The sequence below is a fragment of the Burkholderia sp. Leaf177 genome, from assembly GCF_001424345.1.
In the GTDB taxonomy this organism is placed as follows: domain Bacteria; phylum Pseudomonadota; class Gammaproteobacteria; order Burkholderiales; family Burkholderiaceae; genus Caballeronia.
In genome coordinates this window covers 55,456-112,308 of record NZ_LMPF01000005.1, presented here as the reverse complement: position 1 = coordinate 112,308, position 56,853 = coordinate 55,456, and the positions used below count along the sequence as shown (strand labels likewise).

Here is a 56,853-nt window from a genome sequence, read left to right as displayed (position 1 = left end):
GCGACGCATCACTTTTTCCGAAGGCGTCAGCGCTTCGATGTACGCCGGACGGCTAAAGATCCGCTCGGCGTATTTCATCAGCGGCGCGGCGTTCTTCGAGAGCTCAATGCCATAGTGATCCAGGCGCCACAAAAGCGGCGCGATGGCGACGTCGAGCATGGAAAACTCTTCGCCGAGCATGTACTTGTTCTTCAGGAAAATCGGCGCGAGTTGCGTCAGGCGATCACGGATGGCATTGCGCGCCTTCTCGTGATTCTTTTCCGCAGCCTTGCCCTTTTCGTTTTCGAGCGTGCCGACGTGCACGAACAACTCTTTCTCGAAATTCAACAGGAACAGACGGGCGCGCGCGCGCTGAACAGGATCGGCGGGCATCAATTGCGGATGCGGGAATCGCTCGTCGATGTATTCGTTGATGATGTTCGATTCGTACAGGATCAGGTCGCGCTCAACCAGAATTGGCACCTGGCCGTACGGGTTCATCACTGCGATGTCTTCGGGCTTGTTGAACAGGTCAACGTCGCGGATTTCGAAGTCCATGCCCTTTTCGAACAACACCAGCCGGCAGCGCTGGGAGAACGGGCAAGTAGTGCCGGAGTACAAAACCATCATGATTAAAAGTCCCTTCAGAAAACATAAGGGCCAGCGTGCGAAAAGCGCCTTCTGCGAGGCGCTTTATCGACGCTGACCCACACCGATCGCGGCGTGTTATTTAATCTGCTTCCAGTATGCCGCGTTGAGGCGCCACGCCAGAAAGCTCAAAATTCCCAAGAACATCAGGACCCAGACGCCCAGCTGTTTTCGCGTCTGCTGGGCCGGTTCCGCCATCCACGAAAGGTACGAAACCAGATCGGCCATAGCCGAATCATAATCTACTGGCGACATCGTCCCCGGAGTGACTTGGGTGTAACCCGCGAAATGTTTCACTTTTTCGCCAGTTTTTTCGTCGACTTCGGTGTCGAATTTAGCCGTCCGCGTGCCTTGCAACTCCCACAGCACATGCGGCATTGCGACGTTTTCATACACGCGATTGTTCCAGCCGGTCGGCCGGGTATCGTCGCGATAAAAGCTGCGCAAATACGTATAGATCCAGTCCTTGCCGCGCGCCCTCGCCTCCACCGACAAATCCGGCGGCGCCGAACCAAACCACGTTTTTGCGTCGTCCGGACGCATGGCGACAGTCATGGTGTTGCCAATCTTGTCCGTGGTGAAGAGCAAATTCGCCTGGATTTCCTTCGGATCGATGCCAATGTCAGTCAGCCGGTTGTAACGCATCAAATTCGCGCTGTGGCAGTTAAGACAGTAGTTTACAAACAATTTTGCGCCATGTTGAAGCGAAGCAAAATTTTCAGAACTGTCGGGCGCGGCATCGAGCGGCACGGTTTCTTCCGCGTGTGCCGGCGTCAGGCCGAATGCGGCCAGCGCTGCGGCGATCAGCGCGAGAGTGGAGAGCCATTTTTTCATTGTCGTGTCTCCAGGGTCAATGCGGCTTGAACCGTACGCGGTCGGGCGGCTGTTTGAAGCGGCCGCGCGTTGTCCAGAAAGGCATGCCGAGGAAAAAGCCGAAATAAATCAGCGCACAAATCTGCGCGATCAACGTTCCGGCGGGCGACGGCGGTTTCGTGCCGAGATAGCCGAGGACAAGGAACGCGAAAACGAAAACGCCGTAGAAGATCTTGTGGAAAAGCGGGCGGTATCGGATGGATTTGACCGGGCTCCGGTCAAGCCAAGGCAGGAAGAAGAGCGATACAACCGCCGTTCCCATCACCACCACGCCCCAGAACTTCGATTCGGTCAGCGCCATGAACACGATGACCAGCAGCGCCAGCACCGGCAAACCGAAGCGCCATTTGCCACGCCCCCGCAGCAACGCCAGCACGCCGAGCAACGCGATGATCACCATCAGCACGATCTTGAACGGGTCGGTGGTCGCACGCAGCATCGCGTAGAAAGCCGTGAAGTACCAGACCGGCGCGATTTCGTTCGGCGTTTGCAGCGCGTTCGCGGGCACGAAATTGTTGGCTTCAAGGAAGTAGCCGCCCATTTCCGGCGCGAAGAAAACGATCGCGGCGAAGATGAACAGGAACACGCAGACGCCCATGAAATCGTGGACCGAGTAATACGGATGGAACGGGATGCCGTCGAGCGGAATGCCCTTTTCGTCCTTCTTCGCCTTGATTTCGATGCCGTCCGGATTGTTCGATCCGACTTCATGCAGTGCGACCAGATGCGCAACTACGAGCCCGATCAGAACCAGCGGAATAGCGATCACGTGGAAGGCGAAGAAGCGGTTCAGCGTGACGTCGGACACAACATAATCGCCGCGAATCCAGAGCGACAAATCCGGCCCGATAAACGGAATCGCCGAGAACAGGTTCACGATCACCTGCGCGCCCCAGAACGACATTTGTCCCCACGGCAGCAAATAACCGAAGAAGGCTTCGGCCATCAAACACAGGAAAATCGCGCAGCCGAAGATCCAGACGAGTTCACGCGGCTTTCTGTAGGATCCGTACATCAACCCGCGGAACATGTGCAGATAGACGACGACAAAGAACATCGACGCGCCCGTGGAATGCATGTAGCGGATGAGCCAGCCCCACGGCACCTCGCGCATGATGTATTCGACCGATGCAAACGCCAGCGTCGCGTCGGGCTTGTAGTTCATCACGAGGAAAATGCCGGTGACGATCTGGATCACGAGCACGAGCAACGCAAGCGAGCCGAAGAAGTACCAGAAGTTGAAGTTTTTCGGCGCGTAGTACTCGGAAACGTGCGCCTTCCACGTCGATGTCAGCGGAAAACGCCTGTCGATCCAGCCCAGGAATCCGCTTGTCTCCACGTTTTTATCGGTCGTCGCCATTACGCTTCTCCCTTTTCGTCCTTGCCAATCACGAGTGACGTCGCCGATGTGAACATGTATGGCGGGATGTCGAGATTCTGCGGCGCTGGCTTGTTCTTGAAAACGCGGCCGGCCATGTCGTAGGTCGAACCGTGGCATGGGCAGAGAAAGCCGCCGGGCCAGTCATCGGGGAGATTGGGTTGCGCGCCTTCCTGAAAGCGCGGCGTGGGCGTGCAGCCGAGATGCGTGCAAACGGCGACGGCAACAAACAGATTCTTGTGTTCCGTGCGCGAGCGGAATTCGTTGTTGCAGTATTCCGGCAGCGGCATCGTGAATTCTTTCTTCGAATGCGGATCGGCGAGTTCGGGATCTGCTTTCTTCACGTCGGCGAGCATTTCTTCAGTGCGGTTCACGATCCACACCGGCTTGCCGCGCCAGGCGACGGTCATCATGTCGCCGGGCTTGAGACCAGATATATCTACTTCGACCGGCGCGCCTGCCGCCTTGGCTTTTTCCGACGGTGCAAACGAACCGACAAACGGTATGACCGTGGCAACGCCACCGAGTCCGCCTGCTACGGTTGTCGCAATCAGCCAGGTTCTGCGGCCGCCGTCGACGCGTTGATCTTCGTTGTCTCGCATCACACGCCCCACTTCTGAGTTGGATTTATACCGTCAGTCCGTTCTACCGACGCTAGTGTGCGCGAATGGAGTCGTCATTTACAAGAGTTGAATAGCAAAAAACGCTCGAAGTCCTTCATTCTTAAGGGTTTCCCCGCACTTTTCAGCTACTTCCAAATGAAGGGGTTATTTACGGAACATGATTAATTATTGCAGTGCAAGATAATCAAACGGGATTATCGATATCAATAAATACATGCTCGATATCGAAATGCTCGGCCACATGGGCGCCTAGCGCCTGAACGCCGTATCGTTCGGTCGCATGATGCCCCGCCGCAACGTAAGCCACGCCGCTTTCAGCCGCGATGTGCATGGTTTGCTCCGACACTTCGCCGCTGATGTAGACGTCGGCGCCGGCGGCGATGGCTTCATCGAAGAAACCTTGCGCGCCGCCCGTGCACCACGCCACGCGACGCAATTCCATATCCGGATTGCCGAAGACGAGCGGCTTGCGGCCCAGTTCGTTCTCGATCGTCGCGGTGAAATGCTCGAGCGACAACGACATGGGCAACGATGCAATCCAGCCGAGATCCTGATCGCCGAACCGGTTGTCCGCGATCAACCCAAGGCGCGCGCCGAGTTGCGCGTTGTTGCCGAACTCGGGGTGCGAGTCGAGCGGCAAGTGATACGCGAACAAATTGAGGTCGTTCGCGAGCAGCGTCTTCAGCCGCTGGAACTTGCGCCCCGTGACTTGCGGCGCCTCGTTCTTCCAGAAATATCCGTGATGCACGAGCACGGCGTCCGCGCCCCACTCGATCGCAGCTTCGAGGAACGCCAGCGATGCCGTCACGCCCGTCGCCAGTTTCCCGACGCGACGCGAGCCTTCAACCTGCAATCCGTTCGGGCAATAGTCCTTGAAGCGTCCTATTTCCAGCAGATTGTTCAGATACAATTCGAGTTCGATCCGATCCATGAATTCCTCTATTCCATCAAATGCTTAGACGCTTCTGGCTGTTTTTTGCCCAAGCGGTGACCGTGCTGTTGGCGCTGATGTTCATCGTCGCGACCTTGAAACCGCAGTGGCTTCAACGCCAGGGGACGTTCGGCAAGCAGCTCGCCGAACCGATCGTCGCGTTGCAGGAAGTGGCTCCCAGCATTGGTTCCCGGCCCACTCAGTCGTCGTACGCGGATGGCGCGCAGAAAGCCATGCCCGCCGTGGTCAACGTGTTTTCCAGCAAGGACGGCTCTCTGCCGCCCGACCCGCGCGCGAAAGATCCGCTGTTTCGCTATTTCTTCGGCGATAAAAACAAGCGCAAAGGCGACGAAACGCCTGCATCGAATCTCGGTTCAGGCGTGATCGTCAGCTCCGAAGGCTACATTCTAACGAACCAGCATGTCGTCGATGGGGCGGATCAAATTGAAGTTGCACTTGCCGATGGCAGGACGTCGTCGGCGAAGGTGATCGGTGTCGATCCTGAAACCGACCTCGCCGTGCTGAAGATCAACATGACGAACCTGCCGACCATCACGCTCGGCCGCATGGACCAGACGCGCGTGGGTGACGTGGTGCTGGCGATCGGCAATCCGTTCGGCGTCGGGCAGACGGTGACCATGGGAATTGTCAGCGCACTCGGGCGTAATCACCTTGGCATCAATACGTTCGAAAATTTCATCCAGACGGATGCTGCAATCAACCCGGGCAATTCGGGCGGTGCGCTCGTGGACGTGAACGGCAACTTGCTCGGCATCAATACGGCGATTTATTCGCGCAGCGGCGGGTCGCTTGGGATCGGCTTCGCGATTCCTGTATCGACGGCTCGTAGCGTGCTCGAAAGCATCATCACGACGGGGACCGTGACGCGCGGCTGGATTGGCGTGGAACCGCAGGACGTGACGCCGGAAATCGCGGAATCGTTCGGGCTCGATCAGAAATCCGGCGCGATCGTGGCGGGTGTTCTGCAAGGCGGTCCCGCCGATAAAGCCGGCATCAAGCCCGGCGATATCCTGATCAGCATCAATGACGACGCCATCACGGACACCACGCGCTTGCTGAACGTGGTCGCGCAGATCAAGCCGGGGACATCGGTAAAAGTTCACTTGATGCGGAAAAGCAAGGAGCTGGACTTGAACGTGACGATCGGCAAGCGGCCGATGCAGCCGAAGGCGCCACAATCCCCGGACGATGAGGGCGGCGACCAGGGTGGAGATCAGGGCGACGAATAGGGGTTTTATTTGGCGTTAGAAACCAAAAGGCCGTTCCGACTTTACGTTGGAACGGCCTTTTTGCTTTCAGGTCATGCCGGGGCTATTCAGCATCCCGTTTCGCGTCCTCGGTGGCTTCCGCTTCCTGTACCTTGATCTTGTCCTTCCCCACTATGATGCGCGCCGCGATGATCCCGACCTCGTAAAGAATGACCAGCGGCACGGCCAGAATCAGTTGTGAAAATACGTCCGGGGGCGTCACAACCGCTGAAATCACAAACGCGCCAACGATCACATAAGGCCGAATCTGCTTGAGCTTCGCGATCGTCACGAATCCCATGCGAGCCAGGATGACCACGATGATCGGCACCTCGAAGGTCACGCCGAACGCGAGGAACATGGTGAGCACGAAGCTCAGGTAATTATCGATATCCGTCGTCATTTCCGCGCCGAGCGGCGCGTTGTAATGCGCCATAACGCGGAAAATGGTCGGGAAAACGACGAAATACGCGAACGCCATGCCGCAGAGGAACAGGAAATAGCTGCTTCCGACCAGCGGCACGACCAGCTTCTTCTCGTGCTGATACAAGCCCGGCGCAATGAAAGCCCATATCTGGTACAGCACGATAGGCAATGCGATCACGAGCGCGACCATCATGGTCACTTTCATCGGCACGAAGAAGGAACCGGTGACGTCCGTGACGATCATCTTGCCGTCCTTCGGCAAGTTCTGCATGAGCGGCCGGGCGAGCAATCTGAAGATATCGGGCGCCCAATAAACCAGCCCGATAAACACGACGATGACTGAAGCGCCTGCGCGGATGATGCGGTCGCGCAGTTCGACGAGGTGCGAGATAAACGTCTCTTCGACGGGCTCTTCTTTAATCTGTTGCGGGTCGCTCACGCCGGCCCTCTGCTGGGATTCATCGATGGAAAGGAAGTTGGTGTTCGCGGATTGAAAACGGCGACACGATCAGAAAAACCGCGTCGGGCGGCGCAGCGTTTCCGGCGTATGCCGCGCCACACGCGCCGCGCCAGACTGAACGCGCGTCTTGCGCAACGACGTACGCTTATACCAGTTTGGAATGGCGCTCTGCTTGACGCGCCAATTCTTGCGCTTTCCGGACGACGTGCTGCCGCTGTCCGACGATGAACGCCACGTGTCGCCGGAAACATGCGTCAGATTCGGGTCGCCGCCGCTCGCGACGCTGTCCGACACCGACGTGCCCTGCTTCCAGGCATCGTTGAGTTCGTTTTCGTGCTGGCGCAGATTGTCGTGAATCGTGTTTTCCACGTTCGACGCCGCCGTTTCGAACTCCGTACGCATTTTCTTCAGCTCGTCGAGTTCCATCTCGCGCGAGACTTCGGCCTTGACGTCGTTGATGTAACGCTGCGCGCGCCCGAAAAGCGCGCCGGCCGTCCGCGCCACGCCGGGCAAACGCTCCGGCCCGAGTACTACCAGCGCGACGACGCCGATCAGCGCCATTTTGGTCAGACCAAGGTCGAGCATGGAATCGAAGATCCTGAGATTGACGAATGAATACGGCCGGCCCTGCGCTCTGAGCCGAACCGGGGCTTCTTACCGGTAATCGCTCGAACGCGTCTTGTCTTTCGCTTCCACGTCGACGGCGCCGTTGCGCGGCAGCTCGCGTTGCTCGGCCGGCGTTTCACCTTCCTTCATGCCTTCCTTGAATCCCTTCACCGCGCCGCCCAGGTCGCCGCCAATGTTACGCAGTTTTTTTGTACCGAAAACCAGCGCCACGATCAACAACACGATCAACCAATGCCAAATGCTCAACGAACCCATGACTGAAAACTCTCCTTGGCCTCGCCGGGATTGCTGCCCGCAGCGAAGAATGTGGACCTTGCGGCCCGAGTCGGAGCGCTGACGCTCCGCTGATTAAACCGACAGTTTGCGCGCGCAATATTGCGATGAAAAGACGCTTTCGATTTCATTACACGAAATCAGGCTTCAGCCCATCCGGCGCCAAGGCCGTTCGCCGGCCAAAATATGCGCATGAATGTGATAAACCTCTTGCCCGCCGCCCGGCCCAGTATTGATGACCGTACGAAATCCTGTGTCGCCGCCTGTGTATGAAACGCCTAGTTCCTTGGCCAGGCGCGCCGTCAGGCTCAGCATTCTACCAAGCAGTGGCGCATCGGCTTCGGTACAGCTCGACAGTGTCTCAATATGTTTACGCGGGATTACGAGCACATGGACGGGAGCAGCCGGATTAATATCGTGAAAAGCAACGAATTCATCGTCTTCATGGACTTTCTTGCTCGGAATTTCTCCAGCAGCGATCTTGCAGAAAATGCAGTTCTCTTGGCTCATGTGTATAGCGGGAGATCCCGGCTGTTGATGCGCGTTGGAGTTCTGGTTTAAACCCAGGCGCGTGGTTGCAACGGCTTGTTTTCGTACAAAAACAGCCAGCCTTTTATAACCCGATACAACGTCCAGATCCCGACCACGGCGAGAATCGGGAAACCAATCAGCACCCAGATCAGCGCAACGCCGATCAGGTGACCCAGCAGCGCCCACCAAAAAGTACGAATCTGCCACTCGAAGTGCGCTTCGTACGGCGTGCCGGCGACGTCGTCACGTTTCAGATAGTTGATGATGATCGCAATCAGCACGGTCAGCCCACCCGTCAGCCAATACGCCGCGTAGAGCGCGTAGAGCACGTGGGTCAACGTGCGCAGCCCGCGCAAACGCTCGGAATCCGGCGAGTTTTCGTAGACAGGCGGCGGATAAGGTTCGTACGGCTGATTCATTTCATCCTCCAGATGCCCGTCGATGCGAACCGGCAGCTTTTTTCAGCGGCCGTTTTCGTCCTGTTCGCGGTCGCGGGACTTGCGCAACGCTTTCTCTTCGATCCCCGACGTACCTTCGCGCCGTTCGAGTTCCGCGATGACTTCCGCTGGACCGAGATCGAAATGAGACAGCATCACGAGACAATGGAACCACAAGTCGGCCACTTCGCCGACAAGCGCCTTCGGTGCGCCGCCGTGTCGCGCGTCCTTGGCGGCCAGCACGACTTCGGTGGCTTCCTCGCCGATCTTCTTCAGAACGGCGTCGTCACCTTTATGAAAGAGTCGGGAAACGTAGGATTGTTCCGGATCGCCGCCCTTGCGGCTGTCGATAATCGCCGCGAGGCGCAGCAGCGTGTCTTGCGTGGAAGTCGTGGATTCGCTCATTACTTATAGATATGTTCGGGGTCCATCAAGACCGGTTCGACGGCAATCCAATCGCCCGTTTCCACCGATCCCTCGAATTTCTGGAAGAAGCACGAATGACGGCCGGTGTGGCATGCAATGCCCGACACCTGTTCGACCTTCAGCAACACGACGTCTTCGTCGCAATCGAGCCGGACTTCGTGAACGTGCTGGACGTGTCCCGACTCCTCGCCTTTGAACCACAGGCGTTTGCGCGAACGCGAGTAATACACGGCGCGTTTCAGTTCGATAGTCTTGGCCAACGCCTCGCGGTTCATCCACGCGAACATCAACACGTCGCCGGTGGCGGATTCCTGGGCGATCACCGGCACGAGACCGTTGTCGTCCCACTTGACCTTGTCCAGCCAGCCCGCTGCTTCAGTTTGTACAGTCACCGCTTAAATCCTCACCGATATACCCTGATCCGCCATGAAGCGTTTCGCTTCGCCGACCGTGTGTTCGCCATAGTGGAAAATGCTGGCTGCAAGTACCGCATCGGCGCGACCTTCGGTGATGCCGTCGGCGAGATGCGCGAGCGAACCCACGCCGCCGGAAGCAATCACGGGAATTGAAATGGCGTCCGATACCGCCCGCGTCAACGCGAGATCGAAGCCGCTCTTGGTTCCGTCGCGATCCATGCTGGTCAGCAGAATTTCACCGGCGCCGAGTTCGGCCATCTTGCGCGCCCATTCGATCACATCGAGCCCGGTGTTCTTGCGGCCGCCGTGCGTGAAAACTTCCCAGCGCGGGGCTTCGTCGGCGACGCTGACGCGCTTGGCGTCGATAGCCACCACGATGCACTGCGAGCCGTGTTTGTCCGACGCATCACGCACGAGTTGCGGATTCGATACCGCCGATGAATTCATGCTGATCTTGTCCGCGCCAGCGTTGAGCAGGCGCCGGACGTCTTCCACCGCGCGCACGCCGCCGCCGACGGTCAGTGGAATAAAAACCTGTGACGCCACTTTTTCGATGATCGGCAGGATCAGATCGCGCTGATCGGACGTTGCGGTGATGTCGAGAAAAGTAAGTTCGTCGGCGCCTTGATCGTCGTATCGACGGGCAATTTCCACGGGGTCCCCCGCGTCGCGCAATTCGAGGAAGTTGACGCCTTTGACCACGCGGCCAGCGGTGACGTCGAGACACGGGATGATGCGTTTAGCGAGAGCCATAGTCTTGCGAATGCCGTATTGCTGCGAGTGAATGCTGACGAAGGCGCGGCGGTTCACACTGGAAACCGCCATCGGAAAGATGCTGCTTCGGCGCAATTGCGCATTCAGCGCCTTCAAAGACGCAGGGCCTGAATAAAGCCCTGCGCTGTATCAGGCGTCGTCCGCTTCGCGCAGTTTGTCTGCACGCGCTTGCGCAGCGGCGAAATCCAGGTCGCCCGAATAAATCGCGCGCCCGCAGATCACGCCTTCAATGCCCTCGTCTTCAACTTCGCAGAGCGAGTCGATGTCGCCAATGTTCGACAAACCGCCGCTCGCGATCACCGGAATCTTGACGGCTTGCGCAAGACGCACGGTGGCTTCGATATTGATGCCCTGCAGCATTCCATCGCGGCCAATGTCCGTGTAGATGATCGACTCGCAGCCATAGTCCTCGAACTTGCGCCCGAGGTCGATGACTTCGTGGCCGGTCAGCTTGCTCCAGCCGTCCGTTGCAACTTTGCCGTCTTTCGCATCCAGTCCAACGATGATATGACCCGCAAACGCAGTGCATGCGTCTTGCAGAAAGCCCGGATTCTTGACCGCCGCCGTGCCGATGATCACGTACTCCAGGCCGTCGTCCAGATAGCGCTCGATGGTGTTCAGATCACGTATGCCGCCGCCGAGCTGCACAGGAATGTCGCTACCGACTTCCTTGATGATCGCCCGGATGGCGTCCTCGTTTTTTGGCTTGCCGGCAAATGCGCCGTTCAGGTCGACGAGATGCAGCCGCCGCGCGCCTCGCTCGAGCCAGAGCCGGGCCATTGCCGCCGGATCTTCGGAAAAAATGGTCGCCTGGTCCATATCGCCTTGTTTGAGGCGTACGCACTGACCGTCTTTAAGATCGATGGCCGGAATGAGCAACATAGAAATAGCGTTAAAGGAAAGGGTTGATCGAACGGTTGCGAAACTGGGCGCAGCGCCTCTTTTCGCCTACCGTCTCGCTAGTGTAGTACAAGTAATGCAAGCGTCACGGCTGCAAACGGCATAAGCCAAAACGTCAAATCTGACCAAGCCGGTGTCACGGATTCCAGTGGACGAAATTCCGGTACAGCCGCAAACCGGCGTCGGCGCTCTTCTCCGGATGGAACTGCGTGGCGAACAGATTTTCCCGGGCAATAGCCGACGTGAACGGCGCGCCGTACAGGGTTTCGCCGGATGTGTGCGCCGGATTGTCAGGCACACCGTAATAGCTGTGCACGAAATAGAAGAACGAATCGTCGGGCACACCTTCCCAGATCGGGTGGTTCTGAACCTGACGCACGCGGTTCCAGCCCATTTGCGGCACTTTGAAGCGTGAACCGTCGTCCTGCAACTGCCCTTCCAGATCAAAACGGACGACCTTGCCCGGCACCAGACCGAGGCCATTCGTGCCTTCGGCGCCGCCTTCCTCGCTCCAGTCGAACAGCATCTGCTCGCCGACGCACACGCCTAACATGGGCTTGTTGCGGGCAGCTTCCATGACGGCGTCCTGCAGGCCCGACGCGCTGAAATGCGCCATGCAGTCGCGCATTGCGCCTTGCCCCGGCAACACGATCCGATCCGCCGCGCGAATGGCCTCCGGCTGCTCGACGATCGCCACGTCCGCTTCCGGCGCGGCATGGCGCAGCGCCTGATAGACGGAACGCAGGTTGCCCATGCCGTAATCCACGATTGCTATCGAAGTTTTCATCGAAGTTATTAAAACAACGCTATTTCAGGGAGGGAATCAACGCCTTCAATCCATTGACGATAAATTCAACCGCCAGTGCCGACAACATCAGACCCATCAGCCGCGTACCAATGTTGATACCCGTTCGGCCAACCCAGGTTGCGATCGGTTCGGCGAGACTCATTGCGCCGTAGCACAGTAACGCCAGCACGCCGCCGATCATGACGAGACCAATGCGGTCGTACCAGTGCGCCACGCTTGCAGAATAGATGATTACCGTGCTGATGGAACCCGGCCCCGTCAGCAGCGGAATGGCAAGCGGCACGACCGCGATGCTGTTCTTGATCTCGGCTTCGTGCCGTTCTTCCGGCGTGGAGCGCGCGTTGCCGGTCTGCGCGTTCAACATGTTGATTGCCATCAACAACATGATGATGCCGCCGCCCACTTCGAGCGAACCGACGGAAATGCCGAAGAACGCAATGATTTGCTGACCGAGCAGCGCCGTCACCGCGATCACGCAGAAGACCGAAATGGACGCAATCCGGATCGTGCCCGCTTTTTCCGAGCGCGACATTTCGGTCGTCAGGCTCAGGAAAAACGGAATCGCGCCGACCGGATTGATCAGCGCGAGCAGCGATATAAACGATTTGAGTAGGTTCATCGGGGGCCGTCACGGCGTTGCATTGAAACAAGCCGCGGCGTTTTTCCGGCTTTAGAGGCTGCCCTTGGTCGATGGAATCTGCCCGGCCGCGCGTTCGTCCAGTTCCACGGCCATGCGCAGCGCGCGTCCGAACGCCTTGAACACCGTTTCCACCTGATGATGCGCATTGATGCCGCGCAAATTATCGATGTGGAGCGTCACGCCGGCGTGATTCACGAAGCCACGGAAAAATTCGATGGTGAGATCGACGTCGAACGTACCAATGCGCGCACGCGTGAACGGCACGTTGAATTCCAGGCCCGGCCGGCCCGAAAAGTCGATCACCACGCGCGACAACGCTTCGTCGAGCGGCACGTACGAATGGCCGTATCGACGGATGCCTTTGCGGTCGCCAATTGCTTTCGCCACCGCCTGGCCCAGCGTGATACCCGTGTCTTCGACCGTGTGATGGTCGTCGATATGAAGGTCGCCATGCGCTTCGACGTCGAGGTCGATCAAACCGTGACGCGCGATCTGGTCGAGCATGTGGTCGAGAAACGGCACGCCGGTCGCAAGTTTTTGCTTGCCGGTGCCATCCAGATCGAGCTTCACACGGATCTGCGTTTCGCTGGTGTTGCGAACGACTTCCGCAATGCGCATGGTATTTCCTTCGGGACTTTTAAGAGATTTCAGTGCAGCGCGAGCTTCAGAGCGGCGATCATCTGCGCATTTTCTTCTGCCGATCCAACCGTCAAACGCACGCAATTTGCCAATAACGGATGCATTTTACTCACGTTTTTGATCAAAACCCGCGATGTCAGCAGGGTTTCGAAGACGGCCGCGGCATCGGGAACACGAACCAGCAGGAAGTTGCCTGCGCTCGGATAAACGGTCGCGCCAGGAAGCGCCGCAACGGCTTCTTCCAGACGCGTGCGTTCAGCGCGAAGTTCGGCGGCCTGATCATCCAGCACATCGAGATGATCGAGCATGAAATCCGCCGCCGCCTGCGTCAGAACATTGATGTTGTACGGAGGCCGAACCTTGTCGAACTCGGTAATCCACGACGCCTTGCCGGACAGATAACCCAGGCGAATCCCCGCCAGCCCGAGCTTGGAAAACGTGCGCATGACGACCACGTTGTCGAACTCGGCGGCGCGCGGCAGCCAGCTTTGCTGCGCGAACGGCTGATAGGCTTCATCGATCACGACAAGGCTGTCCGATGACGCCGCAATGATGCGTTTAATATCCGCGTCGTTGTAAAGCGTGCCCGTGGGATTGTTCGGATACGCGAGATAAACCAGCGCCGGACGATGCATTTCGATGGCGGCAATGAGCGTGTCGGCATCGAGCGTGAAATCGTCGTTCAACGGCACGCCGACAAACTCGAGCCCCGCAAACTTCGCCGAAATTGCGTACATCACGAAACCCGGAACGGGCGCGATGACTTTTGCACCGGGTTTCGAACACGCGACCGACATCATGCTGATCAATTCGTCCGAGCCGTTGCCGAGCAAGACTTCGCACGCGGCGGGAACGCGCATCACGCGCTTGATCTTTTCGATCAACGCCGTCGGGCGCGGTTCGGGATAGCGGTTCAATGCGACATCGGCGAGACGTTCGCCGAGTTCGGACGCGAGCTTCGCCGGCAGCCGGTACGGATTTTCCATCGCGTCGAGCTTCACGAGGCCGGTGGAATTCGGCACGGGATAGCAGGTCATCGCGAGGACGTCGGGGCGGAGAATGTCTTGTGGTCGTGTCATGGTCTTCGAACTTCCGGGCGGCTTTTGAGCCGCCTCCTATATGTGCGGTGTTTTACTGCGTGGTGTTTTTCATGCGGTACTCGGCGCTGCGGGCATGCGCCTGCAAGCCCTCGCCATATGCCAGTTCCGCTGCAATTTCCCCGAGCGTCTGCGCGCCTTCCGCGCTGACTTCGATCACGCTCGAACGCTTGATGAAGTCGTACACGCCAAGCGGCGATGAAAACCGCGCCGTACGCGATGTCGGCAGAACGTGGTTCGGTCCCGCGCAATAATCGCCGAGGCTTTCGCTCGTATAACGGCCCAGGAAAATCGCGCCCGCATGACGAATCAGCGCGCCCCATTGATGTGGATCGAGCGCGGAAATTTCGAGGTGTTCCGGCGCGATGTCGTTGGCGATCGTGCACGCTTCGTTCATGTCGGCGACCTTGATCAGCGCGCCGCGGTCTTCCAGCGAGCGCTGGATCACGTCGCGACGGGGCAAGGTCGGCAGCAATTCGTTGATCGCGTCTTCCACGCGCTGAATGAACGCCGCGTCCGGGCACAGCAGAATGGATTGCGCGAGTTCGTCGTGTTCAGCTTGCGAGAAGAGATCCATTGCGACCCAGCGCGGGTCCGTGGTGCCGTCGCAGATGATCAGGATTTCCGACGGCCCCGCAATCATGTCGATGCCAACCGTGCCGAACACACGCCGTTTCGCCGATGCGACGTACGCGTTGCCGGGACCGCAGATTTTATCGACGGCGGGAATGGATTGCGTGCCGTACGCGAGCGCGCCAACCGCTTGCGCGCCGCCGATGGTGAACACGCGGTCAACACCGCCCAGCAACGCGGCCGCGAGCACGAGCGGATTTTTCACGCCGTCCGGCGTGGGCACGACCATCACGATTTCCTTCACGCCGGCAACGCGCGCGGGAATCGCGTTCATCAGGACCGACGACGGATACGCCGCCTTGCCGCCCGGCACGTAGATTCCGGCGCGATCCAGCGGCGTGACTTTCTGGCCGAGCATGGTGCCATCGGCTTCCGTGTATTGCCAGCTATGGCTGCCGCATTCAATTCGCTGCTTCTCGTGATAACCGCGCACGCGCGCCGCCGCCGCTTCCAGCGCAGCCCGGCGTTTCGGCTCCAATCCGTCGAGCGCCGCTTCGAGCTCGGACTGCGGCAATTCCAGCGATGCCACGCTCTCGGCCTTCAGCCGGTCGAACTTGTTCGTGTAGTCGAGGACGGCTTCGTCGCCGCACTTTTTGACGTCGGTGAGAATTTGCGCGACGGAGCGTTCAATGGCTTCGTCTTCGCTCGCTTCGAACGCGAGCACCGCGTGCAGCGCCGTGTGAAAACCGTTGGCGCTGGAATCGAGTTTGCGAATCTTGATAGACATGATGCGGGTATCCGTTTGTTTGCCCGGCTTCAGGCGCTCGCCGACGCGCGATCGAACGCATCGAGGTAAGGCTTCAATGCGGCGCGCTTCAACTTGAGCGCGGCCTGATTGACGACCAGACGCGACGATATTTCCATGATCTCTTCCACTTCGACCAGATCGTTCGCGCGCAGCGTATTGCCCGAACTGACCAGGTCGACGATGGCATCGGCGAGACCGACCAGCGGCGCGAGTTCCATGGAACCGTACAGCTTGATCAGATCGACGTGAACGCCTTTCGCCGCGAAATGCTCTCGTGCCACTTCAACATATTTTGTCGCGATGCGCAGCCGCGCGCCTTGCCGCACAGCCGTTTCGTAGTCGAAACCGTTCTTGACCGCGACCGACATCCGGCAGCGCGCAATGTTCAGGTCGACCGGCTGATACAGCCCGCCGCCACCGTGCTCGATCAGCACGTCCTTGCCCGCCACGCCGAAATCCGCCGCGCCGTATTCCACGTAAGTGGGGACATCGGTTGCACGCACGATGATCACGCGCAGATTCGGATTCGTGGTCGGCAAAATCAGTTTGCGCGACGTTTCCGGGTCTTCGGTCACTTCAACGCCGGCGGCTGCGAGCAGCGGCAACGTTTCTTCGAAAATCCGTCCCTTCGACAAAGCCAGCGTCAGCATCGCGCCCGGCGGCACCGAAGCAGAAGTTTGCAGTGAACTCATTGCTCGACCCCGCTGCCCTTGATGCGCCGCACATTCGCTCCGACCGCCGTCAGCTTGCTTTCCATGCGGTCGTAGCCGCGATCGAGATGATAAATCCGGTCGATGAGCGTCTCGCCTTCCGCGCACATTGCGGCAATGACAAGACTCGCCGATGCCCGCAAATCCGTTGCCATCACTTTCGCGCCCGACAATTTTTCGACGCCGGTAACGAGCGCCGTGTTTCCATCGACGGTGATGCTTGCGCCCAGACGATTCAGTTCCTGCACGTGCATGAAGCGATTTTCGAAGATGGTTTCGACCGCTTGCGACGTGCCCGTTGCCATGGTGTTGAGCGCCATGAATTGCGCCTGCATGTCGGTTGGAAACGCCGGATATTCCGACGTCCGGAAACTCACGGCATTCGGCCGTTTGTTCATGCGCACGCGAATCCAGTTCTCGCCTTCTTCCACCGATACACCCGCCTCGTGCAGCTTCTCGATCACCGCTTCGAGCAACGACGGATTCACGTTACGCAGCGTGACATCGCCACCGGTTGCCGCAACGGCGCACAGAAACGTGCCCGCTTCAATGCGGTCAGGCACGACTGAATGACGCGCGCCATGCAGCGTGTCCACGCCTTGAATGACGAGCCGGTCCGAGCCGATTCCATCGATCTTCGCGCCCATTGCAACGAGCAGATTCGCGAGGTCGCTGACTTCCGGCTCGCGCGCCGCGTTTTCGATAACCGTCTCGCCTTCCGCCAGGACCGCTGCCATCAGCAGGTTTTCCGTGCCGGTGACGGTGATCATGTCGGTGACAATGCGCGCGCCCTTCAAGCGCTTCGCCCGCGCCTCGATAAAACCATGCTCGATGGTGATCTCGGCGCCCATCGCCTGGAGACCCTTGATGTGCTGATCCACAGGACGCGCGCCGATTGCGCAGCCGCCCGGCAACGACACTTTCGCTTCGCCGAAACGCGCGACCAGAGGTCCGAGCACGAGAATGGACGCACGCATGGTCTTGACCATTTCGTACGGCGCGACGAGGTTGTCCAGCTTCGATGCATTGAGTTGCACGCGGCCATCCGCCGACTCGGAACGCACGCCCATCTGGTTGAGCAATTTGAGCATCGTGCGCACGTCTTGCAAGTTGGGCACGTTTTCCAGATGCACGTCGTCAGCGGTCAGCAAGCTGGCGCAGAGAATCGGCAGCGCCGCGTTCTTCGCACCCGATACGACGATTTCGCCCGAGAGCTTCGCGCCCCCGACAATCACGAGTTTGTCCATGCCTGGCGTTCCTTCTACTGAGCTTCCTGCAGCGGCGCCGTTATCGGCGTCGCAGTTGTCTTGTGTGAATCGCACTAAATTTCCAGCTAATCGGTTGACGGGTGATGCATTGAATACACAAGCGAAACGATGAAGTTCAAGCAGGTTTCCACTCGGCGGGCGTCAGCGTCTTCATGCTCAGCGCGTGGATTTCCGCGCGCATTCGGTCGCCGAGCGCGGCGTAAACGAGCTGATGACGCGCGATCGGCCGCTTGCCTTCGAACGCATCGCTCACGATGGTCGCAAAGAAATGCTGGCCGTCGCCTTCAACTTCAACGTGCTGGCAAGCCAGGCCGCCAGCGATGTATTCCTTCACTTGCTCGGGAGTCGGCAACATGGATGTCTCCTGAAATTTGAGCGAATCAGTTAGTGAGCTAGTGACGCAGCTTGTAGCCGCGTGCCAGCAAGCGCATGGCGATCACTGCCAGCACGATAAAAAAGCTGCCGACAATGCCAAGGCTCGCGAGCGGGCTGATGTCGGACATGCCGAAAAAGCCGTAGCGGAATCCATCGATCATGTAGAAAAACGGATTCAACCTCGAGACCTCCCGCCAGACTGGCGGCAACGTATGCGTGGAGTAGAACACGCCCGACAGAAACGTCAGCGGCATGATCAGGAAATTCTGGAACGCGGCGAGCTGGTCGAATTTGTCGGCCCAGACGCCGGCGATCAATCCGAGCGTTCCGAGAATCGCCGAGCCGAGAATCGCGAACGCGATGATGTAAAGCGGCGCGGCAAAGCTCATCGGAATGAACCATACGGTCACGACGAACACGCCCAAACCGACCGCCAATCCTCGCACGACCGACGCCAGCACATACGCAAAAAACATTTCCCAATGCGAGAGCGGCGTGAGCAGGACAAACACGAGATTGCCGGTGATCTTCGACTGGATCAGCGACGAAGAGCTGTTTGCAAACGCGTTCTGAAGCACGCTCATCATGACAAGGCCCGGCACGAGAAAACTCGTGTACGCCACGCCGGGATAAACCTCGACATGACTTGTCAGCGCGTGCCCGAAGATCATCAAATACAGCAAGGCCGTGATCACCGGCGCGAGCACCGTCTGAAACGCAACCTTGTAGAACCGCAGAATTTCCTTGTAGAACAAAGTGTGAAAGCCGTTCATGACAAGCCCTCGACCACTTCCGGCCCGTTCATCACCTGCACGAACACATCCTCCAGATCCGCCTTGCGGACATCGATTTCATCGAACGTGCAGCCAGCCGCGCGACATTTTGCGAGGATCGGCTCGACGTCGTCGTAGCTTGAAAGGCGCAGCAAATGATTCGTGCCGGACGCGGCGCGCGGATCGATTTCCAGCGAACGCAACTCGACGGGCAGCACGCCTTGCGAGAACCGCAGCGAAAGCTGCATGCCGGCAAAACGCTGCAACAGCGTGCTGGTCCGTTCGAGCGCAACCACTTCGCCGCGACGCAGCATTGCGAGCCGGTCGCACAGCGCTTCGGCCTCTTCAAGATAATGCGTGGTCAGCACGATGGTGTGACCTTCGCGGTTCAACCGCGAGATGAACTTCCAGAGCGTCTGGCGCAACTCGACGTCGACGCCCGCGGTCGGTTCATCGAGCACGATAACCGGCGGTTTGTGCACCAGCGCTTGCGCGACCAGCACGCGGCGTTTCATGCCGCCGGAAAGTGCGCGCGTGTTGACATCGGCTTTCTCAGTCAGATCGAGATTCGCCATGATTTCATCGATCCAGTCGTCGTTTTTTCGCAAGCCGAAATAGCCGGATTGAATGCGCAACGATTCCCGGACGGTGAAAAACGGATCGAAAACGAGTTCCTGCGGGACTACGCCGAGGGAACGGCGTGCATCGCGGAAATCCGTGACGACGTCGTGGCCGCGCACGGAGATCGTGCCGCTGTCGGCGCGCGCGAGGCCCGCAAGAATGCTGATCAGAGTGGTTTTTCCTGCGCCGTTCGGGCCGAGCAAACCGAAAAACTCGCCTTCTTCGACGACAAGATTCACGCCTTTGAGCGCTTGCAGCTCTTTGTAGCGCTTTTTGACGTTGCGGATTTCTATGGCTGACATTGACAGTGCGCGCGCGTGTTGGGGGCTGCGCCTTTAGGTGTGCGGATCGGAACGAGAACCAGCCTTCATTACGATGAAAGGCGGCATACGGGCCGAAAAAACGGTTGATTATAGGCTATCTGCGGCTGAAGGCTGCCGCAAGCGAGTCCGTGACAACCCTGTTTGGCGCGTCTCCAGTGTGCCGGAACGCGCCATTTGGTCAGTCAGACAGGGTCAATGTCGGAAGGTGAGAAGCGTATCGACGCCATAGGCTTGCGCGAGACTGGCAAGCCCGGAGGGGAGATTCACAACGGCGAGCGCCGCGCCGCGCGCGTTGGCGGCGCGCTGCCAGGCGATCAGGACGGCCAGCGCCGATGAATCGAATTGCTTGAGCGGCGCGCAATCAACTTCGGTCGCGCCCGCTGCAATCCGCGACAAACCCGCGTCGAGCGCGCTTCTGGCGCTATCGTGCGTGAGGGTCGCGGCGGTTTCGAAGCGACTCACGATGCCTTGCCGTTCGCGAGTTGCTGGTTGCGCTGAGTCAGGAACTGCAGCAGGCCGGACACGCCATGTTGCTGGATCTGCTCGTTGAACTGCTGCTGATACGCCTGAATCAGCCATGCGCCGAGCACATTGATGTCGTAGACCTTCCAGCCTTGCGGCGTCTTGTACAGACGGTAGTCGAGCTGGATCGGCGAGCCGTTGTTCAGCACGACCGAGCGCACGACGACGTCGGTATCGCTCGGATCAGCGCGGAACGGCTTGTATTGAACTTGCTGGTCACGAACCTGCGCCAGCGCGCCCGAATACGTGCGGATCAGCAGCATCTTGAATTGCTCGACGATCTGCTTTTGTTGCTCCGGCGTAGCCGTATTCCAGTTGCGGCCCATCACCAGACGCGTGGTGCGCGTGAAGTCGGTGTACGGCAGGATCTTCTCGTTCACCAGTTGCGTGATGCGCGTGATGTTGCCCGACTGGATCTGCTTGTCTGCCTTGATCTGATCGAGGACCTGCGTTGTCACCGTCTTAACCAGTCCGTCCGGTGTCGACATATCGTCGGCCTGGGCGAACGCACCCGTGCAAAAAGCCATCAACACGGCAAACAGGGGAAGCAAAAATAGTTTTTTCATTGAGGACTCTGCAAATAAAGTGGCCTGGGTTTGAGCGCGGCGTGCTCTACGAGTTCAGCACCGCGCCGTTACCAGCCGTCAAAACGCTTTCGATATATTACTGGCGCGCCGCATTTCGCGCTTTTTCCACGTTGGGCTCAACGCAGCCTGAACGACGGGAACGACGGAATCCGCGGCGGCACCATGCGATCAGCCGGAACACCGGTCGCGCCCGGCGCGCTTGCTGCCGAGCCAGAAGCCGCTTGTGGCGCCGAAGCCGATCCCGCCGGCGGCGATGCCAATACGCCCGAAGCAGCGTTCGCGCCTGCTGGAGCGTTCACATCGTCGTACTTGGGCAGCGATTCGTTGCCTGTATCGCCGTAATCCGGCGCGGCCGCGTTGTCCTCTTTGCCCAGCAGATACTGCCGGCGTTGCAGATACGCGTTCCGGACAAACGAATATTTGTCGAGCGCGGCGTCAGCCAGCACGTCGCTTGCGCCCAGCAAATTCGCACGCGTGTTCACCAGTTCGACGCCAAACAGCGTCGTACGGAACCAGGTCGGATCGACATAGCTCGTCACGTTGCCGAAATAATCGACCACCGTACCTGCTGTATCCCGCACCGTGCTCGGTCCCAACAGCGGCAGCACGACGTACGGACCCGACGGCACGCCGTAATGGCCAAGCGTCAAACCGAAGTCCTGCGTGTGCTTGGGCAACCCCGCGACGCTCGCCACGTCGAAGAGACCCGCCACGCCGAAGATCGAGTTCATCACCACGCGCATGATGTCCGACACGCCGTCGGCAATCTTCAACTGCACGAGATTGTTAGCGGCCGTGTAGATATCGCCGATATTGCCAAAGAAGTTCGTGACGCTATCGCGCACCGGCTGCGGCGTGATGAACACATAACCCTTCGCAATTGGCTTGAGCGCGACCTGGTCGATCTTGTCGTTGATCGTGAACATCGTCCGGTTGTAGCTTTCGAACGGATCGCCCTTCGTGGGCGTGGTCACAGTCGCGCACCCGGCAAGCACTGCCACCGCGAGCATCACGGCGGCGCTTTTTACGCGCATTGCCTGCATTTGTTTTTCTCCTTGTTGTCGCTGACCCGAGGGCTGGCCCGTCTCACCAAATATCCCAGCCTTCGGCTGCCTGAATTGTGCCGGATCAATATGTCCGGATCATTGACCTGCTGCGCTTGCGCCCATTGCGCTTGCCGCCCCCGGGAACGCCGGCGCGGCGGGTGCGCCGGCTGCCGGCGTACCGGCTCCAGGCGCCGCCGGCTTGGATGCACCCGAATCCGCCGCCTTGTTGTACAGGAACTGCCCGATGAGATTTTCCAGAACCACGGCCGATTGCGTCATCGAAATCGTGTCGCCGCTCTTGAGCATCTGGTCGTCGCCGCCCGGCTCAAGGCCAATGTACTGCTCGCCGAGCAAACCCGACGTCAGGATCTTCGCCGACGAATCCTTCGGAAACTGATATTGCTTGTCGATATCGATCGTGACTTGCGCCTGATACGTATTCTGGTCGAAGCCAATATTCGCAACACGGCCAACCGTCACGCCGGCGCTTTTCACCGGCGCACGCGGCTTTAATCCGCCGATGTTGTCGAACTTCAGCTTGACCGGATAGGTCGGCTGAAACGACATTGCGTTCATATTGCCGGCCTTGAGTGCAAGGAATAACAGCGCCACGAAACCCAGCACCACGAAGAGGCCGACCCAAAAGTCGAGAGCAGCAGTCTTTTTCATCGTCTTCCCAAAGAATCTTGTCGCAGTTTTTTGCGTGAAGGTCTGTGCCCTTCACAACGTCCGCAACCCGGTGACGGGTCGCAGGCCGAAACGTCAGTTGAACATCAGCGCGGTCAGCAAAAAGTCGAGCCCGAGCACGGCAAGCGATCCATACACCACTGTTTTTGTGGTCGCGCGCGATACGCCTTCCGGCGTGGGCTGGGCTTCGTAACCCTGGAACAGCGCGATAAACGTGACCGCGAAGCCGAACACAATGCTCTTGATCACGCCGTTGCCGACGTCGCTCCAGACATCCACGCCGCCTTGCATTTGCGACCAAAACGCGCCCGAATCCACGCCGATCATCAGCACGCCGACCACGTAGCCGCCGAAAATACCCACCGCGCTGAAAATGGCGGCCAGCACCGGCATGGCGATAATCCCCGCCCAGAAGCGCGGCGCCACGACCACCTTGAGTGGATCGACGGCCATCATTTCCATGGCGGTGAGTTGCTCGCCCGCCTTCATCAGGCCGATTTCGGCTGTCAGCGATGTACCCGCACGGCCCGCAAACAGCAAGGCGGTGACCACAGGTCCAAGTTCGCGGACCAGCGAAAGCGCGACTAGAAGGCCGAGCGCTTGCTCGGAGCCGTATCGGTTAAGAGTGAGATAGCCCTGCAAACCCAGCACGAAACCCACGAACAAACCCGACACGCCGATGATCAGCAGCGAATAGTTGCCGACGAAGTGAATCTGTTTCGTGACGAGGCGCGGGCGGCGCAGCAACGGAAAGAATTCGACGACGAGGCGCAGGAACATGCGCGTTGCATATCCGATCGTGCCGAAGCTGCCGAGCACCGAACGTCCGATGGCGCTGATCATGCCTTTGCTCCGATACCAAAGTCCGCCGCCAGCGGCGTCGTGCTTGGATAGTGAAATTTGAATGGACCGTCGGGCGCGCCGTCGATGAACTGACGCACCGACGGTTCCTGCGATGCCCGCAGTTCAGCCGGCGTGCCTTCGGCGAGAATCCCGCCGTTCGCGATGAAATACACGTAATCGGCGATAGCGAACGATTCCGGCACGTCGTGCGTGACGAGAATGGACGTGGCGCCGAGCGCGCTATTCAACGTGCGAATCAGGTTGGCCGTGATGCCAAGCGAAATGGGATCGAGACCGGCGAACGGCTCGTCATACATCATCAGTTCGGGATCGAGCGCGATGGCGCGGGCAAGTGCCACGCGCCGCGCCATGCCGCCCGATATTTCCGAAGGCGACAAATCCCGCGCGCCGCGAAGCCCGACTGCGTTGAGCTTCATGAGCACGAGGTCGCGCAAGAGTTCTTCGGGGAGATCGGTATGTTCCCGTAACGGGAACGCCACATTGTCGAAAACAGTCTGGTCGGTGAAAAGCGCGCCGAACTGGAACAGCATGCCCATCTTGCGGCGAAGTTCGTAGAGGCCGTCGCGTGTTTGCGCGCCGACGTCCTTGCCGCCGAAAAGCACTTGGCCTTTCTGCGCCTTCACAAGTCCGCCGATCAGCCGCAGGACGGTCGTCTTGCCACAGCCGGAGCCGCCCATGACGGCCACGACCTGGCCGCGCGTGAAGCGCATGTTCAGGTTCGACAGAATGAGCCGGTCGCCGTAGCCGAAATCGACGTCGCGAAGCTCTAGCAAAGTCTCGGGGGAAGCTGACACAGGGGCTGACAATCCTTTTACGCAAGAGGCCGAATTATAGGGCCTGTGCGCTCAGAGCGACGTGACGGTCCCTTTCGACTGATCAAAACATATGAAGTTTTTTCCGATTCGGCTGCATTATCGCGCGAATTCCTGTTGCAACGCAGAAATGGCGGACGCAAGCTCCGGCGCCTCTGTAATGGCGCGTACGACTGCTGCGCTTCCTACACCGGTCGACAAGACTTGCTGCAACACGGAACCATTCACGCCGCCAATTGCAACCAGCGGAACAAAACCGTCGAGCAAACGCACATAACGTGCCAGACGCGATAAACCCTGCGGCGCCGTTGGCATGACTTTGGTCGTGGTCGGAAAAACCGCGCCAAGCGCAAGATAGCTCGGTTTGAAATGCAGCGCCTTGAGCATTTCGTAGTAACCGTGCGTTGACAGCCCAAGTCGCAAACCTGCTTCGGCGATTGCATTCAGGTTGGCGGTATCGACGTCTTCCTGCCCGAGATGAACGCCGTAAGCGCCGGCATCGATAGCTGCCTGCCAGTGATCATTGATAAAAAGCTGCGCCTGATGTTTGACGCCCGCTGCAACCGAGCGCTCGATTTCCTGCCTCAGATCGCCTGAATCCGCGGACTTTCGGCGTAATTGCACCGTTTTTACGCCTTGATCCAAAACCTGTTCGACCCATTCGGCGCTTGGCAGTACGGCGTACAAACCCAGCCGGTCGGGACAATGCGCAAAGGGTTTCGACGGTGGCGCTGGCAGATTGGCGACCTTCGGGAAAGTATAAAAATCCACGGGCCATGCGTCGAGTTCATCCAGATTCGACGGACGCCACGCAAGCGCGAGGACAAGCGCATCGTGCGGCTCGAAACCGCAATCAAGGAACGCGGCCAGCGCCGCCAGCCAGTCATCCGACCAGTCGCCTTCGAGCGTGTATTCCACGCCATCGAGTTGCAACGTCGTGCGGCCTGCGCTGGCATCGAGCAATCCCACACCGTTCGGCTGCGGCTCTTTCAAACCGCCGCCCACGATCAAATCCCCGTTCAGCGGACGATCCGGCGCGCTCAAGCAAATCCTCCATTGCTTCGATGCCGCCGGCCACTCACCCAGGCGCCGACGAATTCGCTCCGCGGCTTCCAGCAGTTCGTCAGCGGGCGGCCAGAATATCTCCCTGTCCTGCGTCAGCAAGCTCATGCAGCACTCCCGTCTTGATGCCAGAACGGCATGCCGACAACCGGCGTGCTCGCCTGCGCGCTATCGCGCTCGGCCATTGGACCTGCCAGATAGGCCATCCGCCCCGCTTCGACGCCCAGCGCAAACGCGCGGGCCATCTGCGGCGGAAACGTGGCCTGCGAGACGGCCGTGTTCAGCAACACGCCGTCGAAACCCCATTCCATCACCTGACAAGCGTGCGACGGCACGCCAAGACCGGCATCGACGATAAGCGGCACGTCCGGCAGCCGTTCACGCAAAGTGCGCAAGCCGTACGGGTTCGTCACGCCCTTTCCCGTACCGATAGGCGCGCCCCACGGCATCAGCGCCTCGCAGCCGACATCGAGCAGACGCCGGCCGATCACGAGATCCTCCGTGCAATACGGCAGCACCTTGAAACCTTCGCGGATCAGGATTCCGGCCGCTTCCACGAGACCGATGGGATCGGGCTGCAAAGTGTAATCGTCGCCGATGAGTTCGAGCTTGAGCCACGGGGTATCGAAGAGTTCGCGCGCCATTCGCGCCGTGGTCAGCACTTCGTCCACGGTCTGGCAGCCCGCCGTGTTCGGCAGCAACGCGACGCCGTGGCGCTTCAGGACATCGAAAAAACCGGCTTCGCCCGTGTTCGACTGGCGCCGCAACGCGACGGTGACCATGCCGGGACGGGCGGCATCGATGGAATCCGACAGCGATTGCAACGACGGATAGCGCGACGTCCCCAGCAACACCCGGCTTGGGAACGACGTGCCGTAGAGCGTGAGGGTATCGGCAGTGGTGATCGTGGAGGTCATGATCGATCCTTTTGTAATTGCTCAGCCGCCGGCGACCGGCGAAACGATATCGAGCTTGTCGCCGGCGTAAAGCGCCTTCGATGCATGCTCGCCGCGCGCGACGAACTGGCCGTTCAGCGCCACGGCAAACGGCGGTTTGGCGCCGAAAGCCGCGAGCGCGTCGGTGACGGTGGCGGCATCGGGCACGGAAAACGGCTTTTGGTTGATGTGAATGTTCATGATGAATCTCAAAGCACGGGCGCGGCGTGTTCGCAGCGCGGCAAGGCGGACCAGCGGGCGTTCTGGCGCCAGTCATCGAAGGAATCCGGGTGCGTGATCGCGCCGCCGATCAGCGCTTCGGCGAGCGCGCGGGCGGTTTCCGCCACCTCGGGCGCGATCATGTAGCCGTGCCGGTACAAACCGTTTACGCGCAAGGTTCGTGCGCCGTCCCAGACAATCGCCGGCCGATGATCGGGCAAAGTGGGACGGCATTGCGAGTTCAGCTCGAGAATGCGCGCCTCGCCGAAACCCGGATGCACCGCAAACGCCGCGCTCAGCAACTCGAGCGCCGAGCGCACGGTCACGGGCGACATGTCTTCGCCTTCGACTTCGGTGGCACCGATCACGTACAGATCGTTTTCCTTCGGCGCGATATAAAGCGGATATCGCGGATGCAGCAAACGCACCGGCCGCGTCAGGCCGATACCCGGCGCATGCACGCGCGCCACTTCGCCTCGAATGCCGCGCAACGCCGGCCACGCCGGTTTGCCGCCGAGACCACGGCAATCTATAACGAAGCGCGCGTTGGGCATCGCATCAATCGTTGTGTTCCAGTGAAGATCGACGTTGCGTTCGGCGAGGCCTGCCGCGAGCGCCGTGAGGACTTGCCGGTTATCGAGCTGGCCTTCATTGGGCAACAGCCAGCCTTGCGGAAAACGCGTGCCGAGCGACGGTTCGGCCGCTGCGACCTGCGCGCCGGACAACTTGACGAAACCATCGTGGAACAGCGCTGGCGGCGCGTTTGCGCGCAAGCGCCGCTCGAACAACGGCGCCTCGGCGCGATCGCCTGCATGCCAGACGACTAGCGTGCCATTGCGCTGAAAGAACACGGGCAAGGGCAGATCGGCGAGCAGATGAGGCCATCGTTCGAGTGAAGCCGCGCCGAGTTCGGCGATCAGCAATTCGGCGCTGGCTGCTTCAGCGAGCGGCGCGAGCATCGCCGCGGCGACCCACGCGGCCGATTGGGTGCCGGCGGCATCGCCTCGTTCGTACAACGCCACGCGATGCTCCGCGCCCGCCAGCAGCCACGCGATCAGCCGCCCGCACAACCCGCCGCCCACGACAGCAAAGTCCGGCGGGCCAAGCACGAGCGGATTGGAACGCACAACGGTATTCACGGTGACGATGCCTCCTCAGCAGACGCATAAGAACGTACGGCGCCTGAGCGCAAAGGAAGCCGATGACGAGAGGAACGCCCGTTTCGAGCCCGATTGCACGCGCGGCGCACAAACATGTTCAGGGACGAAACCACGGCGAGAATGCAGCGCCGATGCGCACAGAATGCGGATCGCGGGCCTGCCAATACTGGAAGAAACTGGAAACCAATCGCGTTTCCGGAAACTTCCCTCGCCGGTATTACCCGGATCGGGTGCGAAGGGACTCTCTCAGCCTCGCCGCGCGGTTCTCCGTTCGTTCAAGCCGGGAGACGCGCGCCGAAGCACCCCTGTTTCGTCAACAATCATTAAAACATAAAAACGAAACGGGCCGCAAACAAGGAGGCTCATACGATGCCCGCTTAGGGAAAAGCCGGAGCGAGCACCATGTTCTCCCTTTGGATCGCGCCCGGCGCACTCTGGCACAATGCCGCGATCGCCGGTGCATCTCTTAAAAGCACGGATACATCGAGAATTAAGGAGCAGTTAAGGCGCGCCCGAAACAATAATCCGGCGCGCCGTCTTTAATGATCTCGTACGATCTCCGGCGACCGCCAAGTTACAAACCTGCCGCCGAGCCGGCACGTCTTCAGGAAGCTCATGACCATCACAACTCCCGGCAACACGGAACAAAACGCCGACAAAGTGTCGGCGTGGAGTCTGATCAAGCCTTATTGGGTATCGGAAGAACGCGGCGTTGCGTGGCTTTTGCTGATTGCGATCATCGCGATCAACATGACGGTCGTGTACATCAACGTCCGCCTGAACAAGTGGAACGCGGATTTTTATAACGCGCTGCAGACCAAGAACGTCCATGACTTTCCGCATCTGCTGATGATCTTCACCGGGCTGGCGTTCGCGTACATCCTGCTCGCGGTGTACGGCCGGTATTTGCGGCAGATGCTCGGCTTCCGATGGCGCCAGTGGCTTACGCATCGATACCTCGAACAATGGCTCGGCGACAAAGCCTTCTACCGCATAGAACGCGATCGTCTCGCCGATAACCCCGACCAGCGGATCAGCGACGACCTTCAGTCGTTTGCCACGACGACGCTGGCGTTATCGCTGGATCTGTTGTCCACGCTCGTCACGCTCGCCACCTTCATCACCATCTTGTGGTCGCTCGCCGGCGCGTTGAGTTTTTCTGTGATGGGCACGGCGATCACGATTCCCGGCTACATGGTCTGGGCCGCCGCCGGGTACGCGGTCGTCGGATCGCTGCTGATGCAGCGCTTCGGGCATCCGCTGGTATCGATCAATTACCAGGCGCAAAAAGTGGAAGCGAACTTCCGCTTCGGCCTGATCCGCATTCGCGAGAATGCCGAACAGATCGCGTTCTACGATGGCGTCGCGACCGAAACCACGACCGCCAAGGGCATCTTCCAGACGATCCGCCAGAACTACTGGCAGATCATGAAATACACCAAACGGCTGACCTTCGTGCTGGCGTTCTATAGCCAGGTCGCCAACATTTTTCCGATCATGGTCGCGGCGCCCCGCTACTTCGCCGGGTTCTATTCGCTCGGCGTGCTGATGCAGATCAGCTCGGCCTTCGGCACGGTAAGCGACTCGTTTTCATGGTTCATCAATAGTTATTCGACCTTGGTCGAATGGCGCGCGACCGTGAACCGGCTGCGCGAATTCAAGCGCGTGATGCGCTCGACGCACATCAAGGAAGCCATTTCGCCCGCGACCGCGCATGGCGGCATCAACCTGCATTACGCAAGCACGGACGCGCTGGTGACGAAAGGATTGAAGCTCGCGCTGCCCAATGGCAAACCGCTCGCGACCGTCGCCGATGTCACCGTGAAGCCCGGTTCGCGCTGGCTTGTGCAAGGGCCGTCGGGTTCGGGAAAGAGCACATTGATGCGCGCATTGGCAGGCTTGTGGCCATTTGGCGATGGCACGATCGACGCGCCCGTCGATGCAAAACTCATGTTCATTCCGCAGCAAAGCTACTTGCCCATCGGCGGGTTAAAGGCGGCTTTGAGTTATCCGTCCGAAGCCTCCGTTTTCTCCGATGAAGCCTGCCGCGAGGCGCTGCGCGTCTGCAATCTGAACACGTATGGCACGCGCCTGGAAGAGTCCGGTCACTGGGCGAAAATCATGTCGCCGGGTGAGCAACAACGTCTCGCCGCCGCGCGCGTGCTGCTGCACAAACCGGATTTCATCTTCCTCGATGAAGCCACCAGCGCCCTCGATGCCGAGAACGAAATGCTGATCTATACGGCCTTTATCGATGCATTGCCGAACGCCGCCATAGTCAGCGTGGCGCATCGCGAATCGGTCTCCGGGTTCCATGAAAACCGCATCGAGATCGAGCGCGCGGCAGTGGAAAGTCTGCCGGCGTAGCACTCCGGTTATCGCGTGTAGAAGAAGCGGGTTCATCGTGACCCGCTTTTTGCATTTTTGGACGCCGTAGAATGTTTCGCCGCCCATGAAGACGCGGGCATTGAACAGGAGACAGGATGCGAGCGTTCGAGTGGTTCACCGAGTTGACGACGCGCGAGCGCCGCACGCTTTACGCCGGCTTCGGCGGCTACGCAGTCGATGCCTTCGACTTCATGATCTACTCGTTCCTCATTCCCACGCTGATCGCCACGTGGGGCATGAGCAAAAGCGAAGCTGGGATGATCGCGACGAGTTCGCTGATTTCATCGGCAATTGGTGGCTGGCTTGCAGGCATTCTCTCCGATCGATACGGCCGCGTGCGCGTGTTGCAATGGACCATCGGCTGCTTTGCATTCTTCACGTTTCTTTCCGGCTTCACGCACTCGTTCGGACAGTTGCTCGTCACGCGCACGCTGCAAGGCGTGGGGTTTGGCGGCGAATGGTCCGTCGTGACCGTGATGATGGCCGAGACGATCCGCTCGCCGCAGCATCGGGCGAAAGCGGTTGGGACCGTGCAAAGCAGCTGGTCGTTCGGCTGGGGCGCGGCCGCGATTCTCTATTGGGCGTTTTTTGCGTTGCTGCCGGAAGATACCGCGTGGCGCGCGTGCTTCTGGATCGGCATTGTGCCGGCGCTGTGGATTCTCTATATCCGCCGCAATGTCAACGATCCCGAGATTTTCCTGGCGACACGCCGAGCGCGCGATGCCGGCACCGAAACAGCCACCTTCGCCGATATCTTCAAAGGCGCGCATCTCAAGACGACGATACTCGGCAGCGCGTTGTGCACCGGCATGCTCGGCGGTTATTACGCGATCACCACGTGGCTGCCGACGTATCTCAAGACCGAACGGCATCTGTCCGTATTCAACACGAGCGGTTATCTCGTTGTGTTGATCGTCGGCTCGTTTCTTGGGTATGTATTCGGCGCGATTCTTTGCGACAAGATTGGCCGGCGTGCGTCGTTCGTGTTGTTTGCAATCGGCTCGTTTCTGCTCGGCATGATCTACACGATGATCCCCATCACCGATCACGCCATGTTGTTGCTAGGCTTTCCGCTTGGCATTGTCGTGCAAGGGATTTTTGCGGGCGTGGGAGCGTATTTATCGGAGCTGTATCCCAATGCGATTCGCGGCTCGGGACAAGGATTTTGCTACAACCTCGGGCGCGGACTTGGATCGTTTTTTCCGATACTCGTCGGCGTGTTTTCGCAAAGCATGTCGCTCGTCAAAGCGATAGGCGTGGTTGCCGGAACCGGATATTTACTGGTGATCGTCGCTGCGTTGCTGTTGCCGGAGACGCGTGGGAAAGCGCTGGAATGAGGCCGTCGTTTGCGCAGCTTCGACGGCCTCGTTCAGCTTGCGGCTCAATCTACTTCAAAGATCTCGCGTCCGTTCAGCGCTTGCACCGGACGTTGATTGCCACGATAAAAATGTTGCATGGCATCGAGTTGCTGTTTCGTGATGCTGACCGGCTCCTTGAACTCGATCCATGTCACGCCTTCCGTGCACGGCGGTGTTGTGAGCGAACCGCTATAGGTGTAGTAGCCGGTTTTCTTCGGCAGCAAATCGAACGGGTTCAACGTTATGGCGGTCACTTTCATCTCCGCGCCTTTCTCGGCCGGAACGCGGTCGAGCATCGCCTGGATGACGGGGTTCGCGTGTTCCCCTAGCTTGAATTGCACAGCTAACACGAGGAGTTTGCCATCGGCCGTGCTGTGCACGAGATGCGCGTCCATCACGCTTTCCTTGCCCGCGAAACGCTCTTCGCCCGGCGAATGAAAGTGGAATTGCACGAGTTGATAGGCTTTGTCGCCGAGGGTGATGCTGTCGGTGCCGGGCGTTGCGTTGAACTGAACGGCGTGGCCGGTGTTGACGATATCGATGGGAAGCGGCGCGTAGTTGATCTTCAAGCGCGGCATGTCGGCGGGCGCTTTTTTCGCGCTTTCGATGTTGATCGGCGATTCGGTGCGGCCGCCTTCGCACGCGTGGAAGGCTTCGCTCAATGCGCCCCAGTGGGCCGGGCCGTGTTCGCCGGTGTAGGTCCAGCCGTGATTGGTTTCAGCCGCGGTTGCGGCGAGTGAAATGAAGGCCGTGATTAGGAAAGCGCCGCTGGACTTCCATTTGGTGTTGGTCATGCCGTGCCCCTGAAAAAGTGAGGGCATGAGCATGCACTTCTAGACGCGATGGGGATATCGGAGAAGTCGTAATAGTCGGCGATGGAAACGGAAACAGTGAGCGGCGATGTCAGATTCGAACGTCGCCAAACTTACGGATTGATCCGTGGTGGTGGTTGATTAGATCGAGCGCGCAACGCCTCGTACAACTGCCCGGGTCCTAGAAGGATCTCCATGAGGCCAGCGCGGACGCGTGCTGAACTGAGCGCTTGAGTGCTCATCGCCGTGTGTGCGTCGAAAGCGTCCATGATCGCGTTTTGCAAAGCTTCGGTGAGATCAGGCGAATTGCCGAACTGTTGCTTGGCGTTACTCTTCGCTTGCTGCACCAGCATATCGTTTTCCAAAAGCTTTCCTTTGATAACGCCATTGATATACATGAGCTGATCATCAACGGTAAGCTCGCCTTCAAATAAGCCATTCACCTTAGCGATGATTTCGTTCAACAAGGCCTGCTGTTTGTCCTGGACCGAGCCACTGCCAACGGCATCCATTGGAGGCAGTTTGCGCACATCGCCATGCGCGAGACTTAATGCCTGAAGCCCTCTGTTCTTCAAGGTGTGATGAGTTAGCACAATCTTCGATAAATCCACATCATCGCGTTCTCGTCCGAACTCAAGCAGCGGCAACAGACGTTTGAAGAACATGAAGCGCTTCTCGATATTTGTGTTGCCATAGTCAAATATCTGCGACAGAAAAGCGTATAGGCGGATAAAAGCGCCCATATCGTTTTTGAAGAGGATTAATGCGTCAAGTACATCTTTAGCGCTTCGCGTCAGCCTCTCTTCCCCTTGTGTTTCAGCATCGAGCTTGCGTTGCCACGCGGCTTTATATTTCTTGAGCAAACGATCGGCCACCGGCACGATAGCGCCGTTCAATTGCGCCTGCGTCCCTCTTGGGTCCAGTTCAACCTTTACTACCCGGTCAACTTCGAAGTCGTCGTAGTGACCGCTTGCATCGAGTTTGGCGCGGAGGTCGTACACCTGATTTGGATCAGTTGTCGCTTCAAGCTCGGCGGTATCGTAGTACGTCTTGAATGCTGCTAGAACATCATTGGCATCATTCACAAAGTCGAGAATATAGGTATCGGTCTTTCCAGGGTGCGCTCGATTCAGCCGCGATAATGTTTGCACCGCCTGCACGCCACCGAGCATCTTGTCGATATACATTCCACACAAAAGCGGCTGATCGAAGCCGGTCTGGAATTTGTTCGCAACCAGCAGCAAGTGATACCCGGGCTCGGCAAACGCATTCCGTATAACTTTTCCATTGAGTGCTAGATTCAACTCCGTGCTTGTTTCGCTGACGGGCGAAGGATAGCTTTCAGGATCATCAATTTCACCCGAGAACGCAACTAGAACACCAAGCGAATAATTCTGCCGCTCTATGTATTCTCGAATCGCTTTCTGCCAACGCACTGCCTCTTTGCGACTGCCGACAACAACCATTGCCTTGGCCAAGCCACCCAATAAAGGCTGCACATTCTCTCGATAGTGCTCGACAACCACCTGCACCTTCTGCGCGATGTTATACGGATGAAGGCGAACCCATTGCATGATCCCTTTCATTGCGGTGGTTCGTTCGACTTGCTGGTCGTCAAGCTCACGGCCGTTATGCGCAAGTTTGAATGCGAGTTTGTAAGTCGTGTAATTTCTGAGGACGTCGAGAATGAAACGCTCCTCGATTGCCTGACGCATGGAGTAGACATGGAAAGGAACAGGCAATCCGGCGGCGTTCGGCCGTCCGAAAAGTTCGAGCGTCTTCTGCTTCGGCGTCGCGGTGAAGGCCACGTACGTCAATCCCTTCACACGCGCACGGCCTTGCATCTGTGAGATCAGCAACGTATCAATGCCGATCTCTCCGCCGTCCTGAAGCTCATTCCATTCCTGCGCCGAGAGCAATTGCTTAAGCTTCGATGCCGCATCGCCGCTTTGCGAGCTATGCGCTTCATCGGCGATTACTGCAAAGCACTTGCCTTGCGTCGCGGCGAGTTCATGGACAGCTTTAAGCGCAAATGGAAATGTCTGGATCGTGCATACGATGATCTTCTTGCCGTCCTTTAACGCCTGACCTAACTGTGCGCTTTTGCTGCCATGCTCATTCGTGATTGTCGCCACAACGCCGGTGGTACGTTCGAAGTCAAAGATGGCTTCCTGAAGTTGCGCATCAAGAACGGTCCTATCTGAAACCACGAGCACGCTATCGAAGATTTTATTGTGGTTAGCATCGTGGAGGTCCGCAAGGAAATGCGCTGTCCATGCGATCGAATTGGTTTTTCCCGATCCGGCGGAATGCTGGATCAAGTACCGCTCGCCGGCACCTTTAGCGAGTACATCGGCGACTATCTTGCGCGTTGCGTCCAGCTGGTGATACCGCGGAAAGATAATGCTCTGGAGTTGTTTCTTATCGTCACGTTTGCCGATCAGGAAACGACCTAATATCTCCAACCAGCTATCGCGCGCCCAGACTTCCTCCCATAAATAAGACGCCGCATAACCATCCGGATTGGGTTCGTTCCCGGCCGCGCCTGCGTTGCCACGGTTAAAGGGCAGGAAAACAGTAGGCTTTCCCTCGAGCCGCGTGGTCATCATCACTTCACTTTGACTGACGGCAAAGTGGACGAGCGCGCCGCCAGGAAAACCCAGCAAGGGCTCCAAGACGCCGCCTTGGGGATGCGGGTCACGATCGTATCGATATTGATCGACCGCATCTTGAACGCTTTGCGTGAAGTCCGACTTGAGTTCAGCAGTTGCAACCGGAATACCATTCACAAAGAGGACAAGGTCGAGTTCTTCCCGGGAATTGTTCAAAGAATGGCGCACCTGGCGTACCACGCGCAAACGGTTCGCTTGATACTTTTCCAGATCTACAGGATTGATCGTAAGTGCCGGCTTGAATTGCACCATAGACAGTGGTTCTTTTAAGCCGAGCATTTCGACGCCTCGCCGGAGAACATCCAGCGTACCTCGTTCATTAAGACTTTTACGTACGCGCTCGGCGACACGCTCTTTTATGGCTGCGCCGTTCGTTGTCGTCAGGCGTTGCCATGTGTCTTGCTGCGTCTGTTCAATCCATGCGAGCAAGTCAGGCAGATATAGCGCATTGAATCGGTCGAAATGCGCCGCCGCGCTCTCAGAATAAAGCCAGCCGTTTTCGCCGAGATGTCGGCAGATTGCGTCTTCGAAATGATGCTCTTGATGCAGGTCGCTCATGCGTCTTCCGGCTGATGTTAATTTGCAATTGCTAGACGTTCAGGGTTGTCGCAGCGTGTGGCTCAGCTCTGCGCGTAGCTTCGTTCAATAAGGGCTTTCGCGCGCTCAAGATCCGCGAGTGACCGAAGGCTCACCTCGATATCGCCCGTACCCCAATGGCCGATCTCGCTGACGTCACGCGTGAACCCCTCTTCTAGCGTTATTGCTGCCGGGTCGAGTTTCAATGTGATCGAGATTCTCTGAGCAGCAACGATGACGCAAGCAAAGTTTTTTAGTCGACGAAACGCGGTGTAAAGCTTGAGGCGTCGTTCCTGAACGTCATCTCCGAGCGAAAGAAGATGCGTCGTTGTTTGCTGGTACAGCTCGGCTATTTCGGCCGTCGCGGTTTCGAGTTGCTCCGCGAGCGTCTTGTCTTTGCTCGGCGGTTTAGCTTTTGCTATTTCCGCCGACGACGAGTTATCAGTCGATCTCAGGGCCGTTGCGTCTGCGATAGCGACCGCATTCACCAATTCGAGTATCAAGAGGTCTTCACCGAACAGCTTGTATCGGATCAACTCGATGTTGCGAGGAATCTGCTGGACAGCGTGTCGATCGAAACGAGTGAAATCGGCGGCGATGCATAGAAGGCGCGTGCCAGTCCATTCGACGGTATCAGCCACTTCCTTGCCGAGCTTTTCCATCACGAGCCATCGGAACTCGGCTTGATGGTCAAGCAGCCAATCGAGATAGAAAAGCCCTTGGTTTATGACGTTATCGTTGCTATGACGTTTATATTCGATGATGACCGGGCAATTGTTTTCATCGAGTCCCAGGGAGTCGATGCGGCCCTTGTGTGTCTTGCCAGTGATGTATTCGTTGGCGAGGAAGCGGATGCCGAGGAAGGTCGGCATCTGGGCTTCTATTAAGCTTTGGAGGTGTCTTTCTAGAGTGGCTGGGCGGCTTTGTAGTTCGGTGGCGTCGCCGTGTGTGGAAAGGCGGAAGAGTTGGATATCGCTCATGCAATGGGGGCGGCGTTCATAGCAGGTGCCTCGTCATCGACGTAATCGCGAACGTCAATTTTGCCGGTGACTGCTGCCGAGATGAGAGCGGTTCGGCGTTCTTTTAGAAGATGGTTCGCCCGATTTTGGATCTTGATAAGCGCGTCGAGCGCCTTCGTAGTGTTGTCGAGAAATGCGGAGATCGCGGCCTGTTCATCTAAAGGTGGTATCGGTAAAGCCATACGCCCAAGGTCGGACGCGTTGATGGCGGGATAACTTACACCGGTAGATTTACTAATGATTTCATCAATGAATGCCGCACTTTGCATCGCATATTTTGCGAAGGCAGAGGAAAGATTCTGTTTGGGTCGAATGACGGCAAAGCCCGTCGATACAATCAAATTTGATGGTGGATTAACGATTGGGGCAATTGCCTTTAGATAGGTGCGCACGGTCGAAATTATGACGTCTCCGTGTCGCGCTATGCGACGGGCCCGTGACGGTGCCTCTGCGAAATTTAAAACTTCTGTCCCTTCAATCCCGCGGTTCAGGCTGACATTACCAATATCGACGTATGACAGCTCGAAATCAGGCTCTGTGTCCTCAGGCAAACTTTCATCGTTGATCGTAGCCACGGCCTTGATTGGATAAATGCACCAGTGCGACGGTATGCTACCGACGAAATCATGTTCGCTTAGCTTAGTTGAAACTTTATGGTCCAATCCGTGCGTCACCGCTTTCGAAATAGTCGCTTGGCGTTTTTCTGCAAGCAGCTTGAGCAGCTTCTCCTGCTGAGCAATCAACTCATCTATCTTGCCGGTTTCCCGGTTGAGGAAGAACGCGATGGCACGTTGCTCCGCAAGCGTCGGAAACGCGACAGCTACGTTGTCTAAGGCATACTGAGGTAGCCCGAATCTTGTCAATCCTCGTGCCGAAACTTCGAAATAAGACTTTAGGTAGTGACTGTCGAAAAGTCTCTTGATAAAAAGGCCATCTTGCTCCACGCCCGGGCGCACGACAGCTAAGTGGTAACCGCAAACAACTCCTGGTAGAGATTGAGGCACATACGCGGCGATTGCGATGTCGGCGGCAGTCTCCGAGTCCTTCGTAATCAACGTATCGCCTGCTTGCAGGGTCAGTCGTTCAATCTGCCCTGCGGTGGCGGTTGCTGGCATAAAATTCACGTTAGCCAAAATTTGTTCGCTGTAGTACACGTCGGTATAGTTGCATAAGCGAACTGCCACTTCGCCATCGCGCGATTTTTTATCGACGTTCGACGGCACCACTGTACATGCGTATTTCAGTCGCTTTAGTGCCCAATGTGCCGGAATATCACCTAGCCATTCAAAACCGCTGCTCACGTACTGCGAATAAGTTTGAAGACTCATTTCGCTAGTTCCCCAAGCAGCTTTATTATGTTCGCGGATACGCTCTTCAGATCTGCGTCAATCGCATGCAACCCTCGCAGCGGCTCAAACACATAAAAATGCTGGCTAAACGATATCTCATATCCCACTTTGCTCTTCTCTTCATCGATCCAAGCATCAGCCGCATGGGGCTTCACTTCCCGTTCGAAATACTCGCGAATGTCTTCGCCAAGCGGAACATTCTCGGTATCGCGCAACGCACTGTCTGCTTGTGGCTTACCCTTCTGCTTGCCCTTCGCACCTAGAACGATCTCCCCTTTCTCATCGCGTAACGGGCGTTCAACGGTAATGGTCGTATAGCCGAAGGCTTCGTTCTTGAACAGCCGTGACACGGGTGCCACCTTGACCTTTCCACCAGCAGGCGCCTTCGGCACCGCAGCCTTCCCGCTCACAATGCTCTGACCAACCTCTTTGCCATCAACGTCAAGTAGAGTAGCCAAGTCCGCATCCACGCAATGCCCGAACAGATTGGTCACTGTGTCGATGTGGTCGCTGCTCATCTCCTTACGCTTGCTGCCCAAACTCTTACGCATCTTTTGCCAAAAACTCGATGCATCTATGAGCTGTACGAAGCCCTTCCTATTCCAAGGTTTCTTATTCGATAAAACCCATATATAGGTCGCAATGCCGGTGTTGTAGAACATATCCACCGGCAGCCCAATTATCGCTTCGACAAGGTCGTTCTCCAGCACGTAACGCCGAATCTCGGACTCGCCTGATCCCGCGCCTCCGGTAAACAATGGCGATCCATTCAGCACAATGCCAAATCGACTGCCGCCGTCATGCGCTGCGCGCATCTTCGAAAGCAAGTGCATTAGGAAGAGCATCGAACCGTCGGACACGCGTGGCAAACCCGGACCAAAGCGGCCATCGAAACCTTGCTCTTCATGTTCTTTGCGTACAGACTTCTCGACTTTCTTCCATTCCACGCCGAACGGCGGATTCGAGAGCATGTAATCGAACTTGCGACTGCTATGGCCATCGTCGGAAAGCGTATTACCCGCGACGATGTTGCCGACGTCTTGCCCTTTGATCAGCATGTCGGCCTTACATACGGCATAGGATTCGTCGTTGAGCTCCTGCCCGAACATAGTCAGCCTCGCCGCCGGATTATGCTGAAGCAGATGCTCGGCTGCCATAGTCAACATACCGCCAGTGCCAGCCGTCGGATCGTAAATAGTCCGAACTACTGCATTTCCTGACCTCAGCACTTCATCGTCTTCAACGAACAGCAAGTTCACCATCAAGCGAATCACTTCACGCGGCGTAAAATGCTCCCCTGCCGTCTCATTCGATATCTCGGCGAACTTGCGGATCAACTCTTCAAAAGCCAATCCCATTTGATGGTTATCGACCGTATCCGGATGCAAGTCGAATCCTGCAAACTTTTCCGCGACGAGATAAAGCAGATTGGACTTAGCCAAACGCTCGATCACGGAATGGAAATCGAATCGCTCGAAAATATCGCGCGCGGCTGGCGAGAACGCCTGAACGTAGGCGTAGATGTTTTGCCGGATATTGTCCTGGTCACCAAGAAGCTTGGTCAGATCAAGCGGCGACGCGTTGTAGAAAGACTGTCCGGATTTTCGAATCAAAAACGGATCTGGATTGAGGCCTGCTTTGGTTTTCGCGTCAAACTCGGCAAGTACTTTTGCCTTGGTAGGCTCAAGCACACAGTCCAAACGACGCAAAACCGTAAAAGACAAGATCACACGGCCGTATTCAGATTGTCGATAGTCGCCGCGCAGCAAATCCGCGACCGACCAGATAAGAGATGAGATTGTCTGATGGTTCATCGACGGCAGGCTAGCGCCTGGCGTCAATCGGATAAATACGAAACGTCCTAGATGTATTTATTCACTACAATTTATGACATGGAATTCAGCTTTCAGGATAAAAATCCTGGGACAGAATCTCTTCGATCGACCATGCGCAGTCTTCCGGGAATACATCCAAGCCGGTTTCATCGACGGCTTTACTCACCCCGTCCGACCAACTTTCCGCGAGCCAGTCCGGGTCCGTGAGCGATCCGTTGAGGCTCGGCGTTTTCTTCAACCGCAAAGCAAGTGCCTTGCGTTGCTCCTTGATGGTTCGTTTCCAACTGCTGGTTCGATGGCCTGGCTGATATTCCCACTTGAGCAGATGAGCCAATAAAACAGCCATGCGACTGGCCAGCTCGCGCTGTTCGCTTTTGCCCACGTCCTCAATCTCCTCGGCGATATGCTCGATATCGATAGCCGATAGCTTCCCCGAGCGCAGCAACGCCGCCTGCTCTTGAGCCCAAGCCACCACATCTTGTTCGTAGGTCGTTCCCATGACAGATCCTCCCGCACCTGGATGAAGTTATTCTAGCGCGCCTTATCGACGGTAGTATTGCGAGATTAACTTCGGGAATATAAATAAAAAAACCGGGCTCACCCTCAAGCCCGGTTTCAACGAATCACGAACGAAAAACCTTATCGCGGCAACTCGCTAGACCCCATCAAAAACGCATCGACCGACCGTGCGCATTGGCGGCCTTCGCGAATCGCCCACACAACCAGCGACTGGCCTCGACGCATATCGCCTGCAGTGAAAACCTTCGGCACCGAAGTAAAGTAAGCCTTCTCGCCTTCAGTCAATGCCTTCACGTTGCCGCGCGCGTCTTTATCGACACCGAATGCTTCCAGAACCGGCGAAGTCGGCTGAGTAAAGCCCATTGCCAGCAGCACCAGATCGGCCTTCATTTCGAACTCCGATCCCGCCACTTCCTGCATCTTCCCGTCCTTCCATTCCACACGCACGGCGATCAGCTTTTCCACCTTGCCGTTCTTGCCTTCAAAGCGCTTCGTGGCAACGGACCAATCGCGCTCGCACCCTTCTTCATGCGACGACGACGTACGCAACTTGATCGGCCAGTAAGGCCAGACAAGCGGCTTGTTTTCGGTTTCGGGCGGCTGCGAAAGCAACTCGAACTGCGTGACGCTCTTCGCGCCATGCCGGTTCGATGTCCCCACGCAATCCGAACCCGTATCGCCACCGCCAATCACCACGACATGCTTGCCTTTGGCAATCAACTGGTCGACAACCGAATCGCCGGCGTTGACCTTGTTCTGCAGCGGCAGGAATTCCATCGCGTAATGGATGCCTTGCATCTCACGCCCAGGAACCGGCAAATCGCGCGGCGTTTCGGAACCGCCGGCAATCACGACGGCATCGAATTGTTCGCGCAGTTCATCAGGCGTGATGGTTTCACGCGCCGTATTCGCAATGTGCCCCGGCAACGGATCCTTGCCGATAAACACGTTCGTCCGGAACGCCACGCCTTCGGCTTCCATCTGCCGCATACGACGATCGATAAGCCATTTTTCCAGCTTGAAGTCGGGGATGCCGTAACGCAGCAAGCCACCAATGCGATCGTTCTTCTCGAACACGGTCACGTCGTGGCCCGCGCGCGCCAGTTGCTGCGCAGCGGCCAGTCCTGCAGGACCCGATCCAACCACGGCCACTTTCTTGCCCGTCTTGTGCTTTGGCGGCAGCGGCGCGACCCAGCCTTCGGTCCAGGCTTTATCGATGATCGCGTGTTCGATCGACTTGATGCCGACCGCGTCGTCATTGATGCCGAGCGTGCAAGCCGATTCGCACGGCGCCGGGCAAATGCGGCCCGTGAACTCGGGGAAATTGTTGGTGGAATGCAGTACTTCAATGGCGGACTTCCAGTCCTGGCGGAACACCAGATCGTTGAAGTCCGGAATGATGTTGTTCACCGGACAGCCGTTATTGCAGAACGGAATGCCGCAGTCCATGCACCGCGCGCCCTGGATCTTCGCGTCCTCATCCGAAAGCGCGTGAACGAATTCCTTGTAATGCTTGACGCGGGCGAGCGGCGCTTCGTACGTCTCATGCTGGCGCTCGAACTCGAGAAAACCGGTTGCCTTGCCCATGTGGTTCTCTTTCTCTGTATTTGGGGTTGATCCACCCTCCGGCGTCTGACGCCGAAGGGCCGTGCTGAAGATTAAGAAGGCTCAGGCGGCGATCGCGTCTTTCGCTTTCTTTGCGCCCAGTTCGCCGAGCGCCCGCTTGTACTCCGTCGGGAACACCTTCACGAACTGACGGCGCGACGCATCCCAGCTCTCGAGCAACGCTTTCGCGCGCGGCGATCCAGTGGTCTGGAAGTGCCGCTCGATCAAGCCCTTGAGCAAAGCTTCATCGGTCTGGCCGGTGTGCCACAACGCGCGATCAACCGTGCGTTCCTGTTCGGCTTGTTGCAGAACCGGATCGAGCGCGACCATCGCCTTGTTAGCCTTGCCGCCGAACGTGCCGTCCGGATCGTAGACAAACGCCACGCCGCCCGACATGCCCGCCGCGAAGTTCCGGCCGGTCTCGCCAAGCACGACCACCGTGCCGCCGGTCATGTACTCGCAGCCGTGATCGCCCGTGCCTTCCACAACCGCCGTCGCACCCGAGTTACGCACGGCGAAACGCTCACCCGCAACGCCGCGGAAATAGGCTTCGCCTTCAATCGCGCCGTACAAAACCGTGTTGCCGCAGATGATGTTTTCTTCCGACTTGCCGCGGAAATCGTTCGTCGGGCGAATGATGATGCGGCCGCCCGAGAGACCCTTGCCGACGTAGTCGTTGCCGTCGCCGACGAGATCCAGCGTGATGCCCTTCGCCAGGAACGCGCCGAAACTTTGCCCCGCCGTGCCCTTCAACTGAATGTGGATGGCGTCATCGGCGAGACCGTCATGGCCGTGTTTGCGCGCGACGAGACCCGACAGCATTGCGCCAACTGTACGGTTCACGTTGCGCACCGGCTGGATAAACGAAACATGCTCGCCCTTCTCAATGGCCGCCTTCGACTTCTCGATCAACACGTGATCCAGCGCTTTCTCGAGGCCGTGATCCTGCGTCTCGACGTGCTTCGTCGCGATGCTGCCGTCGTTCGGCACTTGATAAAACACCTTCGAGAAGTCCAGGCCCTTCGCTTTCCAATGCTCGACGCCTTTCTTTGTATCGAGCAATTCGGCGTGGCCAATGAGGTCATCGAACTTGCGAACGCCAAGCTGAGCCATGATTTCCCGCACTTCTTCCGCAATGAAGAAGAAGAAGTTCACGACGTGTTCCGGCTGCCCGGTGAACTTGGCGCGCAGCACCGGATCTTGCGTAGCGACGCCGACCGGGCACGTGTTCAGGTGACATTTGCGCATCATGATGCAACCTTGCACCACGAGCGGCGCGGTCGCAAAACCGAATTCATCGGCGCCGAGCAGCGCACCGATCACCACGTCGCGGCCTGTCTTCATCTGACCGTCGGCCTGCACGCGAATACGGCCGCGCAGACGGTTGAGCACGAGCGTCTGCTGCGTTTCGGCAAGACCCAATTCCCACGGCGTTCCCGCGTGCTTCAACGATGACAACGGCGAAGCGCCCGTGCCGCCATCATGGCCCGCGATCACGACGTGATCGGCCTTTGCCTTGGCAACGCCGGCGGCGACCGTTCCAACGCCCACTTCCGACACCAGCTTTACCGACACGCTCGACGACGCGTTCACGTTTTTCAGATCGTGAATCAGCTGCGCCAGGTCTTCGATGGAATAGATATCGTGATGCGGCGGCGGCGAAATCAGGCCCACGCCCGGCACCGAATAACGCAACTTGCCAATGTAATCGCTGACCTTGTGGCCCGGCAGTTGTCCGCCTTCGCCCGGCTTCGCGCCCTGCGCCATCTTGATCTGGATCTGATCCGCCGACGACAGATATTCCGCTGTCACGCCAAAGCGTCCGGACGCCACTTGCTTGATGCGCGAACGCAGCGAATCGCCGTCTTTCAGCGGGATATCGGTGACGACTTCATCGCCGATAACCGAGCGCATGGTGTCGCCGTTCTTGATCGGAATGCCGCGCAACTCATTGCGATACCGGTTCGCGTCCTCGCCGCCTTCACCCGTGTTCGACTTCCCGCCAATACGGTTCATGGCCACGGCCAGCGTAGCGTGCGCTTCGGTGCTGATCGAACCGAGCGACATGGCGCCCGTCGCAAAGCGCTTGACGATCTCCTTCGCCGGCTCCACTTCATCGAGCGGAATGGCCTTCGCGGGATCGACCTTGAACTCGAACAAACCACGGAACGTCATATGACGCCGGGTCTGATCGTTGATCAGATGCGCGTATTCCTTGTACGTCTGATACGAATTGCTGCGGGTGGAATGCTGCAGCTTGGCGATCGCATCCGGCGTCCACATGTGCTCTTCACCGCGCACGCGATACGCATATTCACCGCCGGCATCGAGCATGGTCGCGAGGATGGGATTCTCACCAAACGCCTCACGATGCAGACGGATCGCTTCCTCGGCCACTTCGAAAATGCCGATACCGCCAACCTTCGACGCCGTGCCCTTGAAGTACTTCTCGACCAGATCACTCGCGAGACCGACCGCTTCGAAAATCTGCGCGCCCGTGTACGACATGTACGTGGAAATGCCCATCTTGGACATGACTTTGTACAAGCCCTTGCCGACCGCTTTCGTGTAGTTGTAGATGGCTTTGTCGGCGGAAAGATCGCCCTTCAGGCCTTCGGCCATCTGCGCGAGCGTTTCCAGCGCGAGGTACGGATGCACGGCTTCCGCGCCATATGCGGCGAGCAACGCAAAGTGATGCGTCTCGCGCGCCGATCCCGTTTCCACGACCAGACCCGTGCTCGTGCGCAAACCGTGCTGCACGAGATGCGTATGAATGGCGGACGTAGCCAACAGCGCCGGAATGGCCAGGTTGTCGCGATCCATCTTGCGATCGGACACGATCAACATGTTGTAGCCGGATTTCACCGCGTCCACGGCTTCCGCGCAAAGCGAAGCCAGGCGTGCTTCCACGCCTTCGTTGCCCCACACGACCGGATAGCAGATGCTCAGCTCGTAGGAACTGAACTTGCCGCCGGTGTATTTATCGATGGCGCGAATCTTCGCGATGTCCTTGAAGTCGAGCACAGGCTGCGAGACTTCGAGGCGCATCGTGGGGTTAATGTTGGTCGTATCGAGCAGGTTCGGCTTCGGGCCGACGAACGACACCAGCGACATCACCATGTTCTCGCGGATCGGGTCGATCGGCGGATTTGTGACCTGCGCGAACAATTGCTTGAAGTAGTGATACAGCGTCTTGTTCTTGTTGGACATGACCGCCAGCGGCGAGTCGTTGCCCATGGACCCGACAGCTTCCTCACCCAGTTGCGCCATTGGCGCCATCAGGAACTTGACGTCTTCCTGCGTGTAGCCGAACGCCTGCTGACGATCCAGCAAAGCGGCCGCCTCGCGACGCTGCGTTTCGACTTCCTCGGCTTTCGGCTCGATCTCGTCGAGCTTGATGCGCACGGCGTCGATCCAGCTCTTGTACGGCTTGCCGTTCGCGAGGTTGTCCTTGAGTTCCTTGTCGTCGATGATCCGGCCTTGTTCCATGTCGATCAGGAACATCTTGCCCGGCTGCAGACGCCACTTCTTGACGATCTTCGATTCCGGCACGGGCAGCACGCCCGCCTCCGACGCGAGAATCACGAGGTCGTCGTCCGTGATGACATAACGCGCGGGACGCAGGCCGTTGCGGTCCAGCGTGGCGCCGATCTGGCGGCCATCGGTGAACGCGATGGCGGCCGGGCCGTCCCACGGTTCCATCATGGCTGCGTGATATTCGTAGAACGCGCGGCGGTTGTCGTCCATCAACGTGTGCTGTTCCCAGGCTTCCGGGATCATCATCATCATGGCGTGGACAAGCGGATAACCCGCCATCACAAGCAATTCAAGGCAGTTATCGAACGATGCAGTGTCCGACTGGCCCGGATAGATCAGCGGCCAGAGTTTCGGCAGGTCGTCGCCCAGCACGTAGCTGGCGATCGCGCCGGTGCGCGCGTTCAGCCAATTGACGTTGCCCTTCACGGTGTTGATTTCACCGTTGTGCGCAATCATGCGATACGGGTGCGCGAGCTCCCATGCGGGGAACGTGTTCGTGGAGAAGCGCTGGTGCACGAGCGCGAGTGCCGAGACGGTGCGCTCGTCCTGCAGGTCGCGGTAATACACGCCGACCTGACCGGCCAGCAACAGGCCTTTGTAGACGACGGTACGCGCCGACATCGACGGTACGAAGTATTCCTTGCCGTGCTTGAGCTTGAGCGCCTGGATCCGGTGACTAGCCGTCTTGCGGATCACGTACAGCTTGCGCTCGAGCGCGTCGGTCACGACGATATCTTTTCCACGGCCAATGAAGATTTGCCGGATCAGCGGTTCGCTCGCTTTCACGGTCGGCGAAATCGGCATGGTGGCGTCAACGGGAACATCTCGCCAGCCGAGCACGACCTGGCCTTCGGCTTTCACCGTGCGCTCGAGTTCCTGCTCGCAAGCCAGCCGCGAAGCGTGTTCTTTCGGCAGGAAGATCATGCCCACGCCGTACTCGCCTTCCGGCGGCAACGTTACGCCCTGCTTCGCCATTTCCTCACGATAAAACCCATCGGGGATCTGGATCAGGATGCCCGCGCCGTCGCCCATCAGCTTGTCGGCGCCAACTGCGCCACGATGGTCGAGGTTTTCGAGGATCTTGAGACCCTGCTGAATGATTTCGTGGCGCTTCTTGCCCTTGATATGAGCGACAAACCCGACGCCACACGAGTCGTGTTCGTTCTCGGGGTCGTACATGCCCTGCGCGGCGGGAGCGGAACCGAGAGTCGGCGGCAATTGTTCGTTCATGGGTCACCGTGTTCTGTGGGGAGGCCGCGGACGGCCGTTGAACATGTTTTATGCGTTGCTCGCGTCGATGGCAGGCCAAGACCCTGAACCTTGCAATGATCGCGAAGCCGGGTAAGCAATGGACGCAATGCGCCCCGAACCGCCGGAAAACGAAATATACGCGATCAATCAAGCAGTTGGCAATCAAAACGCATTGATATGACACCAATTATCGACTTGGTGCATGAATGCCCCATTTTATTAGTTCCATATCAAATGGGAAAAAATAAAACGGCGTAGCGATTTTTGTCGTCACGCCGTTAGTTCATTCTTCAGTTCTTGCACAAAACTCCGTTATTGAGTCTGTGGTGTTTCGCGTATTTTGCGAGGCCGGCCGCGCGGCAGCGGCGAAACGCGCCGGTTGGCTGCACGCGCCGCCCACTCGCGGTACGCATCGCTGCCGAGCACCCAACCCTTGAGCGTTGCTTGAAGGAGACGATTGGCTTCGCGTTCGTCGAGCGGTTGTTCGCACAGTTCCAGATACGCGCGCTGGCGTTCGAACGGCGTATTGCCGAGTTTCCAGTAAAGCGGATGGTCGGTGATCAGGCTGTCGAGTGTCAGCCCAATGTGATGGCGATAGCTCGACCACTTGTAGTCCTGTGGCGTGGCCGCAAGCCCCGCTTGCACCGGCGCCATTTCGACCACGCGGCTGGCGAGCAGGAAATACGTCTCACCTTCTATCACCGTTGCACGATAGCGGCCTTCCCATAACGTGCCGCGACGTGCATACCGGCGATTGAAGTGCGCGACGTACCGCCTGCCGACCGCCTGCATGGCTTTTGGCAAGCTCGCTTCGTCGCGGGGCGTGACGAGCAAATGCACCGCGCCGGGCATCAGCGCGTAGGCGTGGATGGCGAGATTGTGGTCGCGCGATGCAGTCCGCAGACATTCGATAAAAAGCTCGTAGTCCGGAGCATCGATAAAAGCGGGCTGCTGGTCGAGGCCGCGCAAGATAACGTGTTGCGGCTGTTCGGGAACGTAGAGTCGTGCAAGCCGTGCCATTCTGGATTTTCCGTTGGTCGGGCGTTGATCGGGTTCAAGGAAATTCTGGAGACAGGGATTCGGGCGGCCGGCGCTCCCGGGGGTCTGTCCAAACGATATTCTGGGCCACCTTGAAAATTTTCGTCGAGATGCCGGCAATTCGCATCGACGAGAGAAGTCAGGTGTACGAGACAGTTTTATGCATCGTGTGCATCGCGCTAACCCAATTGGAGCCAGCATTCCTCTTAGGGAAAACGCTTTGCGGCGAAACGTGGTTTGTTTCAAATGTTCTGTTCATAATTAGCGTGCTTTCTCGGAGGAGCACTCAATGAAAATAAAACAGGTAGTCACGGGGATTGCAGCATTTACCTGCATCACTGGCGCGGCACACGCGCAATCGGCAAATACGTTCTACTTCACTACGGGATGGTTCCACTTCGCGCCGCTTTCGAGCAGCGGCCCGCTCAAGGAGACGAGTGTAGGTGGATCGCCGGTTGGCATTGAAGTGCCCAACACTGGCGCCAGTCTCTCGAATGCCGATACTGCAGGCTTTACCGCGGGCTACTTCGTCACTGATCACATCGCAGGCGAATTCGTAATGGGCATCCCACCGAAATTCGACCTCAAGGGCGACAAGAGTTACTCGGGCTACGGCACGGTCGGAACGGCCAAGCAATGGAGCCCGACGTTTCTTCTGAAGTATTACTTTATGCAGCCACAAGCGAAGTTGCGTCCGTACGTTGGTATTGGCGTGACGCGTGTGTGGTTCACCGACGCCAAGATCACCAATACCGGCTTCGAGGCCAACGTGCTGCATGGTCCGACCGACGTATCAACGGATCGTTCCTGGGCTCCGGTGTTTAATGCAGGTCTCACTTATGCATTCTCGGAGCACTGGTTTGCCGGCTTCTCGCTCTCCTTCGTGCCGTTGCATGCCACCGCAAAGCTGACCACACAGGCTCAGACGCCGGTCGGACCGCTTACGGTGAAAACCGAGGCGAAGCTCCGGCTGAATCCGATCGTGACGTATCTGAACATCGGTTACCGGTTCTGACGTTTTCTTCCGGCTAAGCAAACGAACGCCGCTACGTGCGAAACGCAGCGGCGTTTTGTTTCTATCCGCTTGTAAAAATGACTTGTAGTTGTGTCACTTAAGTGAACGCCAACGCAGTTTCTACTCAGTCGACATCTTTCCAATCGATCGGATGCCGTGCGCCGCAAGGCTTCAGCGCGCAATGTCGAGGACGACGCTTGAACCGGCATCCAACTTGCTCACCTTCAGCGTTTCCGCAAACTTTGATACGTTTGCGCCCATCCACGATTCATCCATCGACGGAGCGATCCTATGAACGCATTTCCCAATACGCGAGACGCCATCGGAGATTCATGGAACTCCACCAGCCGCCGTGCTCGCCGGATTTCACGGCACAGCAGTGACGCAGCGCAAGACATTGGCGGCGAACTTCGCACGCTGATTTCGGAGATTGAAGAGACGTTGTCCGAAGGCACATCGGCGGATGTCGCCGCGTTGCGCGCCCAGTTGAGCAAACGCGTGGATTCGGCGCGTGCCCGTTTGAACGACACGCAAGATGCAGTACGCGCCCGCGCCAATGCAGCGCTGGCCGATGCGGACACTTATATTCACGATAAACCCTGGCAAACCATTGCCCTGGTCGGTGGCCTCGCGCTCGTCGCGGGCGTGTTGCTGGCTCGCGCGCGCTAAGTTACAACTTTTAGCGTCGTGAAAAGCGCGCTCCGGGATAGCCCGGCGCGCGCTTTTTATTTGCTGCTCATTCGAGAAAATCCGCACCGATTACATCGATACGATCCGTACAGATCGCATCCACGCCCCACTGCGCAAGTTCGCGGGCTCGGGCTGGCTCATTCACCGTGTACGCCAGGATCCGCAGGCCCGAGTCCTTGATCTCGCGGACCAGCGCTTCATTGAGCTTCGCGTGGTCCGCGTGCAGCGACACGCACGAGAGCGCCGCTGCCTGCGCGCGCCAATCGGCGGGAATGTCCTCGTAAAGCATTCCGCGCGGCAGGTCGGGCGCGGCCTCGGCGGCAGCTTCGAGCGCCGCATACGAAAACGATGACAACAGCGGCGCGGGCCCGGCATCGGCCCATAAGCGCGCTGCCTCTTGCGCCACGAGAACGCCGGTTTCCACGTCCCGCCCTTCGCACGGCTTGATTTCGATGTTCGCCGCGATCCCATGCTGGAAGCATCGTTCGGCGACTTGCGCGAGCGTCGGCATGCGGGCGCCCTTGAAACGCGGGTCGAACCACGTGCCGGCATCGAGCGTGGCGATTTCATCGTAGCGCATGGTTTTTGCCGGACCGCGACCATCGGATGTGCGATCAACGAGGTCGTCGTGTAGCAAAAACACGACGTTATCCGCCGATAATTTCGCGTCGAACTCGATCATTTTCAGGCCGAGCCGTGCGCCGGTGTCGATTCCGTCCAGCGTGTTTTCCGGCGCAACTTTGCCGCCGCCACGATGCGCGACGATGCGCGGATAGGGCCAGGTTTTCATCGTCAATCGTCCTTTCAGTTCACGCGTTGGCCGGTCTGCGGATCGAAAATATGCAGCCGATGCGCGGGCAGCGCAACTTCAAGCGCTTCACCGCGCGCCGGCCGATGTTCATGCGGCAAGCGCACTGCAACGTCGTGATTGCCCCAGCGGCCGTGCGCCAGATTGTCCGCGCCGAGGAGTTCGCAGGAATCCACGGTGAGCGTCACGTGCGCGCCCGGCTGTCCCGGCAGCATGTGTTCCGGCCGGATTCCCAGCGTCCATTCACGACCCTTCAGATCCTGCGTCAGCGCGTTCATGCCAGCGAGCGGCAGACGTGGACCGTTGCCGGCGACATCGAAGGTGGAACCGTCGTCCGAAACGCGGCCGTCCATCAAATTCATGGCCGGCGAGCCGATGAAACTTGCCACGAAAACTGTCGCCGGGCGCTCGTACACTTCGGTCGGCGGCCCGATCTGCTCGGCGTAACCGCGGTTCATCACGATCACGCGCTGAGCGAGCGTCATGGCTTCAATCTGATCGTGCGTGACATACAGGCTCGTGGTCCCGAGCCGTGCGTGCAGCCGCTGAATCTCCAGCCGCATTTGCACGCGAAGTTTGGCGTCGAGATTGGAAAGCGGTTCGTCGAAGAGAAACACCGCCGGTTCGCGCACGATCGCGCGGCCCATCGCCACGCGCTGACGCTGACCACCCGACAACTCACGCGGCTTTCTCTGCAGCAACGGTTCGAGCTCCAGGATCTTCGCCGCGTTCTGCACGCGCCGGTCGATATCGGCCTTGCTCACGCCGCCGATCTTCAGCGCATACGCCATGTTCTGCGCGACGCTCATGTGCGGATACAGCGCGTAATTCTGGAACACCATTGCAATATCGCGATCCTTCGGCTCGAGCGTGTTCACCACCTTCTCGCCGATGGAAATCGTCCCTTCGGACACGCTTTCGAGTCCCGCGACCATCCGCAGCAACGTGGATTTACCGCAGCCCGACGGCCCGACCATGACGACGAATTCACCATCGGCGACTTGCACGTCGATGCCATGCAGCACGAACTGCTTGCCGTCGTACGTTTTCTTGACGCTTTGAAGGCTTAGTGCAGCCATCGACCCGCCTTATTTCAGTGCGCCCGCGACCGTCGCGAAATGCGCGACCGCGACACCCGGTTCATAGAATTTGTGCAGCAATTCGCGCCATTCCTGGTATCCGGCCGAATTGCGAAAACCGTCCTGATGCGCGGCGACCGTTTCCCATCGCACGAGTAAAACGTATTGCGAGCCATTGTTTGCGTCGGCGCCGCGCACGAGTTCGTGCGAGAGAAATCCCGGTTGCGCCGAGATGATCTTCTCGGCCTGAGCGAACGCCGTTTCGAATGCAGTTTCTTCGCCGGCCTTCACCGGCAATTGCGCGACTTCAAGGATCATTGAATAAGCTCCGTTATTTTTCTGAATCGACAAGACCACGCACGAACCAGCGCTGCATGCTCAGCACCACGGCGAGCGGCGGCAGCATCGCGAGCAAGGTCGCGGTCATCACGAGATGCCATTCGGTGGCCGTGTCGCCCGACGCGATCATGCTCTTGATGCCGACGACCGCGGTTTGCATCGACTGGTCGCTGCTGATCAGGATGGGCCACAAGTACTGGTTCCAGCCATAGATGAACGTGATCACGAAAAGCGCGGCAATGTTCGTCTTCGAGAGCGGCAGCACCACGTCCCACAGGAAACGCAATGCGCCCGCGCCGTCGATGCGCGCCGCTTCCATGAGTTCATCGGGCAGCGTCATGAAGAACTGGCGGAACAGGAACGTCGCTGTCGCCGACGCAATCAGCGGCAGCGTCAAACCGGCGTACGTGTTGCTCATATGCATCGATGAAACCACTTGCACCGTCGGAAAAATCCGCACTTCCACGGGCAGCATCAGCGTGATGAAAATGAGCCAGAACGCGAGGTTCTTGAACGGAAAGCGAAAGAACACGATGGCATATGCGGACAGCATCGAAATGACGATTTTCCCGATGGAAATCACGAGCGCCATGACAAGGCTGTTCATCAGCATGCGGCCGAAGGGACTCGCCGCGCTGCCGCTGCCATGCGTCCAGATGTGCGCAACGTTCTCGAACAAATGCGTGCTCGGCACGAGCGAGAGCGGCACGTTGAAGACTTCGGCTTCGCTCATGGTGGCCGCGCAAAACGCGATGTACACCGGAAACACGACCAGCACCACGCCGACGATCAGCACCGCGTGGCAAAAGAGGTCGAAACCGCGACGGTTCTCGATCATGAGTACTGGACCCGGCGTTCAATAAAGCGGAATTGCACGATGGTCAACGCCACCACGATCACCATCAGCACGACGGACTGCGCGCCGGAACTGCCGATATCGAGTCCCTGGAAACCTTCGGCGAAGATCTTGTAGATGAGCGTCTTCGTGGACTGCGCGGGGCCGCCGCCGGTTGCGGCATCGATAACCGGGAAGGTATCGAAGAAAGCGTAGACCACATTCACGGTCAGCAGGAAGAAGCTTGTCGGCGACAACAACGGCAACGCGATCCCGAAGAAGCGGCGCACGGGACCGGCGCCATCGATGGCTGCTGCTTCGATCAGCGATCGCGGAATGGCCTGCAAGCCGGCATAAAAAAACAGGAAGTTGTAGCTCACCTGTTTCCACACGGACGCCAGCACCACCAGAAACATGGCTTGCGAACCGTTCAGCGCGTGATTCCAGACAATGCCGTATTTCGCGAGCGCATACGTCACCAGGCCAATACTCGGATTGAACAAGAACGACCACAACACGGCTGCAATCGCAGGCGCCACCGCGTACGGCCAGATCAACAGCGTCTGATACGTCCTGGCGCCGCGCGTCACGCGATCGGCGCACGCTGCAAGCAACAGCGAAATGACAAGCCCGGACACGGTGACGAGCGTGCAGAAGATGATCGTCGTGTTGAACGAAGAGAGGTAAAGCGGATCGGTGAAGATCTGCTTGAAGTTCGCCAAACCGACAAACTCACTCGATGTCCCAAACGCGTCCTGCGTTTGCGTGGCCTGCCACAGCGCCTCGCCCGCCGGCCACAGAAAAAAGAGCGCGGTGATCGCGAGCTGCGGCGCGACCAGCAGATAAGGCAGCAGGCTCGTATTGAACCGCGATCGTTTCTCCATGGCGCGCTCTTAGCTTCCCGCTTTTTCGAAGCGGCGCAGCAGATCGTCGCCGCGCGATGCGGCTGAATCCAGCGCTTCTTTCGGCGTCTTCTTTTGCGCCCACACTTGTTCGAGCTCTTCGTCGACGATCGTGCGGATTTGCGGCATGTTGCCCAGACGCAAGCCCTTCGTGAACGGCAGCGGCGGCTTGTTCAGCATCTGCTTGATGGCGGTATCGGAGCCGGGATTCTTGTCGTAGAAACCCTGCTTTTGCGTCAATTCATACGCGGCTGTGGTAACCGGCAGATAACCTGTGTCCTGATGCCATTTCGCCGCAACCGCCGGCGACGTCAAGTACGCGAGGAACTTCGCGACGCCCTTGTACGTTGCCGCGTCCTTGCCCGACAGCACCCAAAGGCTCGCGCCGCCAATGATCGCGTTCTGCGGTGCGCCCTTCACGCTTTCGTCGTAGGGCATCATGCCCGTGCCGAAGCTGAACTTCGCATATTTCTTGATGTTGGCGAGCGAGCCCGACGAGTTCGTCACAATGCCGCAATCGCCGCTATAGAACTTCGATACCGCTTCGTCCTTGCGGCCAACGTACGTGAACGTGCCGTCCTTCGCCATGTTCTGCAGGAACTGGATGTGCGCGACCTGCAGCGGCTTGTTGAATTCGAGCACGGCGTCGGAACCATCGAAACCATTGTTCTTCGACGCAAACGGCACACCGTGCCACGCGCTGTAGTTCTCCAGCTGAATCCAGCTTTGCCAGCCCGACGAATACCCGCACATGCCGGCCGCTTTCAGCTTCTTGGAATCGGCTTCGAGTTCGCCCCAGGTTTTCGGCGGATGCGTTGGATCGATGCCCGCTTTCTTGAACGCGTCCTTGTTGTAGTACAGCACGGGCGTGGAGCTGTTGAACGGCATCGAAATCAGATGGCCGGTTTTCGAGTCGCTGTAATAACTCGCGATGGTCGGCACGAACGCCTTTTCGTCGAGCGGAACACCGGCTTGCTTGAAAACATCGGAGACGGGGATCACGGCTTTCTTGGCCTGGATCATCGTGGCCGTGCCGACTTCATAAACCTGCAGGATGGCCGGAGCGTTGCCGCTGCGATACGCCGCAATGCCCGCCGCCAGCGTCTGGTCGTAGCTGCCCTTGAAAACCGGCACGATCTTGTAGTCGCTTTGCGACTTGTTGAAGTCGTTCGCGATGTCGTTCACACGCTCGCCGAGCGCGGATTCCATTGCATGCCAGAACTGGATTTCGGTTGCAGCCTGCGCCTGGCTTGCGCCAAACGTGAGCGCGGCGGCGAGGGAAATGGAGCTGACCAGCAGCTTGCGACTACTCATGAGTAACGTCTCCTTGAACCCGGTGGAATTTGCGTGTTTCTCGCGAAAAAGGGATTCGAAAATCCCTGAACGCGCGATTCTAGTTGTCGTCGATGACGAACAGACGTCCGTATTCTTTTAGCGCGTACCGGTCTGTCATTCCCGCGATGTAATGCGCGATCAGCCTTGCCTGCGTAGTGTTTCCGGCGGAAGCGGCGGAGTGATTATCGTTCGCCGATTCCTCCGCGACCGGCGCGCGCGCCTGGTAGTCGGGCGGCAACAGGCGCGGGTCGTCGATGAACGCCTTGAAGAGGCCGGTGATCACGCGCTGCGCCTTGTTGGCCATGCGCATCACGCGATAATGGCGATAGAGATTCTTGTACAGGAAACGCTTGAGCTCGGTGGCCTGGGCCGCGACGGCCGGTCCGTGCGCAACGAGAGCGGGCGCGTTGCGCACGTCATCCACGGATTGCGGATTGACCCGCGCGAGATTCTCGTTCGTCGCCTCGATCAGATCCACGATCAGCGTATTGATAATCCGCCGGATAGTCTCGTGAATCAGCCTGCGCCCCTCGATGTCCGGGTATTCGGCACGCGCCGTTTCGTAATGCGTCTGCCACAGCGCGACGTTGGCGAGCTGGTCGAGTGTGATCAGGCCAGAACGCAGGCCGTCGTCGACATCGTGATTGTTGTAGGCGATTTCGTCGGCGACATTCGCGATCTGCGCTTCAATGGATGGCTGCTTGCGGTTCAGGAAGCGCTCGCCCAGTTCGCCGAGCTTCAATGCGTTTTCGCGCGAACAATGTTTGAGAATGCCTTCGCGCGTTTCGAAGCAGAGGTTGAGTCCGTCGAATGCGCCATAGTGCTCTTCGAGTTCATCGACAACCACAAGGCTTTGCAGGTTGTGTTCGAAACCGCCGTGCTCGCTCATGCATTCGTTGAGCGCGTCCTGTCCGGCATGGCCGAACGGCGTATGGCCGAGATCGTGCGCAAGCGAAATGGCTTCGACCAGATCCTCGTTCACGCGCAGATTGCGTGCGACAGACCGCGCGATCTGCGCGACTTCCAGGCTATGAGTCAGGCGTGTGCGGAACAGGTCGCCTTCGTGGTTCACGAAAACCTGCGTCTTGTATTCGAGCCGCCGAAATGCAGTCGAATGGACGATGCGATCGCGGTCGCGCTGAAATTCGGTGCGCGCGGCCGGCGCTTTTTCTTCGAAACGGCGGCCGCGAGATTGGGCGGAATGCGCCGCAAACGGCGCGAGATGCGCCTCGAGTGCGAACGGCTTCGGTGTGATGCTGGAAACCTGCAATGTCTTGTCGCTCACCGGCTGCTCCGAATCGTCGTTCTGTTCTGCCCGGCAACGGCTACGCTGGAACGCAGCTTTCACCGCGTCCGGTCAGCGGCCATTGGCGCGAGTTGACCTCTTGTCCTTTTGTTCGTTGATTCTTTGTTCTTTTTGAAACCCGCGCCTGAAGCTTACGCGGCGCCGGGAAGCCGGTGCAGCTTTACCCGGGAGATTGCGCTGAACGCTGTCGCTCAGATACTGGCCGCAAGCGTCGCGCGGACGGTTTCATCTGGCGCGCCTGCGATTTCGGTCTCGCCGAACCGCTTGAGCAGAATGAACTTGATCTCGCCCGCTTCGGCCTTCTTGTCGACTTTCATCAAGTCGATATAACGATCCGCGCCCAGCGCCGGCGCCTTAACCGGAAGCTTGGCGTCCGCGATCACGCGAACCAGACGCGCCCGCGATTTTTCGTCGAGCCGGCCGAGCCGCACCGAAAGATCCGCAGCCATGACCATGCCCGTTCCAACCGCCTCGCCATGCAGCCACTCGCCGTAGCCGAGTCCCGCTTCGATTGCGTGACCGAAGGTATGCCCGAAGTTTAGGATCGCGCGCAGGCCGCCTTCGCGTTCATCGGCGGCAACGACCGATGCCTTCACTTCACACGAGCGCTTCACCGCATGCGCGAGCGCAGTAGCGTCGCAGTCGTTCAGCGCGGGCGTGTTCGCCTCGATCCAGTCGAAGAATTCGCTATCGGCGATGGCGCCGGTCTTGATCACTTCCGCAATACCAGCTGCAAGCTCGCGTGGCGCAAGCGTGCGCAATACGCTGATATCCGCGATCACCGCCTGCGGCTGATAAAACGCGCCGATCATGTTCTTGCCGAGCGGATGGTTGATGCCGGTCTTCCCGCCCACCGACGAATCCACCTGCGAAAGCAGCGTGGTCGGCACCTGGATAAACGGAATCCCGCGCATGTAGCTCGCCGCTGCGAACCCGGTCATGTCGCCGATCACGCCGCCGCCCAGCGCAATCAACGTGGTCTTGCGGTCGGCGCGTTCGGTCAGCAGCGCGGTGAAGATCTGGTTGAGCGTGTCGAGATTCTTGTGCGCTTCGCCATCGGGAAGCACGATGGTCGTGACCTTCTTG

General features: G+C 58.4%; 56 protein-coding genes and 1 riboswitch (2 of these 57 cut by a window edge). Of the genes, 5 read left to right on the top strand and 51 right to left on the bottom strand.

Going from position 1 to position 56,853, the window contains the following annotated elements; translation table 11 throughout:
• From ASG35_RS08740 to ASG35_RS08720, 5 genes are all read right to left on the bottom strand, one after another.
• Positions 1–609, bottom strand: the 5' portion of a protein-coding gene (locus ASG35_RS08740; protein ID WP_031362199.1) for a glutathione S-transferase N-terminal domain-containing protein. Its footprint begins 3 nt before the window's first position; the window shows 609 of its 612 coding nt (coding positions 1–609); the start codon lies at positions 607–609; the stop codon falls past the left edge of the window.
• A 96-nt stretch (positions 610–705) separates the two neighbouring features.
• The gene (locus ASG35_RS08735; RefSeq protein WP_056355620.1) at positions 706–1,461 is read right to left on the bottom strand and encodes a cytochrome c1; all 756 of its coding nucleotides are present in this window, start codon (positions 1,459–1,461) and stop codon (positions 706–708) included.
• Positions 1,462–1,477: 16 nt separating this feature from the next.
• A complete protein-coding gene (locus ASG35_RS08730; protein WP_056355618.1) occupies positions 1,478–2,860 on the bottom strand; it encodes a cytochrome b in 1,383 nt (460 codons plus the stop codon).
• A complete protein-coding gene (gene petA / locus ASG35_RS08725; protein WP_056355616.1) occupies positions 2,860–3,480 on the bottom strand; it encodes a ubiquinol-cytochrome c reductase iron-sulfur subunit in 621 nt (206 codons plus the stop codon). Before petA ends, ASG35_RS08730 begins: the two co-directional genes overlap by 1 nt.
• Positions 3,481–3,685: 205 nt before the next feature.
• A complete protein-coding gene (locus tag ASG35_RS08720; RefSeq protein ID WP_056355614.1) occupies positions 3,686–4,432 on the bottom strand; it encodes a Nif3-like dinuclear metal center hexameric protein in 747 nt (248 codons plus the stop codon).
• A 20-nt stretch (positions 4,433–4,452) separates the two neighbouring features.
• Here ASG35_RS08720 and ASG35_RS08715 point away from each other — a divergent pair, with 20 nt between their 5' ends.
• On the top strand, positions 4,453–5,682 hold the full coding sequence (locus ASG35_RS08715; RefSeq protein WP_056355612.1) for a S1C family serine protease: 1,230 nt from the start codon (positions 4,453–4,455) through the stop codon (positions 5,680–5,682).
• Between the two features lie 82 nt (positions 5,683–5,764).
• Here the strand turns inward: ASG35_RS08715 and tatC are convergent, their stop codons facing one another.
• The 29 genes from tatC to ASG35_RS08570 form a co-directional block, all read right to left on the bottom strand.
• A complete protein-coding gene (tatC, locus tag ASG35_RS08710; protein WP_056355610.1) occupies positions 5,765–6,565 on the bottom strand; it encodes a twin-arginine translocase subunit TatC in 801 nt (266 codons plus the stop codon).
• A 69-nt stretch (positions 6,566–6,634) separates the two neighbouring features.
• On the bottom strand, positions 6,635–7,171 hold the full coding sequence (gene tatB / locus ASG35_RS08705; protein ID WP_056355608.1) for a Sec-independent protein translocase protein TatB: 537 nt from the start codon (positions 7,169–7,171) through the stop codon (positions 6,635–6,637).
• Positions 7,172–7,240: 69 nt separating this feature from the next.
• A complete protein-coding gene (gene tatA / locus ASG35_RS08700; protein WP_056355605.1) occupies positions 7,241–7,468 on the bottom strand; it encodes a Sec-independent protein translocase subunit TatA in 228 nt (75 codons plus the stop codon).
• A 165-nt stretch (positions 7,469–7,633) separates the two neighbouring features.
• Positions 7,634–7,996, bottom strand: a complete 363-nt coding sequence (locus ASG35_RS08695) for a histidine triad nucleotide-binding protein (RefSeq protein ID WP_056355601.1) — start codon at positions 7,994–7,996, stop codon at positions 7,634–7,636.
• Positions 7,997–8,043: 47 nt separating this feature from the next.
• Positions 8,044–8,436: a DUF4870 family protein gene (locus tag ASG35_RS08690; RefSeq protein ID WP_056355600.1), complete on the bottom strand. Its 393-nt coding sequence runs from the start codon at positions 8,434–8,436 to the stop codon at positions 8,044–8,046.
• 42 nt (positions 8,437–8,478) lie between these two features.
• The gene (locus ASG35_RS08685; RefSeq protein ID WP_056355597.1) at positions 8,479–8,859 is read right to left on the bottom strand and encodes a phosphoribosyl-ATP diphosphatase; all 381 of its coding nucleotides are present in this window, start codon (positions 8,857–8,859) and stop codon (positions 8,479–8,481) included.
• On the bottom strand, positions 8,859–9,272 hold the full coding sequence (hisI, locus tag ASG35_RS08680; RefSeq protein ID WP_056355593.1) for a phosphoribosyl-AMP cyclohydrolase: 414 nt from the start codon (positions 9,270–9,272) through the stop codon (positions 8,859–8,861). The genes ASG35_RS08685 and hisI overlap by 1 nt, the downstream gene beginning before the upstream one ends.
• Before the next feature lie 3 nt (positions 9,273–9,275).
• Positions 9,276–10,049 carry an imidazole glycerol phosphate synthase subunit HisF gene (hisF, locus tag ASG35_RS08675; protein WP_056355643.1) on the bottom strand — a complete coding sequence of 258 codons (774 nt, stop codon included), beginning with the start codon at positions 10,047–10,049 and terminating at the stop codon, positions 9,276–9,278.
• A 150-nt stretch (positions 10,050–10,199) separates the two neighbouring features.
• A complete protein-coding gene (gene hisA, locus ASG35_RS08670; protein WP_056355590.1) occupies positions 10,200–10,952 on the bottom strand; it encodes a 1-(5-phosphoribosyl)-5-[(5-phosphoribosylamino)methylideneamino]imidazole-4-carboxamide isomerase in 753 nt (250 codons plus the stop codon).
• A gap of 154 nt (positions 10,953–11,106) precedes the next feature.
• Positions 11,107–11,757, bottom strand: a complete 651-nt coding sequence (gene hisH, locus ASG35_RS08665) for an imidazole glycerol phosphate synthase subunit HisH (RefSeq protein WP_056355587.1) — start codon at positions 11,755–11,757, stop codon at positions 11,107–11,109.
• A gap of 19 nt (positions 11,758–11,776) precedes the next feature.
• Positions 11,777–12,397, bottom strand: coding sequence for a MarC family protein (locus tag ASG35_RS08660; protein ID WP_056355584.1), 621 nt, complete (start codon positions 12,395–12,397; stop codon positions 11,777–11,779).
• Between the two features lie 51 nt (positions 12,398–12,448).
• Complete coding sequence (hisB, locus tag ASG35_RS08655) at positions 12,449–13,036, bottom strand: imidazoleglycerol-phosphate dehydratase HisB (protein ID WP_056355581.1); 588 nt, start codon at positions 13,034–13,036, stop codon at positions 12,449–12,451.
• 29 nt (positions 13,037–13,065) lie between these two features.
• Positions 13,066–14,136, bottom strand: a complete 1,071-nt coding sequence (gene hisC, locus ASG35_RS08650) for a histidinol-phosphate transaminase (protein WP_056355577.1) — start codon at positions 14,134–14,136, stop codon at positions 13,066–13,068.
• 52 nt (positions 14,137–14,188) lie between these two features.
• The gene (gene hisD / locus ASG35_RS08645; protein ID WP_056355576.1) at positions 14,189–15,514 is read right to left on the bottom strand and encodes a histidinol dehydrogenase; all 1,326 of its coding nucleotides are present in this window, start codon (positions 15,512–15,514) and stop codon (positions 14,189–14,191) included.
• Positions 15,515–15,543: 29 nt separating this feature from the next.
• Positions 15,544–16,227 (bottom strand): ATP phosphoribosyltransferase, encoded by a 684-nt coding sequence (hisG, locus tag ASG35_RS08640; RefSeq protein WP_056355573.1) that lies wholly within the window; start codon positions 16,225–16,227, stop codon positions 15,544–15,546.
• Positions 16,224–17,492, bottom strand: coding sequence for a UDP-N-acetylglucosamine 1-carboxyvinyltransferase (gene murA, locus ASG35_RS08635; RefSeq protein WP_056355641.1), 1,269 nt, complete (start codon positions 17,490–17,492; stop codon positions 16,224–16,226). Before murA ends, hisG begins: the two co-directional genes overlap by 4 nt.
• A gap of 136 nt (positions 17,493–17,628) precedes the next feature.
• A complete protein-coding gene (locus ASG35_RS08630; protein ID WP_047845394.1) occupies positions 17,629–17,868 on the bottom strand; it encodes a BolA family protein in 240 nt (79 codons plus the stop codon).
• A 37-nt stretch (positions 17,869–17,905) separates the two neighbouring features.
• Positions 17,906–18,661, bottom strand: a complete 756-nt coding sequence (locus ASG35_RS08625; RefSeq protein ID WP_056355569.1) for an ABC transporter permease — start codon at positions 18,659–18,661, stop codon at positions 17,906–17,908.
• Positions 18,658–19,584, bottom strand: a complete 927-nt coding sequence (locus ASG35_RS08620) for an ABC transporter ATP-binding protein (RefSeq protein WP_056355567.1) — start codon at positions 19,582–19,584, stop codon at positions 18,658–18,660. Before ASG35_RS08620 ends, ASG35_RS08625 begins: the two co-directional genes overlap by 4 nt.
• Positions 19,585–19,797: 213 nt before the next feature.
• Positions 19,798–20,067: an STAS domain-containing protein gene (locus tag ASG35_RS08615; RefSeq protein WP_082508295.1), complete on the bottom strand. Its 270-nt coding sequence runs from the start codon at positions 20,065–20,067 to the stop codon at positions 19,798–19,800.
• Entirely contained in the window at positions 20,064–20,693 is a 630-nt protein-coding gene (locus ASG35_RS08610; RefSeq protein ID WP_056355564.1) for an MlaC/ttg2D family ABC transporter substrate-binding protein, read from the bottom strand. Before ASG35_RS08610 ends, ASG35_RS08615 begins: the two co-directional genes overlap by 4 nt.
• 137 nt (positions 20,694–20,830) lie before the next feature.
• On the bottom strand, positions 20,831–21,757 hold the full coding sequence (locus tag ASG35_RS08605; protein ID WP_056355561.1) for an MlaA family lipoprotein: 927 nt from the start codon (positions 21,755–21,757) through the stop codon (positions 20,831–20,833).
• Between the two features lie 99 nt (positions 21,758–21,856).
• Entirely contained in the window at positions 21,857–22,429 is a 573-nt protein-coding gene (gene mlaD / locus ASG35_RS08600; protein WP_056355559.1) for an outer membrane lipid asymmetry maintenance protein MlaD, read from the bottom strand.
• A 93-nt stretch (positions 22,430–22,522) separates the two neighbouring features.
• Entirely contained in the window at positions 22,523–23,290 is a 768-nt protein-coding gene (gene mlaE / locus ASG35_RS08595) for a lipid asymmetry maintenance ABC transporter permease subunit MlaE (RefSeq protein WP_056355557.1), read from the bottom strand.
• Entirely contained in the window at positions 23,287–24,105 is an 819-nt protein-coding gene (locus ASG35_RS08590) for an ABC transporter ATP-binding protein (RefSeq protein WP_056355555.1), read from the bottom strand. The genes mlaE and ASG35_RS08590 overlap by 4 nt, the downstream gene beginning before the upstream one ends.
• A 117-nt stretch (positions 24,106–24,222) precedes the next feature.
• Entirely contained in the window at positions 24,223–25,293 is a 1,071-nt protein-coding gene (gene thiE / locus ASG35_RS30710; protein ID WP_082508294.1) for a thiamine phosphate synthase, read from the bottom strand.
• Positions 25,290–26,102 carry a thiazole synthase gene (locus ASG35_RS08580; RefSeq protein WP_056355552.1) on the bottom strand — a complete coding sequence of 271 codons (813 nt, stop codon included), beginning with the start codon at positions 26,100–26,102 and terminating at the stop codon, positions 25,290–25,292. Before ASG35_RS08580 ends, thiE begins: the two co-directional genes overlap by 4 nt.
• A gap of 21 nt (positions 26,103–26,123) precedes the next feature.
• Positions 26,124–26,321, bottom strand: a complete 198-nt coding sequence (gene thiS / locus ASG35_RS08575) for a sulfur carrier protein ThiS (protein ID WP_056355548.1) — start codon at positions 26,319–26,321, stop codon at positions 26,124–26,126.
• Positions 26,322–26,329: 8 nt separating this feature from the next.
• Positions 26,330–27,478 (bottom strand): FAD-dependent oxidoreductase, encoded by a 1,149-nt coding sequence (locus tag ASG35_RS08570; protein WP_235527493.1) that lies wholly within the window; start codon positions 27,476–27,478, stop codon positions 26,330–26,332.
• 207 nt (positions 27,479–27,685) lie between these two features.
• Positions 27,686–27,816, bottom strand: a riboswitch (TPP riboswitch).
• Positions 27,817–28,114: 298 nt separating this feature from the next.
• Here ASG35_RS08570 and ASG35_RS08565 point away from each other — a divergent pair.
• Positions 28,115–29,866 carry an ABC transporter ATP-binding protein/permease gene (locus ASG35_RS08565; RefSeq protein WP_056355545.1) on the top strand — a complete coding sequence of 584 codons (1,752 nt, stop codon included), beginning with the start codon at positions 28,115–28,117 and terminating at the stop codon, positions 29,864–29,866.
• A 116-nt stretch (positions 29,867–29,982) separates the two neighbouring features.
• On the top strand, positions 29,983–31,224 hold the full coding sequence (locus ASG35_RS08560; protein ID WP_056355541.1) for an MFS transporter: 1,242 nt from the start codon (positions 29,983–29,985) through the stop codon (positions 31,222–31,224).
• A 44-nt stretch (positions 31,225–31,268) separates the two neighbouring features.
• Here the strand turns inward: ASG35_RS08560 and ASG35_RS08555 are convergent, their stop codons facing one another.
• The 9 genes from ASG35_RS08555 to ASG35_RS08515 form a co-directional block, all read right to left on the bottom strand.
• Positions 31,269–32,039, bottom strand: a complete 771-nt coding sequence (locus tag ASG35_RS08555; protein ID WP_056355538.1) for a carbonic anhydrase — start codon at positions 32,037–32,039, stop codon at positions 31,269–31,271.
• Between the two features lie 131 nt (positions 32,040–32,170).
• Positions 32,171–35,287 carry a type I restriction endonuclease subunit R gene (locus ASG35_RS08550; RefSeq protein WP_056355535.1) on the bottom strand — a complete coding sequence of 1,039 codons (3,117 nt, stop codon included), beginning with the start codon at positions 35,285–35,287 and terminating at the stop codon, positions 32,171–32,173.
• A gap of 62 nt (positions 35,288–35,349) precedes the next feature.
• Positions 35,350–36,285, bottom strand: coding sequence for a DUF5655 domain-containing protein (locus ASG35_RS08545; RefSeq protein ID WP_056355531.1), 936 nt, complete (start codon positions 36,283–36,285; stop codon positions 35,350–35,352).
• Positions 36,282–37,652, bottom strand: coding sequence for a restriction endonuclease subunit S (locus tag ASG35_RS08540; RefSeq protein WP_056355528.1), 1,371 nt, complete (start codon positions 37,650–37,652; stop codon positions 36,282–36,284). Before ASG35_RS08540 ends, ASG35_RS08545 begins: the two co-directional genes overlap by 4 nt.
• The gene (locus tag ASG35_RS08535) at positions 37,649–39,487 is read right to left on the bottom strand and encodes a type I restriction-modification system subunit M (protein WP_056355525.1); all 1,839 of its coding nucleotides are present in this window, start codon (positions 39,485–39,487) and stop codon (positions 37,649–37,651) included. The genes ASG35_RS08540 and ASG35_RS08535 overlap by 4 nt, the downstream gene beginning before the upstream one ends.
• A gap of 85 nt (positions 39,488–39,572) precedes the next feature.
• Positions 39,573–40,007 (bottom strand): DUF29 domain-containing protein, encoded by a 435-nt coding sequence (locus ASG35_RS08530; protein WP_056355522.1) that lies wholly within the window; start codon positions 40,005–40,007, stop codon positions 39,573–39,575.
• Positions 40,008–40,147: 140 nt separating this feature from the next.
• A complete protein-coding gene (locus tag ASG35_RS08525) occupies positions 40,148–41,614 on the bottom strand; it encodes a glutamate synthase subunit beta (protein WP_056355519.1) in 1,467 nt (488 codons plus the stop codon).
• Between the two features lie 81 nt (positions 41,615–41,695).
• Positions 41,696–46,399 (bottom strand): glutamate synthase-related protein, encoded by a 4,704-nt coding sequence (locus ASG35_RS08520; protein ID WP_056355516.1) that lies wholly within the window; start codon positions 46,397–46,399, stop codon positions 41,696–41,698.
• Between the two features lie 333 nt (positions 46,400–46,732).
• Positions 46,733–47,440, bottom strand: a complete 708-nt coding sequence (locus ASG35_RS08515) for a transposase (RefSeq protein ID WP_056355514.1) — start codon at positions 47,438–47,440, stop codon at positions 46,733–46,735.
• A gap of 307 nt (positions 47,441–47,747) precedes the next feature.
• Here ASG35_RS08515 and ASG35_RS08510 point away from each other — a divergent pair, with 307 nt between their 5' ends.
• Together ASG35_RS08510 and ASG35_RS08505 are read left to right on the top strand one after the other, a co-directional pair.
• The gene (locus ASG35_RS08510) at positions 47,748–48,473 is read left to right on the top strand and encodes an OmpW/AlkL family protein (RefSeq protein WP_056355512.1); all 726 of its coding nucleotides are present in this window, start codon (positions 47,748–47,750) and stop codon (positions 48,471–48,473) included.
• Between the two features lie 291 nt (positions 48,474–48,764).
• Positions 48,765–49,142: a DUF883 family protein gene (locus tag ASG35_RS08505; RefSeq protein ID WP_056355510.1), complete on the top strand. Its 378-nt coding sequence runs from the start codon at positions 48,765–48,767 to the stop codon at positions 49,140–49,142.
• A gap of 67 nt (positions 49,143–49,209) precedes the next feature.
• Here the strand turns inward: ASG35_RS08505 and ugpQ are convergent, their stop codons facing one another.
• The 8 genes from ugpQ to aroB form a co-directional block, all read right to left on the bottom strand.
• On the bottom strand, positions 49,210–49,953 hold the full coding sequence (ugpQ, locus tag ASG35_RS08500; protein WP_056355507.1) for a glycerophosphodiester phosphodiesterase: 744 nt from the start codon (positions 49,951–49,953) through the stop codon (positions 49,210–49,212).
• A gap of 14 nt (positions 49,954–49,967) precedes the next feature.
• Complete coding sequence (locus tag ASG35_RS08495) at positions 49,968–51,050, bottom strand: sn-glycerol-3-phosphate import ATP-binding protein UgpC (protein ID WP_056355504.1); 1,083 nt, start codon at positions 51,048–51,050, stop codon at positions 49,968–49,970.
• 9 nt (positions 51,051–51,059) lie between these two features.
• A complete protein-coding gene (locus ASG35_RS08490) occupies positions 51,060–51,368 on the bottom strand; it encodes an antibiotic biosynthesis monooxygenase family protein (protein WP_056355501.1) in 309 nt (102 codons plus the stop codon).
• A gap of 13 nt (positions 51,369–51,381) precedes the next feature.
• Positions 51,382–52,227: a sn-glycerol-3-phosphate ABC transporter permease UgpE gene (ugpE, locus tag ASG35_RS08485; RefSeq protein ID WP_056355499.1), complete on the bottom strand. Its 846-nt coding sequence runs from the start codon at positions 52,225–52,227 to the stop codon at positions 51,382–51,384.
• Positions 52,224–53,108, bottom strand: coding sequence for a sn-glycerol-3-phosphate ABC transporter permease UgpA (gene ugpA / locus ASG35_RS08480; protein WP_056355496.1), 885 nt, complete (start codon positions 53,106–53,108; stop codon positions 52,224–52,226). Before ugpA ends, ugpE begins: the two co-directional genes overlap by 4 nt.
• A gap of 9 nt (positions 53,109–53,117) precedes the next feature.
• Positions 53,118–54,440 carry a sn-glycerol-3-phosphate ABC transporter substrate-binding protein UgpB gene (ugpB, locus tag ASG35_RS08475; RefSeq protein ID WP_056355492.1) on the bottom strand — a complete coding sequence of 441 codons (1,323 nt, stop codon included), beginning with the start codon at positions 54,438–54,440 and terminating at the stop codon, positions 53,118–53,120.
• Positions 54,441–54,519: 79 nt separating this feature from the next.
• Positions 54,520–55,746, bottom strand: coding sequence for a deoxyguanosinetriphosphate triphosphohydrolase (locus ASG35_RS08470; RefSeq protein WP_056355635.1), 1,227 nt, complete (start codon positions 55,744–55,746; stop codon positions 54,520–54,522).
• A gap of 212 nt (positions 55,747–55,958) precedes the next feature.
• Positions 55,959–56,853, bottom strand: the 3' portion of a protein-coding gene (gene aroB / locus ASG35_RS08465) for a 3-dehydroquinate synthase (protein WP_056355634.1). It continues 182 nt past the right edge of the window; only the last 895 of its 1,077 coding nucleotides appear in the window; its start codon lies beyond the right edge, outside the window — the gene reads right to left on this strand; the stop codon is at positions 55,959–55,961.

What these genes read in the sequence shown, in the direction of transcription:
- ASG35_RS08735 (WP_056355620.1), bottom strand. Translation starts at nt 1,461, where the DNA reads ATGAAAAAATGGCTCTCCACTCTCGCGCTGATCGCCGCAGCGCTGGCC.
- ASG35_RS08730 (WP_056355618.1), bottom strand. Translation starts at nt 2,860, where the DNA reads ATGGCGACGACCGATAAAAACGTGGAGACAAGCGGATTCCTGGGCTGG.
- petA (WP_056355616.1), bottom strand. Translation starts at nt 3,480, where the DNA reads ATGCGAGACAACGAAGATCAACGCGTCGACGGCGGCCGCAGAACCTGG.
- ASG35_RS08720 (WP_056355614.1), bottom strand. Translation starts at nt 4,432, where the DNA reads ATGGATCGGATCGAACTCGAATTGTATCTGAACAATCTGCTGGAAATA.
- ASG35_RS08715 (WP_056355612.1), top strand. Translation starts at nt 4,453, where the DNA reads ATGCTTAGACGCTTCTGGCTGTTTTTTGCCCAAGCGGTGACCGTGCTG.
- tatB (WP_056355608.1), bottom strand. Translation starts at nt 7,171, where the DNA reads ATGCTCGACCTTGGTCTGACCAAAATGGCGCTGATCGGCGTCGTCGCG.
- tatA (WP_056355605.1), bottom strand. Translation starts at nt 7,468, where the DNA reads ATGGGTTCGTTGAGCATTTGGCATTGGTTGATCGTGTTGTTGATCGTG.
- ASG35_RS08695 (WP_056355601.1), bottom strand. Translation starts at nt 7,996, where the DNA reads ATGAGCCAAGAGAACTGCATTTTCTGCAAGATCGCTGCTGGAGAAATT.
- ASG35_RS08690 (WP_056355600.1), bottom strand. Translation starts at nt 8,436, where the DNA reads ATGAATCAGCCGTACGAACCTTATCCGCCGCCTGTCTACGAAAACTCG.
- ASG35_RS08685 (WP_056355597.1), bottom strand. Translation starts at nt 8,859, where the DNA reads ATGAGCGAATCCACGACTTCCACGCAAGACACGCTGCTGCGCCTCGCG.
- hisF (WP_056355643.1), bottom strand. Translation starts at nt 10,049, where the DNA reads ATGGCTCTCGCTAAACGCATCATCCCGTGTCTCGACGTCACCGCTGGC.
- hisA (WP_056355590.1), bottom strand. Translation starts at nt 10,952, where the DNA reads ATGTTGCTCATTCCGGCCATCGATCTTAAAGACGGTCAGTGCGTACGC.
- hisH (WP_056355587.1), bottom strand. Translation starts at nt 11,757, where the DNA reads ATGAAAACTTCGATAGCAATCGTGGATTACGGCATGGGCAACCTGCGT.
- ASG35_RS08660 (WP_056355584.1), bottom strand. Translation starts at nt 12,397, where the DNA reads ATGAACCTACTCAAATCGTTTATATCGCTGCTCGCGCTGATCAATCCG.
- hisB (WP_056355581.1), bottom strand. Translation starts at nt 13,036, where the DNA reads ATGCGCATTGCGGAAGTCGTTCGCAACACCAGCGAAACGCAGATCCGT.
- hisC (WP_056355577.1), bottom strand. Translation starts at nt 14,136, where the DNA reads ATGACACGACCACAAGACATTCTCCGCCCCGACGTCCTCGCGATGACC.
- hisD (WP_056355576.1), bottom strand. Translation starts at nt 15,514, where the DNA reads ATGTCTATCAAGATTCGCAAACTCGATTCCAGCGCCAACGGTTTTCAC.
- hisG (WP_056355573.1), bottom strand. Translation starts at nt 16,227, where the DNA reads ATGAGTTCACTGCAAACTTCTGCTTCGGTGCCGCCGGGCGCGATGCTG.
- murA (WP_056355641.1), bottom strand. Translation starts at nt 17,492, where the DNA reads ATGGACAAACTCGTGATTGTCGGGGGCGCGAAGCTCTCGGGCGAAATC.
- ASG35_RS08630 (WP_047845394.1), bottom strand. Translation starts at nt 17,868, where the DNA reads ATGTTGCCGACTCCCGAGCAAGTGAAGGAATACATCGCTGGCGGCCTG.
- ASG35_RS08625 (WP_056355569.1), bottom strand. Translation starts at nt 18,661, where the DNA reads ATGAACGGCTTTCACACTTTGTTCTACAAGGAAATTCTGCGGTTCTAC.
- ASG35_RS08620 (WP_056355567.1), bottom strand. Translation starts at nt 19,584, where the DNA reads ATGTCAGCCATAGAAATCCGCAACGTCAAAAAGCGCTACAAAGAGCTG.
- ASG35_RS08610 (WP_056355564.1), bottom strand. Translation starts at nt 20,693, where the DNA reads ATGAAAAAACTATTTTTGCTTCCCCTGTTTGCCGTGTTGATGGCTTTT.
- ASG35_RS08605 (WP_056355561.1), bottom strand. Translation starts at nt 21,757, where the DNA reads ATGCAGGCAATGCGCGTAAAAAGCGCCGCCGTGATGCTCGCGGTGGCA.
- mlaD (WP_056355559.1), bottom strand. Translation starts at nt 22,429, where the DNA reads ATGAAAAAGACTGCTGCTCTCGACTTTTGGGTCGGCCTCTTCGTGGTG.
- mlaE (WP_056355557.1), bottom strand. Translation starts at nt 23,290, where the DNA reads ATGATCAGCGCCATCGGACGTTCGGTGCTCGGCAGCTTCGGCACGATC.
- thiE (WP_082508294.1), bottom strand. Translation starts at nt 25,293, where the DNA reads ATGAGCTTGCTGACGCAGGACAGGGAGATATTCTGGCCGCCCGCTGAC.
- ASG35_RS08580 (WP_056355552.1), bottom strand. Translation starts at nt 26,102, where the DNA reads ATGACCTCCACGATCACCACTGCCGATACCCTCACGCTCTACGGCACG.
- thiS (WP_056355548.1), bottom strand. Translation starts at nt 26,321, where the DNA reads ATGAACATTCACATCAACCAAAAGCCGTTTTCCGTGCCCGATGCCGCC.
- ASG35_RS08565 (WP_056355545.1), top strand. Translation starts at nt 28,115, where the DNA reads ATGACCATCACAACTCCCGGCAACACGGAACAAAACGCCGACAAAGTG.
- ASG35_RS08560 (WP_056355541.1), top strand. Translation starts at nt 29,983, where the DNA reads ATGCGAGCGTTCGAGTGGTTCACCGAGTTGACGACGCGCGAGCGCCGC.
- ASG35_RS08555 (WP_056355538.1), bottom strand. Translation starts at nt 32,039, where the DNA reads ATGACCAACACCAAATGGAAGTCCAGCGGCGCTTTCCTAATCACGGCC.
- ASG35_RS08550 (WP_056355535.1), bottom strand. Translation starts at nt 35,287, where the DNA reads ATGAGCGACCTGCATCAAGAGCATCATTTCGAAGACGCAATCTGCCGA.
- ASG35_RS08545 (WP_056355531.1), bottom strand. Translation starts at nt 36,285, where the DNA reads ATGAGCGATATCCAACTCTTCCGCCTTTCCACACACGGCGACGCCACC.
- ASG35_RS08540 (WP_056355528.1), bottom strand. Translation starts at nt 37,652, where the DNA reads ATGAGTCTTCAAACTTATTCGCAGTACGTGAGCAGCGGTTTTGAATGG.
- ASG35_RS08535 (WP_056355525.1), bottom strand. Translation starts at nt 39,487, where the DNA reads ATGAACCATCAGACAATCTCATCTCTTATCTGGTCGGTCGCGGATTTG.
- ASG35_RS08530 (WP_056355522.1), bottom strand. Translation starts at nt 40,007, where the DNA reads ATGGGAACGACCTACGAACAAGATGTGGTGGCTTGGGCTCAAGAGCAG.
- ASG35_RS08525 (WP_056355519.1), bottom strand. Translation starts at nt 41,614, where the DNA reads ATGGGCAAGGCAACCGGTTTTCTCGAGTTCGAGCGCCAGCATGAGACG.
- ASG35_RS08520 (WP_056355516.1), bottom strand. Translation starts at nt 46,399, where the DNA reads ATGAACGAACAATTGCCGCCGACTCTCGGTTCCGCTCCCGCCGCGCAG.
- ASG35_RS08515 (WP_056355514.1), bottom strand. Translation starts at nt 47,440, where the DNA reads ATGGCACGGCTTGCACGACTCTACGTTCCCGAACAGCCGCAACACGTT.
- ASG35_RS08510 (WP_056355512.1), top strand. Translation starts at nt 47,748, where the DNA reads ATGAAAATAAAACAGGTAGTCACGGGGATTGCAGCATTTACCTGCATC.
- ASG35_RS08505 (WP_056355510.1), top strand. Translation starts at nt 48,765, where the DNA reads ATGAACGCATTTCCCAATACGCGAGACGCCATCGGAGATTCATGGAAC.
- ugpQ (WP_056355507.1), bottom strand. Translation starts at nt 49,953, where the DNA reads ATGAAAACCTGGCCCTATCCGCGCATCGTCGCGCATCGTGGCGGCGGC.
- ASG35_RS08495 (WP_056355504.1), bottom strand. Translation starts at nt 51,050, where the DNA reads ATGGCTGCACTAAGCCTTCAAAGCGTCAAGAAAACGTACGACGGCAAG.
- ASG35_RS08490 (WP_056355501.1), bottom strand. Translation starts at nt 51,368, where the DNA reads ATGATCCTTGAAGTCGCGCAATTGCCGGTGAAGGCCGGCGAAGAAACT.
- ugpE (WP_056355499.1), bottom strand. Translation starts at nt 52,227, where the DNA reads ATGATCGAGAACCGTCGCGGTTTCGACCTCTTTTGCCACGCGGTGCTG.
- ugpA (WP_056355496.1), bottom strand. Translation starts at nt 53,108, where the DNA reads ATGGAGAAACGATCGCGGTTCAATACGAGCCTGCTGCCTTATCTGCTG.
- ugpB (WP_056355492.1), bottom strand. Translation starts at nt 54,440, where the DNA reads ATGAGTAGTCGCAAGCTGCTGGTCAGCTCCATTTCCCTCGCCGCCGCG.